This window comes from Streptomyces sp. NPDC005576 (assembly GCF_042871745.1).
Taxonomy (GTDB): Bacteria; Actinomycetota; Actinomycetes; order Streptomycetales; family Streptomycetaceae; genus Streptomyces.
The window spans coordinates 229,829-287,499 of the sequence record NZ_JBIAJC010000011.1; the positions used below are offsets into that span (position 1 = coordinate 229,829).

Genomic DNA, 57,671 nt, shown 5'->3' on the forward strand with positions numbered 1-57,671 from the left:
ACACGCGCGGGGGGTGGCCTGAGATGGGCTTCGCACGAGCCTGTTCCGTCGCCCTGGTCGGCGTGGAGGGCGTGGTGGTGGAGGTCCAGGCGGACCTGGAACCAGGAGTGGCGGCCTTCACGCTGGTCGGCCTGCCGGACAAGAGCCTGGTCGAGAGCAGGGACCGGGTCCGGGCGGCCGTCGTCAACTCCGGTGCCGAGTGGCCGCAGAAGAAGCTCACGGTCGGTCTCTCCCCGGCCTCCGTACCGAAATCCGGTTCGGGGTTCGATCTCGCCGTGGCGTGCGCCGTGCTCGGCGCCGCCGAGCGGATCGACCCGGCCCAGATCGCGGACGTCGTCATGATCGGGGAGCTGGGCCTGGACGGACAGGTGCGCCCGGTCCGCGGAGTGCTGCCCGCGGTGCTCGCCGCCGCCGAAGCCGGATACCGCCACGTCGTGGTCCCCGAGCAGACCGCCGGCGAGGCGGCGCTGGTGCCGGGCGTCTCGGTTCTGGGCGTACGGAGTCTCCGTCAGCTGATCGCGATCCTCAGCGACGAACCGGTGCCCGACGAGCCGGCCGGCCAGCAGAGCCGGCCGGACACCCTGCTCGCCGGACTGATGGTGCCCGGGTCCGGATTCGGCGCGGGACTCGCCCCGGCCGGAGGCCCGGGCGGGGCGTACCGCAAGGACCTGAGCGACGTCGCCGGCCAGAGCCGGCCGCGCAAAGCCCTGGAGATCGCCGCGGCGGGAGGTCATCATCTGCTGCTCTCCGGGCCCCCGGGTGCCGGGAAGACGATGCTGGCCGAGCGGCTGCCGGGCATCCTGCCGCCGCTGACCCGGCGGGAAGCCCTGGAGGTGACGGCGGTGCACTCGGTCGCCGGAATCCTCCCCCCGGGCGAACCGCTGGTGAGTGCCGCGCCTTACTGCGCTCCGCACCACTCGGCCACCATGCAGTCGCTCATCGGCGGCGGCAACGGACTGCCGAAACCCGGGGCCGTCTCCCTGGCCCACCGAGGAATCCTCTTCTTGGACGAGGCCCCCGAATTCTCGGTCAGGGCCCTCGACGCCCTGCGCCAGCCACTGGAGTCCGGTCACGTGGTGGTGGCCCGCGCGGCAGGGGTGGTCAGACTGCCGGCGCGCTTCCTGATGGCGCTGGCGGCGAATCCGTGCCCCTGCGGCCGGCACAGCCTCGGCGGAGCCGGCTGCGAGTGCCCGCCCTCGGTGATCCGCCGCTACCAGGCCCGGCTGTCCGGACCCTTGCTGGACCGGGTGGACCTGAGGGTCGAGGTGGAGCCCGTCACCCGCGCGGACCTCGTGGACGGCGGTGGCAGGGGCGAGCCGACCGTAGTCGTCGCCGACCGGGTGCGGGAGGCCCGTGCCCGCGCGGCCGGGCGACTGGCCGGCACACCGTGGACCACCAACAGCGAGGTACCGGGCCACGAGCTGCGGACCAGGCTGCTCGCGGCTCCCGGGGCGCTGATGGCCGCCGAGCGGGACATGGAGCGGGGTGCCCTGACGGCGCGAGGTCTCGACCGGGTGCTACGGGTGGCCTGGACCGTCGCGGACCTGCGCGGCGCGGACCGCCCGGACGCCTCGGACGTGGCCGTCGCCCTCGAGTTGCGTACCGGCGTCCAGCGGGGAGTGCCCATGACGGCGAGGGCCTCGTGAGCGGGGCGCGGTGGGAGTCGCTGCCGGGGGAGCCTCTGCCGCAGGATCTTCCGCCGCAGGTGCCCCGGGGCCTTCGGGCTCGGGACCTTCTGCCCCCGGACCTTCTGCTCCAGGACCGGGAGGAGTCCGGGGGCGCGCCGCCGGGGAGGCCCGATGCCGAGCGGCTGGCGCGCGTCGCGCTCACCAGGATCGTCGAACCCGGCGACGAGCGGGCGGGCCGGTGGCTGCGTACGCACGGTCCCGCAGAGGTGCTGCGGCGCCTGACGGCGTACGACGGGTCGCCTCAGACGCTGCCCGGGATGACGGCGGCCCGGCTCGCCGGTTACCGGATGCGGGCCGCCGTGGCGGACCCGGAAGGGGACTTGGAGGCCGTGGCCCGGGCCGGAGGGCGGTTCGTCGTCCCGGGCGACCCGGAGTGGCCCGGTCAGCTGGACGACCTCGGCGACGCCCGTCCTGTGGGGCTGTGGATCCGGGGCGCTCCGGACCTGCGGCTCTGGGCGCTGCGCTCGGTCGCGGTGGTCGGGGCGCGGGCCTGTACCCCGTACGGCGCCCACATGGCCGCGACGTTGGGCGCCGGGCTCGCGGAGCGGGGGTGGGTGGTGGTCTCCGGCGCCGCCTTCGGAGTGGACGGTGCGGCACACCGGGGAGCGCTGGCCGCCGGCGGTGCGACGGTCGCGGTCCTGGCGTGCGGGGTGGACGTCCCCTACCCGCGCGGGCACGCGGAGCTGATCGGCCGGATCGCTCAGGAGGGCCTGCTGGTGGGCGAACTGCCCCCGGGCACCCATCCGACCCGCAGCAGGTTCATCCTCCGGAACCGGGTGATCGCCGCGCTGACCAGGGGCACGGTCGTCGTGGAGGCCGAATACCGCAGCGGGTCCCTGGTGACCGCGCGGGGAGCCCAGCGGCTCGGCCGCTTCACCATGGGAGTACCGGGCCCCGCGACCAGCGGACTGTCGGCCGGTGTCCATGAACTGCTGCGCGGCGAAGGCGTACTGGTCACCGACGCGGCCGAAGTGGCCGAACTGGTCGGAGAGATCGGCGACCTCGCCCCGGTCCGGCGCGGGACCGTCCTCCCCCGGGACCTGCTCGGCCCGGTGTCCGCCGCGGTGCTGGACGCGCTGCCCCGCGGCGGGACCGCGGGAGTACGCGATGTCGCCCGGTCCGCGGGGACTTCGGCCGACGAGGCACTCGCGCGGCTGTACGAACTGCACTCGCTGGGGTTCGTCGAACGGGACGGCGACACCTGGCGACCGGTGGCCGGGCCGAGACCCGACGAGGACGCCCGGCGAGGCGGTACTTGACCTGGGGCATTCGGGTGAAAAGGTAAGCGGGGTGACCTCGGGGGTTCGTGCGGCGCCACTCCCGGGGCCGACGCGTACGGTGTCGGCCCCGGTCGTCCGGTACGCCCGGCGACGGGAGCGCGCGCGGCACCAGCGCGCTCCAGCCACCCCCTTCGGACGCGCAACGCGACGGCCCAGTCACGCTACGCTCACAGGTCTCCGCTCCCCACAAGTCCTCAGTACTTCACGGCAGAACGGCTCAAGGCACCACATGCCCCAGCACACCTCCGGGTCTGACCGCGCGGCAGTACCACCCGCTGCGCGTGGCACTGTGCGGCCCTCCGCCCCCTCCTCCCTCGAAGAGTTGTGGCGCAGTTACAAGTCCACGGGAGACGAGCGGCTGCGGGAGCAGCTGATCCTGCACTACTCACCGCTCGTCAAGTACGTCGCGGGCCGGGTCAGCGTGGGGCTCCCGTCCAACGTGGAGCAGGCTGACTTCGTGTCCTCCGGCGTGTTCGGACTGATCGACGCCATCGAGAAGTTCGACATCGAGCGGGCCATCAAGTTCGAGACGTACGCGATCACCCGCATCCGGGGCGCGATGATCGACGAACTCCGGGCGCTGGACTGGATCCCGCGCTCCGTACGCCAGAAGGCGCGCAACGTCGAGCGCGCCTACGCGACGCTCGAAGCGCAGTTGCGGCGTACGCCGTCGGAGTCCGAGGTCGCCGCCGAGATGGGGATCGCGCTAGAAGAACTGCACGCGGTTTTCAGCCAGTTGTCACTGGCGAACGTGGTGGCCCTGGAAGAGCTGCTGCACGTCGGCGGTGAGGGCGGCAACCGGCTCAGCCTGATGGACACGCTGGAGGACACTGCCGCCGACGATCCGGTGGAGGTCGCCGAGGGCCGCGAACTCAGACGGCTCCTCGCCCGTGCCATCAACACCCTCCCGGACCGGGAGAAGACCGTGGTCACCCTCTACTACTACGAGGGGCTCACCCTCGCCGAGATCGGCAACGTCCTCGGCGTTACCGAGAGCCGGGTCAGCCAGATCCACACCAAGTCGGTCCTCCAGCTGCGCGCGAAACTGGCCGACGCGGGCCGCTGAGCGGCCCTCACCCACCGCTCGGGCACGTCGCGGGCGGCCCCTGCGCCGTACAGTGGAGCGGTGCCCAGGATTCGAGCGGCCTCCGTGGCCGAGCACCGGACCATGCAGCGCGGCGCCCTCCTGGACGCCGCGCGCTCCCTGCTGTCCGAGGGCGGGACGGAAGCGTTGACCTTCCCCGCGCTCGCGGAACGCACGGGCCTCGCCAGGTCGTCGGTGTACGAGTACTTCCGTTCCCGTGCCGCCGTCGTCGAGGAACTCTGCGCCGTCGACTTCCCCGTGTGGGCGGCCGAGGTCGAGAACGCCATGGCGCGGGCCGGAACGCCCGAGGAGAAGGTCGAGGCGTACGTCCGCAAGCAGCTGGAACTCGTGCAGGACCGGCGCCACCGTGCTGTGGTCGCCATCTCCGCCGGCGAACTCGACGCCGGGGCCCGCGAGAAGATCAGGGCCGCGCACGGCGGGCTGATCACCATGATCGTGGAGGCCCTGGGCGATCTCGGGCACTCCCAGCCGAGGCTCGCGGCGATGCTGCTCCAGGGCTCCGTCGACGCGGCGGCGCGCCGGATCGAGCTGGTCGTGGCCGAGGAGCCGGGCGTGATCGCCGAGACCGCCGTCGCCATGATCCTGCGGGGCGTACGGGGCTGACACCCCTGCCCCGCCCGGGCTCAGGGAGCTTCCTCCGGCAGCGGGACGCCCGACACCGGCAGCAGCCGTGACGGGCCCCGCGTCAGCAGGGCGGGCGGCAGCAGCGTGAGCGGGTCGACGTAGACGTCGCCGCGCCGCACACCCCAGTGGAGGCACCCCGCCGCGCAGTGCGAGGAGCCCGGCTCCGTCACCGCGACCGGCGCGCCCGCCCGGACCTCGTCGCCGACCCGTACCAGGGGGCGAACGGGTTCGTACGTGGTGCGCAGCGGTGGGTTGCCGCTCTCCGCCAGCTCGACGGTGAGGACCCCGCGCCCCGCGACCCGGCCCGCGAAGGCGACGCGGCCCGCCGCGACCGCGCGGACCCGGGTGCCTGCGGGCGCGGCGAGGTCGACGCCCCGGTGGCCGGGCGCGTACGGGCCGGCCGGCGGCTCCCACCCCCGTACGACCACCGGCCGGCCCGCCAGCGGCCAGCTCCGTGCCCCCGAGGCACCGCCTGCTCCGGCCGGGAGCGCAGGAGCTTCCGTTCCGGACGGGATCCCCGCCGGTACCGGAACCCGAACCGGAACGCGAACCGGAACCCGAACCGGAACCCGAACCGGCACCCCGCCCGGCGCGGGCACCGAAGCGCCGGCCGGAGCCGGGGGACAGAGGAGCAGAAGCACGAGAGCGAGTAGGCGCACGGGAATCCGTACGGCGGCGGGAGCCGGGAGGGGCCGGGCCGCCCCCGGCGCCAGGGGCCGGAGCCATGGCCGTACCCGTACCCCTACCCGTACCCGTACCCGTACCCGGGGAGGGAGCCGTGGCGGGTGGATGGTGTGGGTGGTCGCTTGTGTCCGCTGCATGCCGGAACCCTCCCCCGGCGCTGGTCGGCCCGGGGATCTTGGGCCCCGCCTGTGGAGTACTCGCCGGTTGTGGACAACGCCGTCACCCTGCACTCGGAGGGTCCCGTACACTTCTTGTGGCGACCTGGGCGACCGGGTCGACTTCGCACGCCCCGCCACCTCCCTCTCAGCGGACGGTGGCCGCGCCTCTCGGTCCTTCGTGGCACGGCGCGTGGGGCGTCAGGCGCGACTGCAAACCTGCGGTCGCGGAACCGAGTACCTCAAGGAGAACGGCCATGGCCGTCGTCACGATGCGGGAGCTGCTGGAAAGCGGCGTCCACTTCGGTCACCAGACCCGTCGCTGGAACCCGAAGATGAAGCGCTTCATCTTCACCGAGCGCAACGGCATCTACATCATCGACCTGCTCCAGTCGCTGTCGTACATCGACCGCGCCTACGAGTTCGTCAAGGAGACCGTCGCGCACGGCGGCTCCATCATGTTCGTGGGTACGAAGAAGCAGGCCCAGGAGGCCATCGCCGAGCAGGCGACGCGCGTCGGCATGCCGTACGTCAACCAGCGTTGGCTCGGTGGCATGCTCACCAACTTCTCCACCGTCTACAAGCGCCTTCAGCGTCTGAAGGAGCTCGAGCTCATCGACTTCGAGGACGTGGCCGCCTCCGGCCTCACCAAGAAGGAGCTCCTGGTCCTCTCCCGCGAGAAGGCCAAGCTGGAGAAGACCCTCGGTGGTATCCGCGAGATGCAGAAGGTGCCCAGCGCCGTCTGGATCGTCGACACCAAGAAGGAGCACATCGCCGTCGGTGAGGCGCGCAAGCTCCACATCCCGGTCGTCGCGATCCTCGACACCAACTGCGACCCCGACGAGGTCGACTACAAGATCCCGGGCAACGACGACGCGATCCGCTCCGTCACCCTGCTCACCCGCGTGATCGCCGACGCCGTCGCCGAGGGCCTCATCGCCCGTTCCGGTGCTGCCAAGGGCGACTCGAAGCCGGGCGAGAAGGCCGCCGGCGAGCCCCTCGCCGAGTGGGAGCGCGACCTGCTCGAGGGCGACAAGAAGGACGACGCAGAGGCCACCGAGGTCCAGGCCTCCGCCGAGACCGAGAAGGCCGCGGACGCCGAGCCGGCCGAGGCCGCCGCTGAGACCGCCGAGGTCGAGGCCGCCGCTGAGACCGCCGAGGTCGAGGCTGCCGCCGAGACCGAGCAGGCCTGACACCTCCGTCACGGCTGACTGACGGCGGGGGCGGGTGCCATGCGCACCGCCCCCGCCGTTCACCCGTAGATCTTCAGACTTCGAGAGAGAAACACAGACTCATGGCGAACTACACCGCCGCTGACGTCAAGAAGCTCCGCGAGCTCACCGGCGCCGGCATGATGGACTGCAAGAAGGCCCTCGACGAGTCCGACGGCAGCGTCGACAAGGCCGTCGAGGCCCTCCGCATCAAGGGCCAGAAGGGCGTCGCCAAGCGCGAAGGCCGTTCGGCCGAGAACGGCGCGGTCGTCTCGCTCATCTCCGACGACCAGACCTCCGGCGTTCTGCTCGAGCTGAAGTGCGAGACCGACTTCGTCGCCAAGAGCGAGAAGTTCCAGGCCGTCGCCAACACGCTCGCCGCGCACGTCGCCGCGACCTCCCCGGCCGACCTGGAGGCGCTGCTCGCCTCCGAGATCGAGGCCGGCAAGACCGTCCAGGCGTTCGTGGACGAGGCCAACGCCAACCTCGGCGAGAAGATCGTCCTGGACCGCTTCGCGCAGTTCACCGGCGGTTACGTGGCTGCGTACATGCACCGCACGATGCCCGACCTCCCGCCGCAGGTCGGCGTGCTCGTCGAGCTGGACAAGCCGGACGCCCAGGTCGCCAAGGACGTCGCGCAGCACATCGCCGCGTTCGCGCCGAAGTACCTGAGCCGCGACGAGGTCCCGGCCGAGACGGTCGAGAACGAGCGTCGTGTCGCCGAGGCCACCTCGCGCGAGGAGGGCAAGCCCGAGGCCGCCCTCCCGAAGATCGTCGAGGGTCGCGTCAACGGCTTCTTCAAGGACGTCGTCGTCGTGGAGCAGTCCTTCGCCAAGGACGCCAAGAAGTCGGTCCAGAAGGTTCTCGACGAGGCCGGTGTCTCCCTGAAGCGCTTCACGCGTATCAAGGTCGGCATCTGAGTCCCGTCCGCGAATGCGGTGGACCCGGGATAGGGTCTGATGCAGTCGTCGGCCGCACACCTGCCGAGCGACCGCAGATCTGACGAGGAGGCCATTGCCGCTGAGGGACACCAGACCCACCGGCAATGGCCTTCTTCGTATGTGCACGAGGAGAATTTCCATGGACAAGGGCGCGGACGCCAAACAGGTTGACCACAAGCGCGACGAGAAGGTGCCCGGACGCTTCATGCTGAAGCTGTCCGGCGAAGCGTTCGCCGGTGGTGGCGGACTCGGGGTCGACCCCGACATCGTGCACGCCATCGCCCGCGAGATCGCCGCGGTGGTGCGCGACGGCGCGGAGATCGCCGTCGTCATCGGCGGCGGCAACTTCTTCCGCGGCGCCGAGCTCCAGCAGCGCGGCATGGACCGGGCCCGGTCCGACTACATGGGCATGCTCGGCACCGTGATGAACTGCCTGGCACTCCAGGACTTCCTGGAGAAGGAGGGCATCGACTCGCGCGTACAGACCGCCATCACCATGGGCCAGGTCGCCGAGCCGTACATTCCCCTCCGTGCCGTGCGGCATCTGGAGAAGGGACGCGTCGTGATCTTCGGCGCCGGCATGGGCATGCCGTACTTCTCCACCGACACCACCGCGGCCCAGCGTGCCCTGGAGATCGACGCCGAGGCGCTCCTGATGGGCAAGAACGGGGTCGACGGGGTCTACGACTCCGACCCGAAGACCAACCCCGGTGCGGTGAAGTTCGACGCGCTGGAGTACAGCGAGGTGCTCGCCCGCGACCTGAAGGTCGCCGACGCCACCGCGATCACACTCTGTCGCGACAACCGGCTCCCGATCCTGGTCTTCGAACTGACCACCGCAGGCAATATCGCTCGCGCGGTCAACGGTGAGAAGATCGGCACGCTCGTGAGTGACGAGAGCACCCGGGCCTGACGGCCCACGGATGGACAACGGCCTGCCGGTCGGACACCGTGCAGGTGAGGACGTGACGCAGGACCCGCAGGTCCCGGTGATGACGATGCCGGGCCCACTCAAGACACGCAGGAGCACAGGGTGATCGAAGAAATCCTCCTCGAAGCCGAGGAGAAGATGGAGAAGGCCGTCGTCGTGGCGAAAGAGGACTTCGCCGCCATCCGCACCGGCCGCGCGCACCCGGCGATGTTCAACAAGATCGTCGCCGACTACTACGGCGCGCTGACCCCGATCAACCAGCTGGCCTCGTTCTCGGTACCCGAGCCGCGCATGGCCGTGGTGACGCCGTTCGACAAGACCGCGCTGCGCAACGTCGAGCAGGCGATCCGCGACTCCGACCTGGGCGTCAACCCCAGCAACGACGGCAATATCATCCGAGTGGTCTTCCCGGAGCTCACCCAGGACCGCCGCAAGGAGTACATCAAGGTCGCCAAGACCAAGGCAGAGGACTCCAAGATCTCGATCCGCTCCATCCGCCGCAAGGCGAAGGAGGCGCTCGACAAGCTCGTCAAGGACAAGGAGTCCGGCGAGGACGAGGTGCGCCGTGCGGAGAAGGAGCTCGACGACACCACCGCGAAGTACGTCACGCAGGTGGACGAGCTGCTGAAGCACAAGGAAGCCGAGCTGCTCGAAGTCTGATGAACGACTCTTCCCTGGGTGCCCCGCAGGGTGCCGGCTACTGGGGCACGTCCGAGATCGCGGCCGCTCCGGCGGGTCCTGCCCACGATGCGCACGGCGCCCAGCAGACTCGGCCCATGCCCATCGTGCCGGACACTCCCGACGCAGGTAGAGACGACGCAGACGACCACGACGGCCGGGACGGGGACGCCACGCACATCAGTGGCCCCCTGTTCCGCGACGAGGTGCCGCAGGCGCCCGCATCTGCCCCGTCGGCGCCCGTACCCGCCCCGCAGCCTCCGCAGAAGAAGCGGGCGGGGCGTGACCTGCGGGCCGCCATAGGGGTCGGCGTGGGCCTCGGTGCCGTCGTGATCGCCTCGCTGTTCGTCGTGAAGGCCGTCTTCGTCGGTGTCGTCGTCGTCGCCGTCGTGGTCGGCCTCTGGGAACTCACCTCCCGGCTGGACGAGCGGAAGTCGATCAGGGCTCCGCTCATCCCGCTCGCGGTCGGCGGCGCGGCCATGGTCGTGGCCGGCTACGTCTGGGGCGCCGAAGGTGCCTGGATCGCGATGGCGCTCACCTCGCTGGCCGTACTCGTCTGGCGGATGACCGCGAAGCCGGAGGGGTACCTCCGGGACGTCACCGCGGGTGTCTTCGCCACCTTTTACGTGCCGTTCCTGGCGACGTTCGTGGCGCTGATGCTGGCCGCGGACGACGGAGCCTGGCGGGTACTCACGTTCCTGCTGCTGACGGTGATCAGCGACACCGGCGCGTACGCGGTCGGCTGGCGCTTCGGCAAGCACAAGCTCGCTCCGCGCATCAGCCCCGGAAAGACACGTGAGGGGCTCTTCGGGGCCATCGCCTTCGCGATGGTGGGCGGCGCGCTGTGCGTGCAGTTCCTGATCGACGACGGTTCCTGGTGGCAGGGGCTCCTGCTGGGGCTCGCGGTCGCCGCCAGCGCCACCCTCGGCGACCTCGGCGAATCCATGATCAAGCGGGACCTCGGCATCAAGGACATGGGCACGCTGCTGCCCGGTCACGGCGGGATCATGGACCGGCTGGACTCGCTCCTGCCGACCGCTCCGGTCGTCTGGTTGCTGCTGGTGCTGTTCGTCGGCAGCGGCTGAGGCTGAGCCTGAGGCCCCGAGGTCCTCAGGCGATACGTTCCGGCGGCGGCGTACGGGCTGTACTCCGTCGGCTGGAGCCCTTCCGCACACCCCGTTCCACCTGTGTCTTCAAGCACCGGGGGCCCGCCGTCCACAGGACGGCGGGCCCTTCCCGTTGCGTCCCTGTCGCCCTTGGGGCAAGTGGGCAATGCCCACTTGCCCCAAGGGGACGACCTCCTCACAGGAAGTGAGAAGGCAGTGTTCCGGGTCTCCTGTCCGGGAGCGGGAAGGCGGCCCGGGGCAGAGTCGGTGTCTCATCCGGCCAGGTGTTCCCTCCGGCCAGGCGCACCTGACCTGCGAGGCTGCAGGGAACCGGGCCGTGTGGGGGCCGTGCAGGGGTCGTCGGGGCCTCTGACGCCCACGAGCGACGACTTGGTTCGCCCGGTCGTCACGGGTCCTGAACTGCGTGACGACCGGGGGGACCTTCGCGTGTCTGCGACACTGGAAGAACCATGCCTAAGCCCGGAGAACTCACCTTTGTCGCGCCCCGCGGAGCCAAGAGGCCCCCGCGGCACCTCGCCGACCTCACGCCCGCCGAGCGCAAGGAGGCAGTCGCCGCGACCGGCGAGAAGCCCTTCCGTGCGCAGCAGCTCTCGCAGCACTACTTCGCGCGGTACGCGCACGACCCGTCGGAGTGGACGAACATTCCGGCCGGGTCGCGGGAGAAGCTCGCCGAAGCGCTCTTCCCGGACCTCATGTCCGTGGTCCGGCACATCAGCTGCGACGACGACACCACCCGCAAGACGCTCTGGAAGCTGCACGACGGAACCCTCGTGGAGTCCGTCCTGATGCGCTACCCCGAGCGCGTGACGATGTGTATCTCGTCACAGGCCGGCTGTGGGATGAACTGCCCGTTCTGCGCCACCGGACAGGCCGGTCTGGACCGGAACCTCTCCACCGCCGAGATCGTCCACCAGATCGTGGACGGCATGCGGGCGCTGCGCGACGGCGAGGTGCCGGGCGGGCCCGCGCGCCTCTCCAACATCGTCTTCATGGGGATGGGGGAGCCGCTCGCCAACTACAACCGCGTCGTCGGCGCCATCCGCCGGCTGACCGACCCCGAGCCGGACGGCCTGGGCCTCTCCCAGCGCGGTATCACCGTCTCCACCGTGGGCCTGGTGCCCGCGATGCTGCGCTTCGCGGACGAGGGCTTCAAGTGCCGGCTCGCCGTCTCGCTGCACGCCCCGGACGACGAGCTCCGCGACACCCTCGTCCCGGTGAACACGCGCTGGAACGTCCGCGAGGTGCTCGACGCCGCGTGGGAGTACGCCGAGAAGTCCGGCCGCCGGATCTCCATCGAGTACGCCCTGATCCGCGACATCAACGACCAGGCGTGGCGGGGCGACCGGCTCGGCCGACTGCTCAAGGGCAAGCGGGTGCACGTCAACCTGATCCCGCTCAACCCGACGCCCGGCTCGAAGTGGACCGCCTCCCGTCCCGAGGACGAGAAGGCGTTCGTGGAGGCCATCGCGGCCCACGGCGTACCCGTCACGGTCCGCGACACCCGCGGCCAGGAGATCGACGGCGCCTGCGGGCAGCTGGCGGCCTCCGAGCGCTGAGTCCGTGTCGTGGGGCATTTACCGCGGTCAGGCCGTTGCTGACGGTCTGACCGGGGAGAGCCCCCGCACAGGGTCCGTGTAGCCTGGCCCCGCGTTCATCAACTTCATATTCCGACAGGGGAGCGCCACAGCGCTGAGAGTGCGGCACCGGTGAACGGATGGCCGCAGACCCTCTGAACCTCGCCCGGGTCATTCCGGGTAGGAAGTTCGGACCTTACTCAAGCTGTTGCGCCCTGCCCGCTTCCGGTGTCCACCGGCGCGTGCGGGGCCGCGTCTCTTCCTGGTCACCTCCAGGAGGAATCACATGAACACCACGACGAAGTACGCGGCGACCGCGCTCGCCGCCGCACTCGGCGTCACCGTGCTCGCCGGGTGCGGAAGCTCCGACGACACGTTCGGCTCGGGCACCTCCAAGGGCTCCAAGACCGTCACCCTGGTCAGCCACGACTCCTTCACCGCGTCGAAGGACGTGCTCGAGGAGTTCACGAAGGAGACCGGCTACACGGTCAAGGTCCTCAAGAGCGGCGACGCCGGCGCGGCCCTCAACCAGGAGATCCTCACCAAGGGCTCCCCGCGCGGCGACGTCTTCTTCGGCGTCGACAACACGCTGCTCTCCCGCGCCCTCGACCAGGGCATCTTCACCCCGTACGAGGCGAAGGGGCTGGGCAGGGTCGCGGCCGACACCCGGCTCGACGCCGAGCACCGGGTCACCCCGGTCGACACCGGCGACATCTGCGTCAACTACGACAAGAAGTACTTCGCCGACAAGAAGCTGGACCCGCCGAGCTCCTTCGCGGACCTGCTGAAGCCCGCGTACAAGAACCTCCTGGTCACCGAGAACGCCGCCACCTCCTCGCCCGGCCTCGGCTTCCTCCTCGGCACCATCGCCGACTCCGGGGAGGACGGCTACCAGGACTACTGGAAGAAGCTGAAGGCCAACGGCGTGAAGGTCGTCGACGGCTGGGAGCAGGCGTACAACGAGGAGTTCTCGGGATCGGCCGGCGGCAAGAAGGCGCATGCCGACCGCCCGCTCGTCGTCAGTTACGCCTCCAGCCCGCCGGCCGAGGTGTACTACGCCGACCCGCAGCCCACCGAAGCCCCCACCGGTGTCGCCACCTCGACCTGCTTCCGCCAGATCGAGTTCGCCGGCCTGCTGGACGGGGCGAAGAACGAGGCGGGCGGCAAGGCGCTGCTGGACTTCCTGATCAGCAAGACCTTCCAGGAGGACATGCCGCTCCAGATGTTCGTCGACCCGGTGGTCGAGGACACGAAGCTGCCGGAGGTCTACACCAAGTTCGGCGCCACCGTGGACAAGCCCTTCACCGTGGCCCCGGCGAAGATCGCCACCCACCGTGAGCAGTGGGTCCGGACGTGGACCTCGCTCGTCGTGAAGTGATGAAGGCCTGAGTGTCGAAGACCATGGGCCCCGCCGCGCGCCGCCGTACCGCAGGCGGCGCGCGCTCGTTGGCGACGCGGCTCGGCCTGATGGCCGTGCCCGTCGCGTTTTTCGCACTGTTCTTCGCGTACCCGGTCGCCGCGATCGTGGCCCGGGGGCTGAAGACCGAGGACGGCTGGCAGTTCGCGCGCTTCGGCGAGGTCCTCGGCCGCGCGGACCTGCTGGACGTCCTCTGGTTCACCACCTGGCAGGCGTTCGCGTCCACCGCGCTGACCCTGCTGATCGCCCTCCCCGGCGCCTACGTCTTCGCCCGCCTCGACTTCCCCGGCAAGCAGCTGCTGCGGGCCGTCGTCACCGTGCCGTTCGTCCTGCCGACCGTCGTCGTCGGTACGGCCTTCCTCGCTCTGCTCGGCCGCGGCGGACTGCTCGACGAGCTGTGGGGCGTACGCCTCGACACCACCGTCTGGGCGATCCTGCTGGCCCACGTCTTCTTCAACTACGCCGTGGTCGTCCGGACCGTCGGCGGCCTCTGGTCGCAGCTCGACCCCCGCCAGGAGGAGGCCGCCCGGGTGCTCGGCGCGGGCAGGTTCGCCGCCTGGCGCCGGGTGACCCTGCCGGCGCTCGCCCCCGCCGTGGCCGCCGCCGCCCTGATGGTCTTCCTCTTCACGTTCACCTCGTTCGGTGTCGTGCAGATCCTCGGCGGCCCCGCGTACTCCACGCTGGAGGTGGAGATCTACCGGCAGACCGCGCAACTGCTCGATCTGCCCACCGCGGCGGTGCTGACCCTCGTCCAGTTCGTGGCCGTCGGCGCCATCCTGGCCGTGCACGCGCGGACCGTACGCCGCCGGGAGACCGCACTGCGCCTCGTGGATCCGGCGCAGACCTCCCACCGCCCGCGCGGAGCCGGTCAGTGGACCCTCCTCGGCGCTCTCCTGCTGACCGTGCTCCTGCTGATCCTGCTGCCGCTCGGCGTGCTCGTGGAGCGGTCCTTCGACCAGCCCGGCGGACACGGATTCGCCTACTACCGGGCCCTTGGCTCCGCGGAGGCGAGCGGCTCGACCTTCCTGGTCGCCCCGCTGGAGGCGATCGGGAACTCCCTCCAGTACGCCCTCGCCGCCACCGGCATTTCGCTCGTCGTCGGAGGGCTCGCCGCCGCCGCGCTCACCCGACGGGCCGGACGGCTGGTCCGGGGCTTCGACGCGCTCCTCATGCTGCCGCTCGGCGTCTCCGCGGTGACCGTGGGCTTCGGCTTCCTCATCACGCTGGACGAACCCCCGCTCGACCTGCGCACCTCGTGGATCCTGGTGCCGCTCGCCCAGGCGCTGGTGGGCGTCCCCTTCGTCGTACGCACCATGCTGCCGGTCCTGCGGGCGGTGGACGCCCGGCTGCGGGAGGCGGCGGCGGTCCTCGGAGCCTCGCCGCTGCGGGCCTGGCGGGAGGTCGACCTCCCGCTGGTGCGCCGGGCGCTGCTGGTCGCCGCCGGCTTCGCCTTCGCCGTCTCGCTCGGCGAGTTCGGCGCCACCGTCTTCATCGCCCGACCCGACCGCCCCACCCTGCCGGTCGCTGTCGCGCGCCTGCTGGGCCGCTCGGGGGAGCTCAACTACGGCCAGGCGATGGCCCTCAGCACCATACTGATGCTGGTGTGCGCCGTCTCCCTGCTGCTCCTCGAACACATCCGTACCGACCGATCCGGGGAGTTCTGACCATGCTGGAGCTGGAGTCGGCCACGGTCCGTTTCGGCGGCCGGGCGGTGCTGGACGCGGTGGATCTCTCGGTCGCCGACCACGAGATCGTCTGCGTGCTCGGCCCGAGCGGCAGCGGGAAGTCCACCCTGCTGCGCGTCGTCGCCGGGCTCCAGCCGCTGGACGGCGGACGGGTGTTCCTCGACGGCGCCGACCAGGCGGACGTCCCGGTGCACCGGCGCGGTCTCGGGCTGATGTTCCAGGACCACCAGCTCTTCCCGCACCGGGACGTGGCCGCCAACGTCGCCTTCGGGCTGCGGATGCGCGGGGTGGACCGTGCCGCCCAGCGTCACAGGGTCACCGAACTCCTCGAACTGGTGGGCCTCTCCGGGGCGGGCCCCCGGGCCGTCGCGGGACTGTCCGGCGGTGAGCAGCAACGCGTGGCGCTCGCCCGTGCCCTCGCGCCCAGCCCCAGGCTGCTGATGCTGGACGAACCGCTCGGCCAGCTCGACCGGGGACTGCGCGAGCGTCTCGTCGTCGAACTCCGCTCGATCTTCACCGACCTGGGCACGACGGTGCTCGCCGTCACCCACGACCAGGGCGAGGCCTTCGCGCTCGCCGACCGGGTCGTGGTGATGCGGGACGGCCGGATCGCCCAGGCGGGCACCCCGCTGGAGGTCTGGCAACGCCCCGCATCGGCCTTCGTCGCCCGCTTCCTCGGGTTCGACAACGTGGTCGCGGCGACGGTCACCGGCACGATCGCCCGTACCCCGTGGGGCGAGGTGCCCGTACCGGCGGGATCGCCGCAGGGCCGCTGCGACCTGCTGGTACGACCCGCGGGCGTGCGGATGGGCGCTGCCGGGAACGGCCTGCGGTGCACGGCCGGAGCCCGCACGTTCCGGGGCGACCGGGTCGCCGTACGGCTGACTCCGGAGCACGGTCCGGTCGTGGAGGCCGAGTGCGCGCTCGCCGACACCCCGGCCGAGGGGGCGGTCGTGGGAGTCACCTTCGACGCGGCGGGCACGGTCGTCCTGGCGGCCGGAGCGGAGTCCTGACCGACGTGGTCCCGCTCGGTCTCCGGCGTGCCGCGCACCGGTTCCCGGACGAGCGGTCCGTCGGCACCTTCCCCGAACCGGTACGTCCCCGAGCCGATAGCCCCGTCGCGGGCGCCCCGGACTCCTGGCCCCGGACGCGCCCGGTCCCGGTTCTCCGCCCGTACCGGGCCCCCGCCGCGACAGCCCGGGGCGGCGGGTCCCTTGCGAGGAGCGGGATCCCGGTGCGCCTCAGCCCGACAGGGGCAGGGCCGCCAGCTGGGCCAGCACCCAGGTCAGTGGGGCGAACACCAGCAGCAGCGCCGCCGCCCGCAGCGCCGTCGCGGACCGCAGGACGGACGAGTGGGCGCCCAACCGGTGGAGGGTCTCCGCGTTCCGTGCCCTGTCCTGCCTCGCCTCGATGGCCGAGGTGAGCAGGGACGCCGTCGTGCAGCCGAGCACCAGGACGGCCCCGAGCGCGGTGAGCGGCCCGAAGGGGCGCGAGCCCGGTTCGTACAGCGCCATCGCGGCGACGGCGCCCGAGACGACGGCGCACACGATGCCCAGCGGCCGGCCGATGCGGCGGGCCTCGTCCATCAGGACCCGGCCCGCCAGCAGCCGCACGGCCCCCGGCCGCGCCGACTGGAGCAGTCGGCCGCAGAGGTGGGTGAGGCCGGGGCCGGCGAGCGCCAGGCCGGTCGCGGTGAGGACCCAGCCGGCGAGCACACCGGCGGGGGTGGAGTCGAGCCTGCCGGGCAGCGGGAAGGGGCTGCCCCCGGAACCCCGGCTCGCGTACGCCTCCACCGCCAGCCCCGCGGCGGCCAACGCCACGCCCCAGGGCAGGCCGGCCGGAGCCTGGGCGGGGGAGAGGGGCTCCTCCGCCGCGAACGGTTCGTCCTCGGCCGGGGCCGTGGGCCGGGACCGCAGGGCCAGCGCGCTCGCGACGGACGCCGCTACCGGAACGAGCGCCAGCAGGACCAGGGCGGCGGCGAGCGGCAGCGGGGTACCGGCCCCCAGGAACTCCGCCGCGCCCCCGTCGAAGGGGAGCCCGGTCAGATCGCCGCGCAGATGCAGGAAGAAGAGCAGGGCCACCATCGAGCCGAGGGTGGTGGCGACCGCCGTGGAGACCGCGGCGAGCACCGACAGCCGGACCGGTCCGAGACCGAGGGCGGAGAGTCCGGCACGCGGCCGGGTGCTCGGGTCCGTACGGGCCACGGCGACGGCGAACTGCACGGTGGCCGCGAGCGGTACCGAGCACCAGAGCAGGCGCAGGACCGAGCCCGCGGCCCGGTCCGGGTGGGCGGAGGCGTGACCGAGGGTGCTCAGCAGCAGGAAGCCCACCCCGGCGGATGCGGAGGCGACCAGCAGCCGCCTGACCAGGACGAGGGGATGGGAGCCGCGGACTAGACGGAGAGCGAGCACGCCGAGCGGCCTTCCGTATCGGCCACGGCGGGCAGTCTGACGGTGGCGACCCGGCGGCCGTCCAGCATCGGGACCGTACGGTCGGCGAGTGCGGCGATCTCCACGTCGTGGGTGGCGATCACCACGGTGATGCCGTGCGAACGTGCCGCCGCCGTGAGGGTCCGCAGCAGTTGGTTGCGGTCGGCCCCGTGCAGGGTCGCGGTCGGCTCGTCAGCGAAGATCACGGAGGGGGAGGCGGTGAGGGCGCGCGCCACGGAGATCCGCTGACGCTGGATCTGGAGCAGCGCGTGCGGTCGCTTCCTGGCGAGCGGTCCGATGTCCATGCGCTCCAGCCACTCCATGGCGGCCTTCTTGGCGGTGCGGTGGGAGGTACCGCGCAGCAGCAGCGGCAGCGCGGCGTTCTCCCAGGCGCTCAGCTCGGGGACGAGTTGCGGATCGGAGGCGATCCAGCCGAACCGGTCGCGGCGCAGTTGTTCGCGCATGCGGGGGCCCATGGTGTGGACCGGCACGCTGTTGAACCACACCTCGCCCTGCTGCGGCACCAGTTGGCCGGAGAGACAGTGCAGCAGCGTGGACTTGCCGCTGCCGCGCGGCCCGGTCACGGCGAGGATCTCGCCGTCGCGGACACCGAGCGAGACACCGCTGAGGCCCGGCGATCCATTGTGGGAGTGATGCAGGGAGCGCGCCCACATCACGTCGTTGTCCGGCGGGGCCACCATGGCGTACACCTCGGTTCAGGTCAGTTTCCCGTTCCCCCGTACGGGGGAACGAAGACGCGGCCGATCGGTCACTGGGCACGGTAGGGAGTCGCGCCGAGGTGTGCGAACAGCACGCGGCCCGGATGAGTCCGTTCTCACTCGAACGGGCGCATTCGGGCCGAGGTGACCACGGTGGACGGGTCGGTGTGCAAGGGCTGCCGGGGCGTGGCGCGGGGTCAGAGCGTGGCCCAGGCCTCCGTCAGGACGGACCGGAGAATGCCTTCGATCTCGTCGAAGGTGGACTGGTCGGAGATGAGCGGCGGAGCGAGCTGGATGACCGGATCGCCCCGGTCGTCGGCGCGGCAGTAGAGCCCGTTGTCGAAGAGCGCCTTGGAGAGGAAGCCGTAGAGCACGCGCTCCGTCTCCTCGTCGGTGAACGTCTCCTTGGTGGCCTTGTCCTTCACCAGTTCGATGCCGTAGAAGAAGCCGTTGCCCCGGATGTCGCCGACGATCGGGAGATCGTGCAGCTTGTTCAGGGTGGAGAAGAAGGCGTCCTCGTTGTCCAGCACGTGCTGGTTGAGGCCCTCGCGCTCGAAGATGTCGAGGTTGGTCAGGGCGACGGCCGCCGAGACCGGGTGGCCCCCGAACGTGTAGCCGTGCAGGAAGGTGTTGCCGCCCTGGTAGAACGGCTCCGCGACCCGGTCCGAGACGATGCAGGCACCGATCGGGGAGTACCCGGAGGTCATGGCCTTGGCGCAGGTGATCATGTCGGGCACGTAGTCGAACTTGTCGCAGGCGAACATGGTGCCGAGGCGTCCGAAGGCGCAGATGACCTCGTCGGAGACGAGCAGCACGTCGTGCCGGTCGCAGATCTCGCGCACCCGCTGGAAGTACCCCGGCGGCGGCGGGAAGCAGCCACCCGCGTTCTGCACCGGCTCCAGGAAGACTGCCGCGACCGTGTCGGGGCCCTCGAAGAGGATCTCCTGCTCGATCTGGTCGGCGGCCCAGCGGCCGAAGGCCTCGGGGTCGTCGCCGAAGAGGGACGCACGGTAGATGTTGGTGTTGGGGACCTTGCGCGCGCCGGGGACGAGCGGTTCGAACGGCGCCTTGAGGGCGGGGAGGCCGGTGATCGACAGGGCGCCCTGCGGGGTGCCGTGGTAGGCGACGGCGCGGGAGATGACCTTGTACTTGGTCGGCTTTCCCTGGAGCTTGAAGTACTGCTTCGCCAGTTTCCAGGCGGTCTCGACGGCCTCGCCGCCGCCCGTGGTGAAGAAGACCTTGTTGAGGTCGCCGGGCGCGTAGTCGGCGAGGCGCTCGGCGAGTTCGACGGCCTTGGGGTGGGCGTACGACCACACGGGGAAGAAGGCCAGTTCCTGGCCCTGCTTGTACGCCGCTTCGGCGAGCTCGTGCCGCCCGTGCCCGGCGTTGACCACGAAGAGGCCGGAGAGGCCGTCGAGGTAGCGCTTCCCCGCGGCGTCGTAGATGTAGGTGCCCTCGCCCCGCACGATGGTGGGCACGGGTGCGCTCTCGTAGTCCGACATGCGGGTGAAGTGCATCCACAGGTGGTCGTACGCGGTTCGGCTGAGGTCCTTGCTCACGGCTATCGGGTTCCCCACATGTAGGTCTGCTTCTTGAGCTTGAGGTAGACGAAACTCTCGGTGGAGCGCACGCCGGGGATGGTCCGGATACGGGTGCCGATCGTCTCCAGGAGGTGGTCGTCGTCCTCGCAGACGATCTCCACCATCAGGTCGAAGGAGCCCGCGGTCATCACCACGTATTCGCACTCGGTCATCGCCGTCAGGGCTTCGGCGACCGGTTCCACGTCACCGGACACCTTGACGCCGACCATCGCCTGCCGGCGGAAACCCACGGTCAGCGGGTCGGTGACCGCGACGATCTGCATGACGCCCTGGTCGAGCAGCTTCTGCACGCGCTGGCGTACGGCGGCCTCGGAGAGGCCCACGGCCTTGCCGATGGTCGCGTACGGCCTGCGTCCGTCCTCCTGGAGCTGTTCGATGATCGCCAGGGAGACGGCATCGACCGCTGGGGTCGATCCGTTCCCGGTCCGGGACTCCGCGTTACGACTGGCCACGGGGACCACTCTGCACCGGGACTCCCGTGAGTGGCAAGCAGGGATCGATGAAATTCGTTGTCCTGGTGTTCGTATCCGACTGAATCCGCACACGCTGGGTGCAGGGCATGTCGAAAGCGTCTGCGTCCCGATGAGCGCACCGTAGGCTTGCCATGAGGCACCGGGCCCACGAAGACCTAAGAGAAGGAGGGGTGGCTGTGACCACCGAGGTGCGCCGACTGCGCAACTACATCGACGGGGAATTCCGGGACGCGGCGGACGGGCGGACCATCGATGTGGTCAACCCGGCCACGGAGGAGGTCTACGCGACGTCGCCGCTCTCCGGGCAGGCCGACGTCGACGCCGCCATGGCGGCCGCCGCCGCGGCGTTCCCGGCGTGGCGCGACACCACGCCCGCCGAGCGGCAGAAGGCCCTGCTCAAGATCGCCGACGCGTTCGAGGAGCACGCGGAGGAGCTGATCGCGGCGGAGTCGGAGAACACCGGCAAGCCGCTGGCGCTCACCCGCAGCGAGGAGATCCCCCCGATGGTGGACCAGATCCGCTTCTTCGCGGGCGCCGCCCGGATGCTGGAGGGGCGCTCGGCGGGTGAGTACATGGAGGGCCTCACCTCGATCGTCCGGCGCGAGCCGGTCGGTGTCTGCGCCCAGGTAGCGCCGTGGAACTACCCGATGATGATGGCGGTCTGGAAGTTCGCCCCGGCTCTGGCGGCGGGGAACACCGTCGTCCTCAAGCCGTCCGACACGACCCCCGCATCGACGGTCCTGATCGCCGGGATCATCGGCGAGATCCTCCCCGCCGGTGTCTTCAACGTCATCTGTGGCGACCGTGAGACCGGCCGCGCGATGGTGGAGCACCCGACCCCCGCGATGGTCTCGATCACCGGTTCCGTCCGGGCCGGTACGCAGGTCGCCGCGTCGGCGGCCAAGGACGTCAAGCGCGTCCACCTGGAACTGGGCGGCAAGGCGCCCGTCGTGGTCTTCGAGGACGTGGACATCGACAAGGCGGTGGCCGGGATCTCCGAGGCGGGCTACTTCAACGCCGGCCAGGACTGTACGGCGGCGACCCGGGTGCTGGTGCACGAATCGGTGCACGACGCGTTCGTGGCGGCCCTCGCCGCGGCGGCCAAGGAGACGAAGACGGGCCTGCCGGACGACGAGGACGTGCTCTACGGCCCGCTCAACAACGCGGCCCAGCTCGCCCAGATCAGCGGGTTCATCGACCGCCTCCCGGCCCACGCCACCGTCGAGGCCGGCGGCCACCGGGTCGGCGACAGGGGCTACTTCTGGGCGCCGACCGTCGTCTCCGGCCTCCGCCAGGACGACGAGATCATCCAGAACGAGGTCTTCGGGCCGGTCATCACGGTGCAGTCCTTCACCGACGAGGCCCAGGCCCTGGAGTTCGCCAACGGCGTCGAGTACGCGCTCGCCTCCTCGGTGTGGACCAAGGACCACGCCCGTGCGATGCGGATGTCGAAGAACCTCGACTTCGGCTGCGTCTGGATCAACACCCACATCCCGCTGGTCGCCGAGATGCCGCACGGCGGCTTCAAGAAGTCCGGCTACGGCAAGGATCTCTCGGGGTACGGCTTCGAGGACTACACCCGGATCAAGCACGTCATGACCTCGCTCGAAGGCTGACCGCTCCGCCCGGCCCGGTGACCCACACCGGGCCGCGCCGCAGGGCTCCGGGCTCCACGGCTCCCGAACGGCCCCGGTTCTCCGGGGCCGTTCGGCGTTCCCGGGGTGCGGCGGGTGACCGCCGGGGCCGTTTGCCGGGCCTATTTGAACGCGTTCAGAAATGGCGTACAGTGCGGAACATGAGCGAACGGGTCCTGTTGCGGCGCATACGCGTGTGGTTGGTCTTCTTCATCGTCTGTCTGGCACTGAGCGGGCTCACCGCCTTCCCCCTGGTGCACGAACTCCGCTGGACCGAGGGACTCCTGGCCTCCTCCGCGTCACCGGTTCCCGAGCACCTGCCCGCCCTCATGGAGTGGATCACCCGGGTGCGCACCGGTCTCGACGAGGCCGACGCGCGCCACCCCTTCGTGCTGTACGGGACCGACTGGCTGGCCTTCGCCCATCTCGTCATCGCCGTGGCGTTCTACGGCCCCTACCGCGATCCGGTCCGCAACATCTGGGTCGTGGAGTTCGGCATGATCGCCTGCGCCGGCATCCTGCCCCTCGCCCTGATCTGCGGGCCGTTGAGAGGCATCCCGTTCTGGTGGACGGTCATCGACATGTCGTTCGGCGTCTTCGGGGTGGTGCCGCTGCTCATGGTGCGGCGGCTGATCAAGAGGCTGGAAGCGGTGGGCCGGAGCGCCGGTGGGCCGTCACCCCGGCTCTCGGCCGCCCCGGCGGCCTGAGGGACGGGCCCGGCCGCCCGGCCGTTCCGGGGCGACCGGGAAGGGGTCAAGCAGCCTTTCCGGAGGGCGAGCCGGTGACCAGGCGGCGCAGTACGTCGATCCGGTTGGTGGTGATCGAGTCGACCCCGTGGGCGATGAGCCGTCGCATGGTGCGCCCGGTGTCGGCCGTCCAGGTGGAGACGAGCAGGCCGTCCCGGTGGACGCGGTCCGTGAGGTCCCGCGTCACCAGCCCGAACCGGTAGTTCAGCCAGCGCGGGCCGATCGCCGCGAGGAGCTCGGGGCGGGGCGGGGCGAGGGTCGTCCAGGTCAGGGCGATCTCGGCGGAGGGGTCGTTGGCGCGTACCCGCATCATCGCCTCGGGTCCGGCGCAGTAGTAGGCGCGGTCGGCCGCCCCGCACTCGCGCACCGTACCCACGATTCTCCGTACCGAGGCGTCGGTGGAGCCGGGCAGGTCCACCATCAGCCGGTGCGGGCCGGCCGCGGCCAGCGCTTCGCGCAGGGTCGGCACCCCGCCGCCGGTGCGCTCCGCCAACTCGGCGTGGTCGAGGCCGTCCACCCGGCGGTCGAGGCCCCAGAGACGGTCCAGCGTGGCGTCGTGGAGCAGTACGGGGACCCCGTCCCGGGTCACCCGGACGTCGATCTCGACCGCGTCCGCCCCCCGTTCGAGGGCGGACCGGATCGAGGAGAGCGTGTTCTCACGGACGCGGTAGGGATCTCCGCGATGCCCCACGGCGGTGACGGTGTGTGCCATGGGGCCATTGTCGCGTCCGGAGCGGTGGCCGGTTCAGCGGTTGGGGGCCGTCAGCCACTGTGTCGTGTAGGTGTCGATCTCGGCAGCCAGCTTCCGCTTCCCGGCGGGGTCCATGAAGGAAGCCTCCACCGCGTTCTTCGCCAGCTCCGCGATCCCGCGCTCGTCGAGGTCCAGCAGGCGGGCGGCCACGGCGTACTCGTTGTTGAGGTCGGTCCCGAACATCGGCGGGTCGTCGCTGTTCACGGTGACCAGGACACCGGCCGCCACCATCTCCTTGACCGGGTGGGCGTCCAGGTCCGCCACCGCGCGCGTCGCGATGTTGGAGGTCGGGCAGACCTCCAGCGCGATCCGTCGCTCCGCGAGGTGCTGGAGCAGGGCCGGGTCCCGCACGGAGCTGGTCCCGTGCCCGATGCGCTCGGCGCGCAGCGCCGTCAGCGCGTCCCACACCGTCTCCGGGCCCGTGGTCTCGCCGGCGTGCGGCACCGAGTGGAGCCCGGCGGCGATGGCGCGGTCGAAGTACGGCTTGAACTGCGGACGGTCCACCCCCACCTCGGGGCCGCCGAGCCCGAACGACACCAGCCCCTCGGGCCGCAGGTCCAGCGCCAGCCGGGCGGTCTCCTCGGCCGCTTCGAGCCCGGCCTCCCCGGGGATGTCGAAGCACCAGCGCAGTACGGTGCCGAACTCCGCCTCGGCCGCCTTGCGGGCGTCCTCTATGGCCTCCATGAAGCCCTGCTCGGGGATGCCGCGCCGGGTCGAGCTGTACGGGGTCACGGTCAGCTCGGCGTACCGGATGTTCTGCCGGGCCATGTCGCGGGCGACCTCGTACGTGAGCAGCCGTACGTCCTCCGGGGTGCGGACCAGGTCCACCACCGAGAGGTACACGTCGATGAAGTGGCCGAAGTCCGTGAAGGTGAAGTAGTCGGCCAGCGCCTCGGGGTCGGTGGGCACCTTGGAGTCCGGGTGGTGGGCGGCGAGTTCCGCCACGATGCGGGGGGACGCCGAGCCGACGTGGTGGACGTGGAGTTCGGCCTTGGGCAGTCCCGCGATGAAGGGACGGGGGTCGGTCATCAGAGCTCTCCGGGGGTTCTCGGTACGCCGGCACCGACCGCCCAGGGCGTCCGGTCCTCCGGCGGGGGCCCGCCGGTGGCACCGAACATCGTAGGCGGCTCCGGGCGGCTCGGGCCGGGCCGTAGCATGACCTGACCACGAGGGGGGAGTCATATGACAGAGAACACCGAGCCGCCGACGGGCGGGGAGGCGCCGCGCGATCCCTGGGCGGCGCCGGACCGCAGGGTCGAGTTGGGCAAGGAGGGCGGGGATGTCCGTCCGCCGGTCCACGACCAGCCGACCGTCACGGCAGGGCCGGCCTACGGGGGCCCGGGTCCCTGGGCGGACCCGGCCGCAGGAGGCTACGGCCCGCCGCCCGCACAGGGCGGCTACGGGCCGGGGCCCGCGGCGATGATGCCCCCGCCACCGGTGTCCCCGGGCGGCCCCGGGCAGCAGCCGATGGGCCAGTACGGCTACCCGGCCCCGGCGCAGCCGTACCCCACCTACACCGGCTACGACGCGTACGGCGGCCAGGGGGTCTGGGCGCCCGTGCCGGCGAACGGGATGGGCGTCACGGCGATGGTGCTGGGCATCGTCTCGATCTGCCTGTTCTTCATGTGGGGGGTCCTGAGCATCATCCTGGGGGTGCTGGCCCTGATCTTCGGCATCCTGGGCCGCAAGCGCGCGCAGCGGGGTGAGGCCAACAACGGCGGCCAGGCGCTCGCCGGCATCATCACCGGTTCGATCGGCATTCTGATCGGCGCGGTGGTCGTCGGGTTCCTCATCTGGTCCATCGCCATGTTCGCGGGCGAGGACGACGAGGACGATTCGTACTACGACGACCCGTACGCGACCTCGCTCGTGATCGACCAGGGCTGACGCCACCCGTCCGCCCGGGCCTTCCCGCGGCCCGCCCGGGCCTTCCCGCGGCCCGCCCGGGCCGCGCGGTGGCGGCCCGGGCGCGGGCTCAGGAGGGCCCCGGTGTTCCCGGCCCCGGTGCTCCGGCGCGGAGTCGCTCCCGCGCCTCCATCAGCGCGAAGCCCAGCAGGTTGAGGCCGCGCCACCGCCTGGGGTCCTCGGCCCGCTCGTCGTCCTTCGCCAGCCCGATGCCCCAGATCCGGTCCACCGGGCTCGCCTCGACCAGGACACGGTCCCCGGTGGCGAGCAAGTACGCGCGCAGCTCCGGGTCCTGACCGAACTTGTGGACGCTGCCCGCCACCACGAGGCCGAAGCGCTCCCGCACCCACACGTCCTCGTCGAAGTCCCGGACGAGACGCCCCGCCTTCTTCGCGGCGGCCGGAGTGCGGGCCTCCAGCACGGCGAGCTCCGCCTCGGCGTCACCGAAGAGACGCGCCTTCCGGGCCATCATCCAGTGTTCGGCCGAGGGATACGTCACACCGTCGACAGTGAACGGCGACGGCCACCACTGGCTCAGACAGGACGCGCCCAGCCTGCCGTCCGGAAGCGGGCGGTGGCCCCAGAACGGGAGGTACCTGACCCGTTCACCGCTCTCGGTCGCTGCCACGAGCCGTTCCGTCCACACCGCGGGGTCCTGGTGCGCCCGGCTTTCCGGCGCGCTCCCGCCCGGTGTGGTGTGCTCCCCGTTCTCGCTGTTCAGGCTGCTCTCCATGGGGCCGACCCTCTCATCCGCCACCGACGGACGGGGGGTGGATTTTCCCTGCTCAGGGAGGGGTGATCACCAGGCGATCAACAGATATCGTCGTGTAATCCAAAAGCAACAACGGAATCCCTTGTTGCGTGCATCTCATTCTGCCAAGATCGGCAGTCAACTCAGGGAGATGCCCCGCCGGCCCCGTGCGGTGGACAGCTCCGGCTCCGGAGGAGAACCCATGCACAGCGCCTCTCCCCTGCGTGACCGCTTCGCCGGCGGCGCCCAGTTCATCGGCGGGAAGCTGCGCCCGGGAACCTCCGGCCGGTTCCAGGACGTGGTGGATCCGGCGACGGGCGCGACCGTGCTGACCTATGAACTCGCCTCCACCGCCGACGTGGACGACGCCGTCGCCGCCGCGCACGACGCCTTCCCCCGCTGGTCCGGTGCCACCCCGGCCGAACGGTCCGAGGCGCTCCAGCGGTTCGCGGCCGTACTGACCGCGCAGGCCGACGCGTTCGCCCGGGTCGAGTCGCTGCAGTGCGGCAAACCGATCAAGCTCACCACCGGCTTCGACGTGCCCGGCACCATCGACAACACCGCCTTCTTCGCCGGGGCAGCCCGTCATCTGGAGGGCAAGTCGGCCGGTGAGTACGACGGTGACCACACCTCGTACGTGCGCCGCGAGGCCCTCGGGGTCATCGGCTCGATCGCTCCCTGGAACTACCCGCTCCAGATGGCCGCGTGGAAGATCCTCCCGGCGATCGCGGCCGGCAACACCGTCGTGCTGAAGCCCGCCGAGATCACCCCTCTGACGGCCCTGATGTTCGCGCGGGCCGCGGCGGAGGCCGGGATTCCGGACGGGGTCGTCAACATCGTCAGCGGCACCGGCCCGGTCGCCGGTGAGCATCTGGTGAGCCACCCCGACGTGGTGATGACCTCCTTCACCGGCTCCACCGCCGTCGGCAAGCGGGTCGCCGCCCTCGCCACCTCCACGGTCAAGCGCCTCCACCTCGAACTCGGCGGCAAGGCCCCGTTCGTGGTCTTCGACGACGCCGACCTCGACGCGGCGGTGCACGGGGCGGTCGCCGGAGCGCTCATCAACACCGGCCAGGACTGCACCGCCGCGACCCGGGCCTACGTCCAGCGTCCGCTGTACGAGGCATTCGTCACCGGCGTCGCCGAGCTGATGGAGACCGTCCGCCTCGGCGACCCCGGCGACCCGCACACCGATCTCGGACCGTTGATCAGCCATGCCCAGCGCGACCGGGTCGCCGGATTCGTGGAGCGCGCCCGGGCCGGCGCCACCGTCGTCACCGGCGGCGAGGCCCCCGGCGGGGCACTGGCCGACGGCGCCTACTACCGGCCGACCCTGATCACCGGAGCCGACCGGAACAGCGAGATCGTCACGGCCGAAATCTTCGGACCCGTACTGGTGGCGCTGCCCTTCGACACCGACGACGAGGGAATCCGGCTCGCCAACGACACCCCCTACGGCCTCGCCGCGTCCGCCTGGACCCGGGACCTCTACCGCGCCGGCCGGGCCACCCGCGAACTCCGGGCCGGCTGCGTCTGGATCAACGACCACATCCCGGTCATCAGCGAGATGCCGCACGGCGGCTACGGAGCCAGCGGCTTCGGCAAGGACATGTCGTCGTACTCCTTCGAGGAGTACACGCAGATCAAGCACGTGATGTACGACAACACCGCGGTCGCCCGGAAGAGCTGGCACCGCACGATCTTCGGAGACCGATAACAGCGTCGCCGCGGCGGCGGAACCACCCGAGAGGAAAACAACCGTATGGACCGTCACGAGCCGGAGGCCCGGGGCACCGCCCTGAACGCGGCCCTGCGCCGCAGCCTCACCAACGGCCGCTCCGCCCTCACCAGGCGTTCGCTCCTGCGCGCCTCCGGGGCGGGCGCCCTCGCGCTCGGCGGCATCGGCGCGCTGAGTGCCTGCGGCATCCCGCCGGCCAAGCGGGACGGTGACACCGGGGCCGCGTCCGACGACCGCTCGGCCCAGGAGAAGACGGTCGCCTTCTCCAACTGGACCGAGTACATGGACACCGGCGAGGACGAGAAGGGCCACCCCACCCTCGACGCGTTCCGGCGCCGCACCGGGATCACGGTCAAATACACCGAGGACATCAACGACAACGTCGAGTTCTTCGGGAAGATCAAGCCCCAGCTGGCCGCGGGCCAGAACACCGGCCGCGACCTCATCTGCGTCACCGACTGGCTCGCCGCCCGCCTCATCCGGCTCGGCTGGGCGCAGAGACTCGACCCCGCCCACCTGCCCCACGCGTACGCGAACCTCTCCGCGCAGTTCCGCACCCCCGACTGGGACCCCGGGCGCGCCTACACGTACCCCTGGACCGGCATCACCACCGTCATCGCCTACAACATCAAGGCGACCGGCGGCCGGAAGGTCGACTCGATCACCCAGCTCCTCGACGACCCCAAGCTCAAGGGGAGGGTCGCCTTCCTCTCCGAGATGCGCGACTCGGTCGGCATGACCCTCCTCGACCTCGGCAAGGACCCCGCCTCCTTCACGGACGCCGACTACGACGCCGCGATCGGCCGGATGCAGAAGGGCGTCGACACCCACCAGATACGCCGCTTCACCGGCAACGACTACACCGCCGACCTAAGCAAGGGCGACCTCGCCGCCTGCGTCGCGTGGGCCGGAGACATCATCCAGCTCCAGGCGGACAACCCGGACATCAGATACGCGATCCCCTCGGCCGGTTACATCACCTCCACCGACAACCTGTTGGTCCCGGCGCAGGCCACGCACAGGGCGAACGCCGAGAAGCTGATCGACTACTACTACGAGCCCCCGGTCGCCGCCCAGCTCGCCGCCTACATCAACTACGTCTGCCCGGTCGACGGCGTACGGGACGAACTCGCCAAGATCGACGAGTCGATGGCCGCCAACACCCTGATCCTCCCCGACAAGGCGATGGCGGCGAAGTCGCGCGCCTTCCGCTCGTTGAGCACCGACGAGGAGACGGCGTACGAAGAGAAGTTCGCCAAGCTCATCGGAGCCTGAGCCACCCCGCCCGGACTTGTCCGGGCACCCGCGCTGACCTTTCCCGCCCACCGCGCTGACCTTTCCCGCCCACCGCCCTGATCTTTCCCGCCCACCGCGCTGATCTTTCCCGCCCACCGCCCTGATCTTTCCCGCCCACCGCCCTGAGATCTCTCCCCCTGCACACACCGGGACCGCGACCCATGACACAGCAGCAGACTCCGGACGGCGACGTCCGCCTCGCCGGGATCAGTAAGACGTTCGGCTCCTTCACCGCCGTGCACCCGCTCGACCTCACCGTCCCCCAGGGCTCCTTCTTCGCCCTCCTCGGTGCCTCGGGCTGCGGGAAGACCACCACCCTGCGGATGATCGCGGGACTGGAGGAGGCCACCACCGGCACCGTTCACCTCGGCGGCCGGGACATCACCGGGCTGCCCCCGCACAAGCGCCCCGTGAACACCGTCTTCCAGAGCTACGCCCTCTTCCCGCACCTCGACATCACCGAGAACGTCGCCTTCGGGCTGCGCCGACGAGGCATCAAGTCCGTCAAGAAGCAGGTCGACGAGATGCTCGACCTCGTCCAGCTCGGCGACTTCGCCCGTCGCAAGCCGCACCAGCTCTCCGGAGGCCAGCAGCAGCGCGTCGCCGTCGCCCGCGCCCTCATCAACCACCCCCGGGTGCTGCTCCTCGACGAGCCGCTCGGTGCCCTCGACCTCAAACTGCGCCGCAACATGCAGATCGAGCTCAAGCGCATCCAGACCGAGGTCGGCATCACCTTCGTGCACGTCACCCACGACCAGGAGGAGGCCATGACCATGGCCGACACCGTCGCGGTGATGAACGGCGGCCGGGTCGAGCAACTCGGCGCCCCCGCCGACCTCTACGAGAACCCGCGCACCACCTTCGTCGCCAACTTCCTCGGCACGTCGAACCTCATCGAGGGCGAGATCCTCGCCACCGGCACCGACCTCGTCGTCACGGCCGGCGGCGCGACGTTCCGGCTGCCCGCCGACCGGTGCGCCGCCCCCACCACCACCGGCGGGCGGCTCCTCGTCGGCGTCCGGCCGGAGAAGATGTCGCTCACCCACACCGACGACGCCGACTCGATACCCGACGGCCGCAACCGCGTCGGCGGCCGCATCGCCGACTCCAGCTTCATCGGGGTCTCCACGCAGTACCGGGTGGAGACCCCGGCCGGCCCCGCACTCCAGGTCTACCAGCAGAACATCGAACGCGACGGCCGCCTGGTGCCCGGCGCCGAGGTGGTCCTGCACTGGAACCCGGCCCACACCTTCGCGCTCGACGCGACCCAGTCGGTGCTCGCCGGCACCACCGCCGACGACGGCACCGCGACGGCCACGGACGCGCCGTGAGCACCACCGAAGCGCCCCCGGCGCCCCCGGAGCCCGTACCGCCGACGGCACCCGCGATCCGCAAGCCCTCCGCCCGCCGACGCCTGGTGCCGTACTGGCTGCTGCTCCCCGGCATCGCCTGGCTGCTCGTCTTCTTCGCGCTGCCGATGGTCTACCAGGCCTCCACCTCGGTGCAGACCGGCTCGCTGGAGAAGGGGTACGAGGTCACGTGGCACCTCGCCACCTACTGGGACGCGCTCTCCGACTACTGGCCGCAGTTCGTCCGCTCCCTGCTGTACGCGGGTACCGCCACCCTGCTCTGCCTGCTGCTCGGCTACCCGCTCGCCCACTTCATCGCCTTCAAGGCGGGCCGCTGGCGCAACGTGGTGCTCGTGCTGGTCATCGCGCCGTTCTTCACCAGCTTCCTGATCCGCACGCTGGCCTGGAAGACGATCCTCGCCGACGGCGGCACCGTCGTGGACGTGCTCGGCGCCCTCCACGTCCTGGACGTCACCAGCTGGCTCGGCTGGACCCAGTCCGACCGGGTACTCGCCACCCCGCTGGCGGTGGTCTGCGGTCTGACGTACAACTTCCTGCCGTTCATGGTGCTGCCGCTCTACACCTCGCTGGAACGGATCGACCCCCGGCTGCACGAGGCCGCGAGCGACCTCTACGCCACCCCGGCCACCACCTTCCGCAAGGTCACCTTCCCGCTCTCCATGCCCGGGGTCGTCTCCGGCACCCTGCTGACCTTCATCCCGGCGAGTGGCGACTACGTCAACGCCGAGCTGCTCGGCTCCACCGACACCAAGATGGTCGGCAGCGTCATCCAGTCGCAGTTCCTCCGGGTACTGGACTACCCGACGGCCGCCGCGCTGTCGTTCATCCTCATGGCGGTCGTCCTGGTCACGGTCACCGTCTACATCCGCCGCTCCGGGACGGAGGACCTGCTCTGATGCCCGTCGTACGTTGGCTCCGACGCCAGCTCGTCGTGATCGCGGGGTTGCTGACCCTCGCCTACATGATCGTCCCGAACGTCGTGGTGATGGTCTTCTCCTTCAACGACCCCAAGGGGCGCTTCAACTACTCCTGGCAGCGGTTCTCCCTGGACGCCTGGAAAGACCCGTGCGGCGTCGCGGACCTCTGCGGCTCCCTGTCGCTCTCGTTCCAGCTCGCCGCCTGGGCCACCGTGGGTGCCACGGTGCTCGGCACCATGATCGCCTTCGCCCTCGTCCGCTACCGCTTCCGGGCGCGCGGGACCATCAACTCGCTGATCTTCCTGCCAATGGCCATGCCCGAGGTCGTCATGGCCGCGTCCCTGCTCACACTCTTCCTCAACATGGGCGCACAGCTGGGGTTCTGGACGATTCTCATCGCCCACATCATGTTCTGCCTCAGCTTCGTCGTCACGGCGGTCAAGGCACGCGTCATGTCGATGGATCCCCGGCTGGAGGAGGCCGCGCGCGATCTCTATGCGGGACCCGCGCAGACCTTCCTGCGGGTGACCCTGCCGATCGCCGCCCCCGGAATCGCCGCGGGAGCCCTGCTCGCCTTCGCGCTCTCCTTCGACGATTTCATCATCACCAATTTCAACGCCGGCTCCACGGTGACCTTCCCCATGTACGTCTGGGGATCGGCGCAGCGCGGCACGCCGGTGCAGATCAACGTCATCGGCACCGCGATGTTCGTCATCGCGGTGGGGGCGGTCGTCGTCGGCCGGCTCGTCACCGACCGGCGGAAGAACAAATCCCCTTTCTGAGAATCTCCACCTTTTCGAGGAGTTGGAAGCCATGGCCCCAGCAGCCATGCGTAGTGCGGCAGAATCCCTCGCCGGCGCCAAGCCGGTCTCCTACTGGCTCGACGACCCGGGAAAGCCGGACGCGCTGCCCGCCCTCGCCGGCGACGAGCACTGCGACCTCCTCGTCGTCGGCGGAGGCTACAGCGGACTGTGGGCGGCGCTCCGGGCCAAGGAGCGCGACCCCGGACGGGAAGTCGTCCTGATCGAGGGTGACGAAGTGGGCTGGGCCGCTTCGGGACGCAACGGCGGCTTCTGCGCCGCCTCCCTCACCCACGGCCTCGCCAACGGCCTGGAGCGCTGGCCCGGCGAGATCGGCACGCTGGAGCGGCTGGGCGCGGAGAACCTCGACGCCATCGAGGAGACCGTGCACCGCCACTCCATCGACTGCGACTTCGAGCGCTCCGGGGAGATCGATGTCGCCACCGCCCCGCACCAACTCGACGAGTTGCGCGCCTGGCACCGGGAGACCGAGGAACTGGGCCTGGGCGGGCTGGAGTTCCTCGACCGGGACGCGGTACGCGCGGAGGTCGACTCGCCGACCTTCCTCGGCGGACTGCTCGACCGGCGCGGGGTCGCCATGCTCCACCCGGCCCGCCTCGCCTGGGGGCTGAAGCGGGCCTGCCGGGCACTCGGCGTCCGGATCTACGAGCACACCCGCGGCCTCGACCTGGCCCGCGCCGGCACCGGGATGGCCGTGCGCACCCCGTACGGCCGGGTCTTCTCCCGGCAGGTGGCGCTCGGTACGAACATCTTTCCCTCGCTCGTCCGACGGGTCCGCCCCTACACCGTGCCGGTGTACGACTACGCGTTGATGACCGAACCGCTGGACGCCGGACAGCTCGCCTCGATCGGCTGGCGGAACCGGCAGGGGCTCGGCAGCAGCGCCCACCAGTTCCACTACTTCCGGATCACCGCCGACCACCGCATCTTGTGGGGCGGATACGACGCCGTCTATCCGTACGGTGGCCGGATCAGCGCCGGACTCGACCAGCGTCCCGAGACGTTCCTGACCCTCGCGCAGCAGTTCTTCGCGTGTTTCCCCCAGCTCTCCGGGGTGCGGTTCAGCCATGCCTGGGGCGGGGCCATCGACACCTGCTCCCGTTTCTCCGCCTTTTACGGAACGGCCCACCGGGGGAGGGTCGCCTATGCGGCCGGATACACCGGGCTGGGAGTCGGGGCGACCCGTTTCGGGGCCGATGTGATGCTCGATCTGCTTTCCGGGGAGAGGACCGCGAGAACCGCGCTGGAAATGGTCCGCACAAAACCGGTGCCCTTTCCTCCGGAGCCGTTCGCCTGGGCCGGCATCTCGCTCACCAAGCGCTCCCTCGCGCGGGCCGACCGCCGCGGCGGCCACCGCGATCTCTGGCTGCGGACCATGGACCGGCTCGGCCTCGGTTTCGACAGCTGACCCCGCCGTCGCACCGTCCGCCCGGCGACCCACCGGTACCGGGGTGTGATGCAGGTCACTGCTGACGGTGGGGAAACCCGCGTCATGATGCGCGCTCCACGTGCTCTCCCTTCCGGACACTCCGTCACATCAGGTGGCGGAGGCCGCGGGAGAGGGAGGCCGGTCATGCGTGGCTCGGTGGAGAAGGCGGCGGCGGAGTGGCTGGCATCGGCGGCGCCGGACCCGGAAGCCTGCTCGTGGGAGTGGGAGCGCAGCCCGCGGGGCGTGGTGCTCCTGCCCACCGGCAGGCGCTGGGACGTGCTGGTCCTGTCCGCGAGGCTGGGTCATCCGACGCTCGACGTGCTCACCCGTCTGATCCGCAGGCCCGGCCCGGTGCTGGCCGGCTTCGGTGACGCCCGGATGGGCTTCTTCGTGCCGCCCGGCACCGCCGGGCGGTGGATCGGCACGGGGGTGCGGAGCTTGGGGACCGGTACCTGGATCGTGGTCCCGCGCCCGGGGCGGGCTGTCGGGGGAGTGCGCTGGCTGGTGGCGCCCGACGGGTCGGGGACGCTCACCGACCCGGTCCTGCTGGAACTCGCGATGCACGAGGCGGCGGCCGTCGTGGCGGCTCGTGAACGGTACGCGGACGGCGGTGACCTGGGCCGATGAGCCGGCGGGCCGCCGGGGGAGGGGTGCGGGGGCACGGGATGCCGCAGAAGGTCCGGTGTCAGTGGTCTTGACAACCCCGATTGGTCTGGACCATGTTGTGCGCGCCGCCCCATTCCCCCTCGTACGGAGGCAGTTGTGGAACGCAGACGACGTCCTGCCCCATTCACCAGAGCCCTGGCCGCGTTCTCCGTGAGCCTGCTGGCGGCCGGCACCCTCGCCGCCATGGCCCCCACGGCCGTCGCCGCCGACACCGACCTCGCGCGCAACGGCGGCTTCGAGTCGGGCCTGACCGACTGGACCTGTTCCGCCGGCAGCGGAGTCACCGTCAGCACGCCCGTCCACGGCGGCACCTCCGCACTCAAGGCGACCCCGGCCGGCAGCGACTACGCCAACTGCGCCCAGACCGTCACGGTGAAGCCGGGCTCCACCTACACGCTGAGCGCCTGGGTCCAGGGGGACTACGTCTACCTCGGCGCGACCGGTACCGGCACCACCGACGTCTCCACCTGGACGCAGTCCTCCGGCGCGTGGAAGCAGCTCTCCACCACCTTCACCACCGGCTCCGCCACCACCTCCGTCACGATCTGGACCCACGGCTGGTACGGCACCTCCGCCTACTACGCGGACGACCTCAGCCTCACCGGCCCCGGCGGCGCCCCGGTCACCGTGCCCGCAGCCCCCACCGGCCTGAAGGCCGGCACCCCCACCGCCACCTCCGTACCGCTCTCCTGGACGGCCTCCCCCGGTGCCACCGGCTACCAGGTCTACCGCGGCGGTACGAAGGTCGCCTCGGTCACCGGCACCTCCACCACCGTGACCGGCCTCACCGCCTCCACGGCGTACAGCTTCCAGGTCACCGCCACCAACTCGGCCGGTGAGTCCGCGAAGTCCGCGGCCGTCACGGCGACGACCGCGGCCACCGGCTCCACCGGCGGCGGGAACAACGCCGGTCTGCCCGACCACGCGCTCGTCGGCTACCTCCACTCCAGCTTCGCCAACGGCTCCGGCTACACCCGGATGGCCGACGTCCCCGCCTCCTGGGACGTCATCAACCTCGCCTTCGGTGAGCCGACCTCCGTCACCTCGGGCGACATCCGCTTCTCGCTCTGCCCGGTCACCGAGTGCCCCAACGTCGAGTCGGAGGCCGAGTTCAAGGCGGCCATCGCCGCCAAGCAGGCGGCGGGCAAGAAGGTGCTGATCTCGATCGGCGGCCAGAACGGCCAGGTCCAGCTCGCCACCACCGCCGCCCGGGACGCCTTCGTCACCTCGGTGTCCAAGATCATCGACACCTACGGGCTGAACGGCCTGGACATCGACTTCGAGGGGCACTCCCTCTCGCTGAACACCGGTGACACCGACTTCCGCTCACCCACCACGCCCGCCATCGTCAATCTGATCGCAGCGGTGAAGACCCTCAAGGCCAAGTACGGCTCGGGCTTCGTGCTCACCATGGCGCCGGAGACCTTCTTCGTCCAGCTCGGGTACCAGTACTACGGATCGGGCCCCTGGGGCGGGCAGGACCCGCGCGCCGGGGCCTATCTGCCGGTGATCCACGCCCTGCGCGACGACCTCACCCTGCTGCACGTCCAGGACTACAACTCGGGCTCCATCATGGGTCTGGACAACCAGTACCACTCGATGGGCGGCGCCGACTTCCACATCGCCATGACCGACATGATGCTCACCGGCTTCCCGGTGGCAGGCGACCAGACGAAGATCTTCCCGGCCCTCCGCCCCGACCAGGTCGCCGTCGGCCTCCCCGCCTCCACCCAGGCCGGCAACGGGTACACCGCCCCCGCAGAGGTCACCAAGGCGCTGAACTGCCTGACGAAGAAGACCGACTGCGGGAGCTACCAGACCCACGGGACCTGGCCGCAACTGCGCGGCCTGATGACCTGGTCGATCAACTGGGACCGCTACAACAACGGCCAGTTCGCCCGGAACTTCGACGCCTACTTCGGCTGATCCGGAGTCCCGGCCGCGGGTCCGTCCCCGGCCGGGACCCCACCGGCCGCACCGGTACCGGTGCGCCCGGTCCATCGCCGGGCGCACCACAGCGGGGCGAGCAGCAGACCGCTCAGCCACAGGCTGCCGAGCACGTCGAGCGGCCAGTGGTAACCCCGCAGCATCAGACCGGCGCCCGTCGCCGCCGTCAGCAGGGCGGCGGCGACGGGCGCCATCCAACGTCGTGGCGGGTACGCCATGAGGAGCAGGGCGGACGCCCCGTACGCCACCGCCGCGGTCGCCGTATGGCCGGACGGGTAGTAGCCGGTGTACGGCACCAGCGGGCCCTGCCGGTCGGTCCACACCTTCAGCGGTACGACCACCAGGGGCACCGCCACCATGGTCAGCGCCGCGATCAGCACGGTGCCCCGGGCACCCCGCCACAGCGCGTACAGCAGCGCACCGGCGAGGACCGGCAGGGCGACCGGCATCCCGCCGAGGTCGGAGAAGACCTGGGCGACCCCTTGGGGGCCGTGGCCGATGAGGCCCTTGCCGACGCGCTCGTCGAGCCGGAGCAACGGGCCGGCCGCCACCACCTGCCAGGTGGTCAGGGCGAAGAGGGCCGCCATCAGACAGGCCCAGGAAAAGAGGAGGGCCGGCCGCCGGGGAACAGGGGGGGTTGTTCCGGGACGGCCGGCCGGATCGGTCCGCCGCGCGCCCCGGGGGGTGTGGGGCGGGCGGCCGTCCGATCGGTGAGGAGTGCCGGAGCCAGAGGCTCCGGTGATGCGCGCGAACGCGCCACCGGGCAGGTGCCGGGGAAGCCCCGACCCGATGCTGTCCGCGGTTCCCTGCGGACGGGGTGTTTCTCTCATCTGCCGAAACCGTACGGCAGCTCGGGCCCCGGGGCCAGACACGACGTGATCCCGCCATCGCCCTCGCACACCTTCTTCACAGGCCCTCACTCCACTGCCGCGAATCCCCTGGGAAACGGCGCTCCGCAGGGATTCGCATTCGCACGGATCAGAGGGTGGAGAAGGACTGTTCGATGATGTCCAGGCCCTCGTTCAGCAGGTCCTCGCCGATGACCAGCGGCGGCAGGAAGCGCAGCACGTTGCCGTAGGTGCCACAGGTCAGCACCAGCAGGCCCTCGGCGTGGCAGGCCTTGGCCAGCTTGCCGGCGGCCTCCGCGTCCGGCTCCTTGGAGCCTGACTTCACCAGCTCGATCGCGATCATGGCGCCGCGACCGCGGAGGTCACCGATGATGTCGCCGTTCGGCAGCTTGTCCCGCATCGCCGAGAGCCGGTCCTTCATGACCTCCTCGATGCGCTTGGCCTTCCCGTTCAGGTCCAGCTCGCGCATCGTCTCGATCGCGCCGAGCGCACCCGCGCAGGCGACCGGGTTGCCGCCGTAGGTGCCGCCCAGGCCCCCGGCGTGCGCGGCGTCCATGATCTCGGCGCGGCCCGTCACGGCGGAGAGCGGCAGACCGCCCGCGATGCCCTTGGCGGTGGTGATCAGGTCCGGGACGATCCCCTCGTCCTCACAGGCGAACCACTGGCCGGTGCGGCAGAAGCCGGACTGGATCTCGTCCGCGACGAAGACGATCCCGTTCTCCTCGGCGAACCGCGCGATGGCCGGCAGGAAGCCCTTGGCCGGCTCGATGAAGCCGCCCTCGCCGAGCACCGGCTCGATGATGATCGCCGCGACGTTCTCCGCGCCGATCTGCTTGGTGATCTCGTCGATGGCCTGTGCGGAGGCCTCGGCACCGGCGTTCTCGGCGCCCGTCGGCCAGCGGTAGCCGTAGGCGACCGGGACGCGGTAGACCTCGGGGGCGAACGGACCGAAGCCCTGCTTGTACGGCATGTTCTTCGCCGTCAGCGCCATCGTGAGGTTCGTCCGGCCGTGGTAGCCGTGGTCGAAGACGACGACCGCGGTGCGCTTGGTGTAGGCGCGGGCGATCTTCACCGCGTTCTCGACGGCCTCGGCACCCGAGTTGAAGAGCGCGGACTTCTTGGCGTGGTCGCCGGGGGTCAGCTCGGCGAGCTGCTCGCAGACCTCCACGTACCCCTCGTACGGCGTCACCATGAAGCAGGTGTGGGTGAAGTCGGTGAGCTGCGCGGAGGCGCGGCGCACGACGGCCTCGGCGGAGGCGCCCACGGAGGTCACGGCGATGCCGGAGCCGAAGTCGATCAGACGGTTGCCGTCCACGTCCTCGATGATCCCGCCACCGGCCCGCGCGGCGAAGACGGGCAGGGTGGAGCCCACGCCGGCGGCGACCGTGGCGACACGGCGGGCCTGCAGTTCCACCGACTTCGGGCCGGGGATCGCGGTGACGAGGCGGCGCTCCTGCGGGACTGCGGACATGAGGGCTCCTGGGGTGCGGTGCGGGCGGGGGTGGCGCGGACGCTTCTGATGTTTGCAGGCTGGGTTCTGTACAACCCGTACAGACCCTGGGGCCTGTGGGGGGTTGTACAGACCCTAGGGGCGCGGGAGGGGGCCGGTCATGCTCCGATCGGGAGTGGTGGGGGCGTGTCCTTGTCCGTCACGGACAGAACGGAGGGGGAGCGGAAACCCGGCGCGAAAGCCGTTCGTCCCTGGGTCCGGCTGCGGTGCACGGGCCCGCCGGGGCCGGGAAACCCGCGCGCCGGTGCCCACCATCCGGGCGCCTTTGCTGAACTCCCCGTCCCCGCCCACTAGATTGGCCGGGGCACGGACGGACCTGGCTGGTCAGGGGGAACGGTTCATGGAGAACGACGGCACGTACGGCGCCCGGGACACGCGGTCTGGGTGGGTGCCGCATCCCGTGGGGCCGCCCCCTGCCGCTCCGCCCCCAGGCGTCCCGCCCCGCCCCCGCACCGCGCCCTCGGCGGCGCCGTCCCTCGACGCCTGGCTGAGCACCCCACGCCCGGCCGAGGAGCCGGGCGTCTGGCGGTACGGCCACCGGCCCCCGCCGCCCGAGAGGTCCGAGGAGGCCGAGGACCGGCAGCTGCTGACCGGCGCCCTGATCTCCGTACTCGCCGGCATCCTGCTCTGGTCGCTCTGGCGCAACGGCTACCTCCCCTACCGCCTGCTGCCGCTGCGGGCGTTCACCCCGAGCGACTGGTGGTACGCGGGCACCAACAGCCCGGCCACCGTCCAGGGCCGCGACGCCATCAGTGTGTACGAGGGAATCCTCTTCGGCCTCCTCCTCTACGGCTGCGGCAGGCTGGGCAACTGGGCCGAGGTGTTCCGCCGGTACGTCGCCGAGCGCGGGCAGCCCTTCCGGGCGGCGACCGCGCTGGGACTCGCCGGCTTCGCGCAGCTCCTGGTGTGGAAGGAGACGATCCCGGTGGCGCGCCCGGTGCTCGCCCTCGTCGTCTCCGTCGCGGGCGGGCAGTTCCTCCAGAGCCAGGCCGCCTCGAACTGGATCTACGCGGCGATCACCCTCGCGGTGCTCGCGCCGTTCGCCGTCCTCGGCGACTGGCGCTCCCTGCTGACCGGCCGGCGCGGGCCCGCCCCCGCGGCGGACGGCACGGCGGACGGACCCGGCGCGGTCGACCCCGAACACTCCCCGGCCCGCTGGCCCGAACTCCGGGCGGCCGGCCAGACCGAGGCCGCCGAGACGCTCACCGCGGAGGTCCGGGCCGGCCGGATGAACGACGTGGACTGCGCCCGGCTCCACCAGGCCTGGACCGTGGCCCGGCAGCGGCCCGACACCGTCGCCCCGTTCACCGACTCGGTGCTGCGCAAGGGGGGAGGGGCCTTCCTCCACCCCTCCGGCCGCCGCGACCTGCCGTCGCGCACCGCCGCCCACGACCTGCTCACCGGGCAGGTCCGCATCGGCCGCTGCTCCGCCGACCCGCACAACCCGTACGTCCGGCGCGGGTCCGGCGTCGCACTGGAGACCGCCCTGCTCGGCACCTCGCTGCTGGCGGTCGGGCCCCCCGGCAGCGGCAAGTCGGCGCGGCTGGCGCGCCCGGTCGTCGAATGCCTCGCCCTCCAGGCGCTCGCCGGGCGGGCCGCCGTGCTCGCCGTGGGCGGGGGCGGCACCGACCTGGGGCCGGACGACCTCTACGACGTGGTCGTGACGATCGGCGGCCCCGGCGCCGCCCACGGCCTCGACCTGTACGGCGGCACCACCGACCCCGACGAGGCGGCCGCGGTGCTCGCGGAGGGGCTCGTCGGCGACGTGGAGACGGTCGACGTACGCCGGGCCGTCACCGTGCTGGTCCAACTGCTCGGCCCCTACCGGGCGGTGCACGGGGTCTTCCCGTCCGTGCCCGAACTGCGGGAACTCCTCGACGGCCACCCGGCCGCGCTCGCCGCGCTGCGGGGAGCGGCGGAGGCCGGCGGCCACCGGGCGATGCTCCGGGAGCTCGACGCCCGTACCCGGCAGTCCGGCGGACCCGGCGACCCCGGACCGGTCCTGGCCGACCGGCTCGCCCTGCTCGACCGGCCCGCGCTCGCCGCCTCCTTCGCCGACGGACCCGACGCCGCGCCGTTCTCCCTGCGGTCGATGGAGCGGCTGCCGCTGCGGGTGAGGATCGACCTGCCCGAGCGCGCGCACGCCGAGGCGTCCCGGCTCCTCGCCCGGCTGATCCTCGCCCAGTTCACCGCCGTCGCCGCCGCGCGCCCGGACCGCGCCCTCTTCCTCGGCCTCGTCCTGGACGACGCGACGCGGGCCGTCACCGAGGAGACGGTGCGCGGCATCCGCCGGCTCCGCTCCGTCAACGCCGGCGTGCTCCTCACCCTGCGGACCGTCGACGACGTTCCCGAGCGGCTGCACACGGCGCTGCTCGGCGCCGTCGGTTGCAGCATGGCCTTCGCCGGGGTCACCACCTGGGACGGGAAGCGCTTCTCGGAGGCGTGGGGCAAGGAGTGGATGGAGACCCGGGAGGTCGCCCAGCATGCCGTCTTCGCCGACCAGAGCGTCACCCGCGCCCTCCACGCGCTGCGCAAGCTGGTGACCGGGAAGGCGGTGACCCGCGACGCGGTGACCGTGCGCCGGGTCGAGCGGGAGCGCTGGTCCGCCTCGGAGCTGGCGTACGCGGTGCCGGCCGGCCACGCGGTGGTCTCGCTGACGAACGTCGCGGGGGAGCGCACCCCGCCGCTCCTGGTGGAGCTCGGCGGTTGAACCGCCCCCCGGCAGCCGGATCGTCGCAGCCGGATTGTCGCAGCCGGATCGTGAAGGCCGGTCATCGATCGTGAGGGCCGGTCGTCGGGGGGATCGTCCGGCGGGGCCATTGTGCCGCCCTGGCACAATCGGAGGTGTCCGTTCGTACAGGACGGCGCAGTGCGACACCGGCCGACCCGAGCCGGTTCCGACGGCCCGGCCCGACACCGACCCGAACCCGAGGGTTTCGTCCCATGCCCCCCACGCTCGCCTCCCTCGTCCAGCACACGGCCCTCAAGCTCCGCGTCCGCGCCGCGGCGGACCGCCTCGACACCCCGGTGCGCTGGGCCCACGCCAGTGAACTCGCCGACCCCGTTCCGTACATGGACGGCGGTGAGCTGCTGCTCGTGACCGCCGCCAACCTCGACGCCGAGAACCCGGAGGAGATGCGCCGCTACGTGCGGCGGCTGACCGCCGCCGGGGTCGCCGGGCTCGGCTTCGCCGTGGGCGTCGTGCACGAGGCGGTCCCCACGGCCCTCGTGGACGCGGCCGAGGAGGCGGGGATGCCACTCCTGGAAGTGCCCCGGCCGACCCCGTTCATCGCCATCAGCAAGGCGGTCTCCGCGGCGATCGCGGCCGACCAGTACCGAGCGGTCACCGCCGGGTTCGAGGCCCAGCGGGAACTGACCAGGGCCGCGCTCACCGCCGAAGGCCCCGCCCCGCTGCTGGGCCGCCTCGCCGCCCACGTCGACGGCTGGGCCGCCCTGTACGACACCTCCGGCGCGGTCGTCGCGGCCGCCCCCGAATGGGCCGCCCGTCGGGCCGCCCGGCTCACCCCGGACGTGGCCCGGCTGCGCGAGCGGCCCGCACCGGCCAGCGCCGTGGTGGGCTCTGCGGAGGACCGGGTCGAACTCCAGACCCTGGGCACCGGCCGCCGGGCCCGGGGCGCCCTCGCCGTCGGTACGGGCGCGGCCCTCGGCACCGCCGAGCGGTACGCCGTCAACTCGGCAGTCGCGCTGCTCACCCTGACCACGGCCCGCTCCCGTGCGCTCCACAGCGCCGAACAACGGCTGGGCGCCGCGGTGCTCCGGATGCTGCTCTCCGGCGAGCCCGACCATGCCCGGGCCGTCGCGGGGGACCTCTACGGCGGGCTCTTCGACGCGCCGTTCCGGCTGCTGATCGCCGAGCCGGCGGCCGGTCCGGCGACGGCCGCGGCCGGCGCGGCGGCCGGCGCCGGACCGGCCGTGGCGGAGGTCCTCGCCGAGGCCCTCGACACGGCGGCCATCCGGGCCGGGGAGCCGCTGCTCGCGGTCCCCGACGGGGACCGGCTGGTGGTGCTGGCCGTGGACGGAGGCGCGGCGGTCGCCGCGTGCGCCGCCTACGCGGAGGCGCAGGACGTCAGGCCGGCGCGCGACAAGGGCGCGGAGGGGGCGCGCGTCGTGGTGGGGCTCTCCGCCCCCGCCGGGCCGATAGCGGTCTCCGCCGCGTACAAGCAGGCCGAGCAGGCACTCTCGGTCGCCCGCCGCCGGGGCAGGGCTCTGGTGGAGCACGAGGAACTCGCGGCCGGTTCGGTGCTGCCGCTCCTCGCGGACGACGCGGTACGCGCCTTCGCGGACGGCATGCTCCGCGCCCTGCGCGAGCACGACGCCAAGGGCCGGGGCGACCTGGTGGCCTCGCTCCGCGCGTGGCTCTCCCGGCACGGTCAGTGGGACGCCGCCGCCGCCGACCTCGGCGTGCACCGGCACACCCTGCGGTACCGGATGCGGCGGGTGGAGGAGATCCTCGGGCGCTCGCTCGACGACCCGGACGCCCGGATGGAACTCTGGCTCGCCCTGAAGGCGACGGCCTCACCGGCGGCGGACACCTGAGCGGACGAGCCGGGCGGCCACCACCGGGAGGGGCCCCGCCTTCGACAATTCGGCGTCCCGCCGCCCGCGCCCGCTCCATCATGGACAAGCCCCACGGGCCGGGGCCCGCCCTACGGTGGGCGGGCGACACCCGCGACGGCGGGCCGCCGCACCCCACGCACTCCACGCACTCCGCGCGGGACACCACGGGCGGGCGCGCGACGCCCGTCGCGCGCCACACGACCTCCGAAGGGCCGGACCTCCATGACTTCCACCCACGCCTTCTGGCTGGCCGGCCGCCAGGCCACCGGCGAGGACAGCTTCGCCGTCACCAACCCGTGGGACGGCCGGCTCGTCGGCACCGTCAGCGTGCCGACCGACGCACAGATCGAGGAGGCCGTCGCCGCCGCGCACGCCGTCCGCGAGGAGTTCGCCGCGACCCCCGCGCACGTCAGGGTCGCCGCGCTCGACCACGTCGTACGCCGCCTCGGAGAGCGCACCGAGGAGATCGCCCGGCTGATCTCCGCCGAGAACGGCAAGCCGGTCAAGTGGGCCCGAGGCGAGGTCGGCCGCGCGGTCTCCGTCTTCCGGTTCGCGGCCGAGGAGGCCCGCCGGTACAACGGCGGCGACTCCCAGCGGCTGGACACCGACGCGGGTGGCACCGGGCGCCTCGGCCTCACCCGCCGCTTCCCGCGGGGCGCGGTCCTCGGCATCTCGCCGTTCAACTTCCCGCTCAACCTGAGCGCCCACAAGGTCGCCCCGGCCATCGCGGTCGGCGCCCCGATCATCCTCAAGCCCGCCCCAGCCACCCCGATCTCCTCGCTGATCCTCGGCGAGCTGCTGGCCGAGACGGATCTGCCGGCCGGCTCCTGGTCGGTGCTGACCGTGCCCAACGACCGGATGCCCGCCCTCGTCCAGGACGAGCGGCTGCCGGTGATCTCCTTCACCGGCTCCGGCCCGGTCGGCTACTCGATCATGGAGTCGGTACCGCGCAAGCACTGCACCCTGGAGCTGGGCGGCAACGGCGCGGCGGTCGTCCTCGGCGACTACGCCTCCGAGGAGGACCTGGACTGGGCCGCGACCCGCATCGCGACCTTCTCCAACTACCAGGGCGGCCAGTCCTGCATCTCGGTGCAGCGGGTCATCGTCGACGCCTCGGTCCACGACCGCCTCGTCCCGAAGATCGTCGCCGCCACCGAGGCCCTGATCACCGGTGATCCCTCCGACGACGCCACGGACGTCGGCCCGCTCGTCAGCGAGGAGGCGGCGGTGCGCGTCGAGTCCTGGGTCGACGAGGCGGTCCGCGCGGGCGCCGAGCTCCTCACCGGCGGCACGCGCGACGGCGCCACCTACGCGCCGACCGTCCTCGCCGGGCTCCCCGACTCGACCACCCTCGCCCACGAGGAGGTCTTCGGGCCGGTCATGTCGATCCAGAAGGTGGACGGCGAGGCGGCGGCCTTCGCGGCCGTCAACTCCTCGAAATACGGCCTCCAGGCGGGCGTCTTCACGCACGACCTGCAGGCCGCCTTCCGTGCCCACCGGGCCCTGGAGGTCGGTGGCGTGATCATCGGCGACGTCCCCTCCTACCGCGCCGACCAGATGCCGTACGGCGGGGCCAAGCAGTCCGGCGTCGGCCGCGAGGGCGTGCGCTACGCGATGGACGACTACACCTACGAGCGCGTCCTGGTCCTGACCGGCCTCGCCCTCTAGTGCCGGGCGCGGCACCAGGTCGTGTCTGACCATTCCCGCCGGGCGGGCGGCGCCCGGCGCGGCACCTCCGTCGCGCACCCGCCAGGAATTGCGGGACAGCCTTGGGACGACCGGGCCCCGCCCCCGTGTGGCGTGCGGCGGGCGGGACGGCGTCACGCGGCCGGAGCTCCCTGTGCAGGGGCTCCGGCCGCCCGCGTCCGGGGTCGGGGACGCCCGCCGCTGCGGTGGTGGGGGCGGGACGAATCGGGTAGATACGGACGTGTGTCACCGGTTGCAGCCCCGCGGGCGCGGAGCCGGTCACCCGCCGTCACCCCCGATCCGCCCCGCGGAGAGGTGAGCCCCATGTCCGCACCGCAAGCCCCCCAGGACCTCCCCGAACGCCCCGGCGCGGCCAGAGCCTCCGCCCCCGACCGCTCCCACCCGCCGCGGCCGGGGGTGACCGAGCGGGAGGCGCGCCGTGTCGCCGAGGACGCCCGCGAGCAGGACTGGCACCGGCCCAGCTTCGCCAAGGAACTCTTCCTCGGGCGGCTCCGCCTCGACCTGATCCACCCGCACCCGCTGCCCGCGGGGGAGGACGTCCGGCGCGGCGAGGAGTTCCTCGCCCGGCTGCGCGCGTTCTGCCTCTCCCACGTCGACGGCGCCCTCATCGAACGCGAGGCGCGCATCCCCGACGAGGTGATCGCCGGACTCAAGGAGCTCGGCGCGCTCGGCATGAAGATCGACCCGAAGTACGGCGGCCTCGGCCTCACCCAGGTCTACTACAACCGGGCCCTCGCCCTGGCCGGCTCGGCCAGTCCGGCGGTCGGCGCGCTCCTCTCGGCCCACCAGTCGATCGGCGTACCGCAGCCGCTGAAGATGTTCGGCACGCAGGAGCAGAAGGACGCCTTCCTGCCCCGGCTCGCCCGTACCGACATCTCGGCCTTCCTGCTCACCGAGCCCGACGTCGGCTCCGACCCCGCCCGGCTGGCCACCACCGCCGTCCCGGACGGCGACGCATACGTCCTGGACGGCGTGAAGCTGTGGACCACCAACGGCGTCGTCGCCGATCTGCTGGTCGTCATGGCCCGGGTGCCCGAGGGCCCGGACCACGCGGGCGGTATCACCGCCTTCGTCGTCGAGGCGGACGCGCCGGGCATCACCGTGGAGCGCCGCAACGCCTTCATGGGGCTGCGCGGCATCGAGAACGGCGTCACCCGGTTCCACGGCGTACGGGTGCCCGCGGCCAACCGCATCGGACCCGAGGGCGCCGGCCTGAAGATCGCGCTGACCACCCTCAACACCGGCCGGCTCTCGCTCCCGGCCATGTGCGTCGGGGTCGGCAAGTGGTCCCTGAAGATCGCCCGCGAATGGTCGGCCGTCCGCGAGCAGTGGGGCAGGCCCGTCGCCCGGCACGAGGCGGTCGGCGCGAAGATCTCCTTCATCGCCGCCACCACCTTCGCACTGGAGGCCGTGGTCGACCTCGCCTCCCAGATGGCCGACGAGGACCGCAACGACATCCGGATCGAGGCCGCCCTCGCCAAGCTGTACGGCTCCGAGATGGGCTGGCGGATCTCCGACGAACTGGTGCAGATCCGCGGCGGACGCGGCTTCGAGACCGCCGACTCCCTCGCCGCCCGCGGCGAACGGGCCGTCCCCGCCGAGCAGATGCTCCGTGACATGCGGATCAACCGCATCTTCGAGGGATCCACCGAGATCATGCACCTGCTGATCGCCCGCGAGGCGGTCGACGCCCACCTCAAGGTGGCCGGGGACCTCATCGACCCCGAGAAGCCGCTCGCCGACAAGGCGAGGGCCGGTGCGGCGGCGGCCGGCTTCTACGCCCGCTGGCTGCCGAAACTGGTCGCGGGACCCGGTCAGGTGCCCAGCTCGTACGCGGAGTTCCGGCCCGCCGGACACCCGGACCTCTCCCACCACCTGCGGTACGCCGAGCGCGCCGCGCGCCGGCTGGCCCGCTCCACCTTCTACGCGATGTCCCGCTGGCAGGGCCGGATGGAGACCAAACAGGGCTTCCTGGGCCGGATCGTCGACATCGGTGCCGAGCTCTTCGCGATGAGCGCCGCCTGTGTCCGCGCGGAGCTGCTGCGCGGACAGGGCGAACACGGCCGCGAGGCCTACCAGCTCGCCGACGCCTTCTGCCGGCAGTCCCGGCTCAGGACGGAGGAACTGTTCGGCCGCCTCTGGGCCAACACCGACGACCTGGACCGGCGGGTGGTCGACCGGGTCCTCGCGGGCTCCTACACCTGGCTGGAGGACGGGGTCATCGATCCCAGCGGCGACGGTCCCTGGATCGCGGACGCGACCCCCGGCCCGGCCCGGGCCGAGAGCGCCCGCCGCCCCTATCGCTGAGCCCGGCGGTTCCCCGGGGGCGCGTCCACCCGCTGGACGCGCCCCGCCCGTCGCGCGCGGACACGGCAGGATGACCCGCCGTGACCGTCATCCAGATTCCCGGCTCCAAGTCCGTCACCGCCCGCGCCCTCTTCCTCGCCGCGGCGGCGGACGGCACCACCACCCTCCTGCACCCGCTCCGTTCGGACGACACCGAGGGGTTCACCGAGGGCCTCACCCGCCTCGGGTACGGGGTCACGAAGGAGGAGGACCGCTGGCACATCGAGGGCCGCCCCGCCGGACCCGGTGTCGCCGAGGCCGACGTGTACTGCCGGGACGGCGCGACCACGGCCCGCTTCCTGCCCACCCTCGTCTCCGCCGCGCCCTCCGGCACGTACCGCTTCGACGCCTCCGCCCAGATGCGGCGCCGCCCGCTCGCCCCGCTCAGCAGGGCGCTGCGGGAACTCGGCGTCGACCTGCGCCACGACGCGGCGGACGGCCACCACCCGCTGCGGGTGCACGCCGCCGGCATCGAGGGCGGCCGGATCACGCTGGACGCGGGGGAGTCCTCGCAGTACCTCACCGCCCTGCTGATGCTCGGCCCCCTGACGGCCGGGGGGCTGACGATCGACGTCACCCAGCTGGTCTCGGCGCCGTACATCGGGATCACCCTCGCGATGATGCGGGACTTCGGGGTCGAGGTCACCCGCGAGGGGGACACCTTCATCGTGCCGTCCGGCGGCTACTGGGCCACCACGTACGCCGTCGAACCGGACGCCTCCACCGCCAGTTACTTCTTCGCGGCCGCCGCCCTCACCGGCGGCGAGGTCACCGTCCCCGGCCTCGGCACCGACGCGCTCCAGGGCGATCTCCGCTTCGTCGACGTGCTGCGGCGGATGGGCGCGGAGGTGACGATCACCGAGGACGCCACCACGGTCCGCTCGGACGGCACCCTGCGCGGCATCACCGTCAACATGCGGGACATCTCCGACACGATGCCGACCCTCGCCGCCCTCGCCCCGTACGCCGACGGGCCGGTCCGGATCGAGGACGTGGCCAACACCCGGGTCAAGGAGTGCGACCGGCTGGAGGCGTGCGCCCAGAACCTCCGCGCGATGGGCATCACCGTGCACACCGGACCCGACTGGATAGAGATCCACCCCGGGACCCCGAGCCCCGTGGAGATCACCACCCACGGCGACCACCGCATCGTCATGTCCTTCGCCGTCGCCGCGTTGCGCAACCCCGGGACCACCTACGACGACCCGGGGTGCGTGCGCAAGACCTTCCCGGACTTCCACGAGGTGTTCGCGCGCTTCTCCGAGGGCCTGGTTCCGCAGGCCGGCTGACGGGCGCCCCTCGCGCGCCCCCGTGTGCCCGGCGGAAACGCGCGCGGAACACCTGATGCCCAGTCATGATCATCGCTACGTAAGGATGTTCGAACAGTGGGGTGGAAGTGACGCCAGGGGCGGGGAACAGAGGCGGACGGAGCACCCGGCGGAGCGGAGCGGCCACCGCCGTGGCCGTGGTGGCGCTGCTGCTGGCGGGTACGACCGCCTGCGGCGGCGGCCGCACGAGGACGGCAAGGCAGGGGCATCGGCCACCGGGGTGGCGACCGACGCGGCCGGTGCCCAGCCGGCCATCGAACAGGAGCTCACGGCCGCCGCCTTCGTCCACCCCGGAGTTCCACGCCGACCTGCTGGGCACCGCCGACTTCGGCGGCGTGCCGCAGGAGGTCACGACCGCGCAGTGGGATAAGTTCCGGGCCGCGCGGGGCTGAATCGGCGGCCCCGGACGGTGCGACCCGGGACGCCCTGTCCTCGCGCACAGCGGGAGCGGCGACAATGGGCGCCATGACCGACAGCCCTGCCCCCCTCGCCGATCCGCATCTCGTCCACGACGCGACGGAAGGCCGCCGGGACCTCGTGATCCTCGGCTCCACCGGGTCCATCGGAACCCAGGCCATCGACCTGGTGCTGCGCAACCCCGACCGCTTCCGGGTCACCGCGCTCTCGGCGGCGGGCGGGCGGGTCGCCCTCCTCGCCGCCCAGGCGCGCCGGCTCGCGGTGGACACGGTCGCCGTCGCCGCCGAGGACGCCGTGCCCGCCCTGCGCGAGGCGCTCCGCGCGGAGTACGGCACGGGGGAGCCGCTCCCCGAGATCCTGGCCGGCCCCGACGCCGCCGCCACCCTCGCGGCGAGCCCCTGCCACACCGTGCTCAACGGCATCACCGGCTCCATCGGTCTCGCGCCGACGCTGGCCGCGCTGAAGGCGGGCCGCACTCTGGCCCTGGCCAACAAGGAGTCGCTCATCGTCGGCGGCCCGCTGGTCAAGGCGCTCGCCGCGCCCGGCCAGATCATCCCGGTCGACTCCGAGCACGCCGCGCTCTTCCAGGCGCTCGCCGCCGGCACCCGCGCCGACGTGGCGAAGCTCGTCGTCACCGCGTCCGGCGGGCCGTTCCGGGGACGTACGCGGAGCGAACTGGCCGACGTCACCCGGGAGCAGGCGCTCGCCCACCCCACCTGGGCCATGGGCCCGGTCATCACGATCAACTCCGCGACCCTCGTCAACAAGGGGCTGGAGGTCATCGAGGCGCACCTCCTCTACGACATTCCGTTCGAGCGCATCGAGGTCGTCGTCCACCCGCAGTCGTACGTGCACTCCATGGTCGAGTTCACCGACGGTTCCACGCTCGCCCAGGCCACCCCGCCCGACATGCGGGGTCCGATCGCCGTGGGGCTGGGCTGGCCGCAGCGGGTCCCGGGCGCCGCCCCGGCCTTCGACTGGACCAAGGCCTCCACCTGGGAGTTCTTCCCGCTGGACACCGAGGCGTTCCCGGCGGTCGGTCTCGCCCGGCACGTCGGCGCCCTCGGCGGGACAGCGCCGGCGGTCTTCAACGCCGCCAACGAGGAGTGCGTCGACGCGTTCCTGTCCGGCGCGCTCCCCTTCAACGGCATCATGGACACCGTCACCGCGGTGGTCGCCGAGCACGGCACCCCCGCCCCGGGAACTTCACTGGCGGTCGCGGACGTCTTGGAAGCGGAGACCTGGGCACGCGCCCGGGCCCGTGAACTCTCGGCGAAGTCGACTGCGGAGGCGCACGCATGAGTTTGAGCACGATCCTGCTGACGGTCCTGGGGATCGCCGTCTTCGTCGTGGGCCTGCTGTTCTCGATCGCCTGGCACGAGCTCGGCCACCTCTCCACGGCCAAGCTCTTCGGCATCCGGGTCCCGCAGTACATGGTCGGTTTCGGCCCCACCCTCTGGTCGCGCAAGAAGGGCGACACGGAGTACGGCTTCAAGGCGATCCCGGCCGGCGGGTACATCCGCATGATCGGCATGTTCCCGCCCGGTCCGGACGGCAGGATCGAGGCGCGGTCCACCTCCCCCTGGCGGAGCATGATCGAGGACGCGAGATCCGCCGCCTTCGAGGAGCTCGAACCGGGCGACGAGAGCCGCCTCTTCTACACGCGCAAGCCGTGGAAGCGCGTCATCGTGATGTTCGCCGGGCCGTTCATGAACCTGGTCCTCGCCGTCGCGATCTTCCTGGGCGTCTCCATGACCTTCGGCTTCCAGACCCAGACCACCGAGGTGGCGGGCGTCCAGAAGTGCGTCATCGAGCAGAGCGAGAAGCGCGAGAAGTGCAAGGCCGGCGACCCCGTCTCCCCGGCCCTCGCCGCCGGTCTGCGCACGGGAGACAAGATCGTCGCCTTCGACGGTGCGAAGGTCGACGACTGGGACAAGCTCTCCGACCTCATCCGGCAGACCATCGGCCCCGCCGACATCACCGTCCGGCGGGACGGCCACGACGTCACGCTCCACGCCGTCCTGGCCAAGAACGTCGTGGTGAAGAAGGACGACAAGGGCGAGGCCGTGACGGGCGAGTGGGTGGACGCCGGTTACCTCGGCTTCGCCGCCCGCAGCGAGATCGTGCCCCTCTCCTTCGGCGACTCCGTCGTACGGATGGGCGACATGATCGAGAACGGCGTCCACTCGATCATCGCGCTGCCCTCCAAGATCCCCGGCCTGTGGAACGCCGCCTTCGACGGCGGTGAGCGCGCCGACGACTCGCCGGTGGGCGTGGTGGGAGCCGCGCGGATCGGCGGCGAGGTCATGACCCTCGACGTCCCCGCGCAGAACCAGATCGCGATGATGCTGTTCCTGCTGGCCGGCTTCAACCTCTCGCTCTTCCTCTTCAACATGCTGCCGCTGCTGCCCCTGGACGGCGGCCACATCGCGGGCGCCCTCTGGGAGGCGCTGCGCCGCAACGTGGCCAAGGTCTTCAAGCGGCCCGACCCGGGCCCGTTCGACGTGGCCAAGCTCATGCCGGTCGCCTACGTGGTGGCCGGAATCTTCATCTGCTTCACACTCCTGGTGCTCGTCGCCGACATCGTGAACCCGGTCAAGATCACCTGACCGCGACCTCACCCGCACCACGAGTGGCGGCCGGGCGCACGCGTGGCGCCCGGTCGCACCACCGGCGGAACCCGCCGGTGTTCCGACCCGGGTGCGGCGTCCGCCGGACCTCCGGTGCCGTAACCTCGAAAGCTGTAGCCCGCCGATTTCCGGGCCTCGATCCACACCTTGGGGATGCTCAGCGCATGACTGCGATTTCTCTCGGAATGCCGTCCGTTCCGACCAAGCTCGCCGACCGACGCGTCAGCCGCCAGATCCAGGTCGGATCGGTGGCCGTCGGCGGGGACGCTCCCGTCTCCGTGCAGTCGATGACGACGACGCGCACCTCGGACATCGGCGCGACGCTCCAGCAGATCGCCGAGCTGACCGCTTCCGGGTGCCAGATCGTGCGGGTGGCGTGCCCCACCCAGGACGACGCCGACGCCCTCGCCACCATCGCGAGCAAGTCGCAGATCCCGGTCATCGCCGACATCCACTTCCAGCCCAAGTACGTCTTCGCCGCCATCGACGCCGGCTGCGCCGCGGTCCGGGTGAACCCGGGCAACATCAAGCAGTTCGACGACAAGGTCAAGGAGATCGCCCGCGCCGCGGGCGCGGCCGGCACCCCGATCCGGATCGGCGTGAACGCCGGTTCCCTCGACGCCCGGCTGATGAAGAAGTACGGCAAGGCCACCCCCGAGGCCCTGGTCGAGTCCGCCCTCTGGGAGGCGTCCCTCTTCGAGGAGCACGGCTTCCGGGACATCAAGATCTCGGTCAAGCACAACGACCCGGTCGTCATGGTCAACGCCTACCGCCAGCTGGCCGCCGCGTGCGACTACCCGCTGCACCTCGGCGTCACCGAGGCCGGCCCGGCGTTCCAGGGCACCATCAAGTCCGCCGTCGCCTTCGGCGCGCTGCTCTCCGAGGGCATCGGCGACACGATCCGCGTCTCCCTCTCGGCCCCGCCGGTCGAGGAGGTCAAGGTCGGCCTCCAGATCCTGGAAGCCCTCAACCTCAAGCAGCGCCGCCTGGAGATCGTCTCCTGCCCGTCCTGCGGTCGCGCCCAGGTCGACGTGTACAAGCTCGCGGACCAGGTCAGCGCCGGCCTCGAAGGCATGGAGGTGCCGCTGCGCGTCGCCGTCATGGGATGCGTCGTCAACGGCCCGGGCGAGGCCCGCGAGGCCGACCTCGGCGTTGCCTCCGGCAACGGCAAGGGGCAGATCTTCGTGAAGGGCGAGATCATCAAGACCGTCCCCGAGTCGAAGATCGTCGAGACCCTCATCGAGGAGGCGCTGAAGATCGCCGAGCAGATGGAGAAGGACGGCATCGCCTCGGGCGAGCCCCAGGTCGCCGTCGGCTGACCACCGGGCGGACCCGCCCGCACCGGCTTCCGCGCCCCGCCAGGACGACATCGTCCGGGCGGGGCGCGGCGTCGTTCCCGGGCCCGGCCCCGTGCGGTGCGCTGCCCGGCCTTCGGATGCGGGCAGCGCCCCAGAGCCTTGTTGGGTACAGTGCGGAAATCAGCAGACCGTATGGTGAGGCCCCCTCGTGTTGACGCACACCACCACCCGGGTCCTCGAACCCAGTGACCTCGGCGCCGCTCTGGCCATTCTGGAGAGCGATCCCGTGGCCAACGCCTTCGTGACCTCCCGTGTCCAGATCGCCGGTCTCGACCCCTGGCGTCTCGGTGGCGAGATGTGGGGCTGGTACGCGGACGGGATGCTCCGCTCGCTCTGCTACTCCGGTGCCAACCTCGTCCCCATCTGCGCGGGTCCCGAGGCCGTACGCGCCTTCGCGGACCGCGCCCGCAGGGCCGGCCGCCGCTGCTCCTCCATCGTCGGCCCGGTCGAGCCCACCGCACTGCTGTGGCGCCTGCTCGAACCCGGCTGGGGCCCCGCCCGCGAGGTCCGCGCCAACCAGCCGCTGATGGTCACCGACCGGCCCTCCACCACCGTGGACCCCGATCCCTACGTCCGCCGCATCCGCAAGGACGAGATGGACGTCATCCTGCCCGCCTGCGTGGCGATGTTCACCGAAGAGGTCGGCGTCTCCCCGCTCGCCGGCGACGGCGGACTGCTCTACCAGGCACGGGTCGCCGAACTCATCGGCGCGGGCCGCTCCTTCGCCCGCATCGACGACGGCAAGGTCGTCTTCAAGGCCGAGATCGGCGCCGCGACCGACCGGGCGTGCCAGATCCAGGGGGTCTGGGTCGCCCCGGAGTTCCGGGGGCTGCGCCTCTCCGAGACCGGGATGTCCGCCGTCCTCAACCACGCGCTCGCCGACGTGGCCCCGCTGGTCAGCCTGTACGTGAACGACTTCAACACCGCCGCCCGCAGGGCGTACAGCCGGGTCGGCTTCCGGGAGACCGGAGCCTTCATGAGCGTCCTGTTCTGACCGCCGGACCCGGGCGCCGCCCCCAGGCCCTCGGACCGCCGCGCGGACGGGCACCCCCGCCAGGGACCGGTGGCGCCCGGCGCGGTGAGGGTCGCCAAGTCGACTTATAGTCGGCAGGGGGCCCGCTGAGGGCCGCGGACCGGTACGTCCGGACACCGCCGCCCCCCGACGTAATGAGCCCCGCCGATGACCGAGACCGCGTCTCCCGCCGACGACCACGTACCCACCACCGCGCCCACCTGGGAGTGGGCGGACGCCCGCGCGGCCTGGGAGGCATGGCGTCAGGAGCGGCACGCCGCCGTCACCGCGCCCACCGGCAACCTCGCCCTGGTGGAGACCCGCCCGCTGGGCCCGGGCGAGGTCCCCGACCCCGTCGCGGCCGGTGCGGGCCTCCCCGACAGCGTCACGGTGACGGTCGTGGAGCGGACCGAACCGGTCAGCGGAGCCCCCGAACACTTCCTGCGCTTCTGGGACGCCGCGGCACCCGCGATCCACTCCTTCGAGCGGATCGACACCTTCCCGTACGACCCGGCCTGGGTGCTCGACGCCACCTACACGCCCGTCGAGGGCGCCCGCAAGGTCGCCTTCGAGCACATCCGGGACAACGGCGGCACCCGCGACCTGGTCGTCCCCGGCGACATCACCCTGACCGTGGACGCCACCCCGTACACCCTGAGCGCCTTCGACGACGACGGCACCCTGCTGCTGGTCTTCGGCGACCCCACCAACGGCGACTCCACCTACGGCGCCGGACGCTTCCTCTTCGTCCCGCACGAGGCCGGGAGCGACCGGGTCACGCTCGACTTCAACCGCGCCTTCGTACCGCCCTGCGGCTTCTCCGACCAGTACAACTGTCCGATGCCGCCCCGGCAGAACCGCCTCCACGTACCCGTCGAAGCGGGGGAGAAGCTCCCCGTGACCAAGGGGCCGGGCGCCCCGGCGCACTGAACCGCACGGACCGCAGGAGTCCGGCCCCCCGGGGCCGCCCGGGGCGGCCGGAGTAGTCTCCGGTGCCATGCCGCTCATTCCCGGAGACCTCAGCGAACCACCCCTGATCGGGCCGCTCGACCTCGCGTCCCGCGTGGACGAGGCGCTCCAGGTGCAGGCCATCGCCTTCGGGCTGGACGTCGGCGAGATCGCCGTACGCCGGCAGATCGTGCTGCGCCACCTCACCCTCCCCGGCGCCCGCGCACTGGGCGCCACCTCCCCCTCGGGACGGCTGCTCGGCTTCGTCTACGGGCTGCCCAACGACCGCGGCCACTGGTGGTCGGGGGTGGTCGAGCCCTACCTCCGCGCGAGGGGGACCGAGGAGTGGCTGGACGGCTCCTTCGTCATCACCGAACTCCACGTGCACCCCGACTTCCAGCAGCACGGCATCGGCCGCGCCCTCATCACCGGGCTGACCGACTCCGCCGCCGAGCCGCGCTCCATCCTGTCGGCCATCGACACCGACAGCCCTGCACGCGGTCTCTACCGCGCTCTCGGCTACACCGATCTCGCCCGGCAGGTCGTTTTCCCCAGCGCCCCGCAGCCGTACGCGGTCATGGGAGCCTCGCTCCCCCTGCGCCGCGGAATCTGAATGGATTTCCGCCCGCACCCGCCGCCCGGCTAATCTCGGGCGCATCACCTTCGGGGGTCCGGGGGCGTCCCCCCGGTAGACACAGTCGAGCAGGAGTTCATCATGGCCCAGGTCCAGCGCATGTCCCGATTGATGATCAAGACACTGCGCGACGACCCGGCGGACGCCGAGACGCTCAACCACAAGCTGCTCGTCCGGGCCGGTTACGTCCGCCGCACCGCCGCCGGCATCTGGTCCTGGCTGCCGCTCGGCAAGAAGGTCCTGGAGAACATCACCCGCGTCGTCCGCGAGGAGATGGACGCCATCGGCGGCCAGGAGGTGCTGCTCCCGGCGCTGCTGCCCAAGGAGGCGTACGAGGCGAGCGGCCGGTACGACGAGTACGGCGACCTGCTCTTCCGCCTCAAGGACCGCAAGGGGGCCGACTATCTCCTCGGCCCCACCCACGAGGAGATCTTCACCCAGGTCGTCAAGGACATGTGCTCGTCCTACAAGGACCTGCCGGTCATCCTCTACCAGATCCAGACCAAGTACCGCGACGAGGCCCGTCCCCGCGCCGGCGTGCTGCGTGGCCGCGAGTTCCAGATGAAGGACTCGTACTCCTTCGACACCACGGACGAAGGCCTGGCCGAGGCGTACCAGCTGCACCGCGCCGCGTACATCCGGATCTTCGAGCGCCTCGGCCTCGACCACCGCATCGTCTCCGCCGTCTCCGGCGCCATGGGCGGTTCCGCCTCCGAGGAGTTCCTCGCCCCCGCGCCCGCCGGCGAGGACACCTTCGTGGACTGCCCGAACTGCGACTACGCCGCCAACACCGAGGCCGTCACCTTCAAGGCCACCGCGGTGGACGGCTCCGCGCACGGACCGGTCGAGGAGCTGGACACCCCGGACACCCCGACCATCGAGACCCTCGCCGCCCACCTCGGCGTCCCGGCCTCCGCCACCCTGAAGAACCTCCTGGTCAAGGTCGACGGCGAGATCGTCGCCGTGGGCGTTCCCGGCGACCGCGAGGTCGACCTCGGCAAGCTCGGCGAGCACCTCGCCCCCGCCGTCGTCGAGCTGGTCACCGCCGAGGACTTCGTGGGCCGCCCCGACCTGGTGCGCGGCTACGTCGGCCCGCAGGGTCTGGAGAAGGTCCGCTACATCGCCGACCCCCGTGTCGCCGCGGGCACCTCCTGGATCACCGGCGCCAACAAGGACGGCAAGCACGCGAAGAACGTCGTCGTGGGCCGCGACTTCGAGGTGGACGACTACCTGGACGTCGTCGTCGTCCGGGCGGGCGACCCGTGCCCCGCGTGCGGCACCGGACTCCAGGTCGACCGCGCCATCGAGATCGGCCACATCTTCCAGCTCGGCCGCAAGTACGCCGACATCTTCAACCTCGACGTACTCGGCCAGCAGGGCAAGCCGGTCCGCGTCACGATGGGCTCCTACGGCATCGGCGTCTCCCGCGCGGTGGCGGCCCTCGCCGAGCAGACCGCCGACGACAAGGGCCTGTGCTGGCCCCGCGAGATCGCCCCGGCCGACGTGCACGTGGTCGCCGCCGGCAAGGCGCTCCAGACCGAGCTGGCCCTGGAGGTCTCCGAGAAGCTGAAGGCGGCGGGCGCCCGGGTGCTGGTCGACGACCGCGCTGGTGTCTCCCCGGGTGTGAAGTTCACCGACGCCGAACTCATCGGTGTGCCGACCATCCTCGTCGCCGGCCGCCGCTCGGCCGAGGGCGTGGTCGAGCTCAAGGACCGCCGCACCGGCGAGCGCGAGGAGCTCACCGTCGACGAGGCGATCGCCCGCATCACCGCCGACCTGGGCTGATCTCCCGGCTCCCAGTACGGAGGAACCCCCCGCGCACCCGGTGCGCGGGGGGTTCCTCCCTAACTTAAGTTAGCCTGCGGGGCCGGAAAACCCGGGTCAGAGCCAGCCGGCGAACTCCAGCGACATCTCGCCGGTCTGTCGGCGGCCCTCGGCCAGCGCGCGGGTGCCCGACTCCACCGCCCGGAACAGCGTCCAGCCGTGCAGCCGTTCCTGGCCGACCTCCAGCGAGTCCGCCAGCTTGCGCACCCGGCGCCGGGCCGTCGCCGGGCCGCCCGGC

Annotated in this window: 47 protein-coding genes, 1 pseudogene and 1 riboswitch (2 of these 49 running past the window's edge); of the genes and pseudogenes, 37 read left to right on the plus strand and 11 right to left on the minus strand. The window is 71.8% G+C overall.

Going from position 1 to position 57,671, the window contains the following annotated elements; genetic code table 11:
- The 5 genes from ACFYPN_RS21485 to ACFYPN_RS21505 form a co-directional block, all read left to right on the plus strand.
- Positions 1-22, plus strand: the final stretch of a protein-coding gene (locus tag ACFYPN_RS21485) for a YraN family protein (RefSeq protein WP_358756660.1). 341 nt of this gene lie to the left of the window's left edge; only the last 22 of its 363 coding nucleotides appear in the window; its start codon lies off the left edge, out of view; it ends in the stop codon at positions 20-22.
- Position 23: 1 nt separating this feature from the next.
- Complete coding sequence (locus ACFYPN_RS21490; RefSeq protein WP_389300152.1) at positions 24-1,646, plus strand: YifB family Mg chelatase-like AAA ATPase; 1,623 nt, start codon at positions 24-26, stop codon at positions 1,644-1,646.
- Between the two features lie 104 nt (positions 1,647-1,750).
- Positions 1,751-2,947, plus strand: coding sequence for a DNA-processing protein DprA (gene dprA / locus ACFYPN_RS21495; protein ID WP_389300263.1), 1,197 nt, complete (start codon positions 1,751-1,753; stop codon positions 2,945-2,947).
- Positions 2,948-3,197: 250 nt separating this feature from the next.
- Positions 3,198-4,034, plus strand: a complete 837-nt coding sequence (whiG, locus tag ACFYPN_RS21500) for an RNA polymerase sigma factor WhiG (RefSeq protein ID WP_266709661.1) — start codon at positions 3,198-3,200, stop codon at positions 4,032-4,034.
- 84 nt (positions 4,035-4,118) lie between these two features.
- Positions 4,119-4,676, plus strand: coding sequence for a helix-turn-helix domain-containing protein (locus ACFYPN_RS21505; protein WP_358756813.1), 558 nt, complete (start codon positions 4,119-4,121; stop codon positions 4,674-4,676).
- Positions 4,677-4,696: 20 nt separating this feature from the next.
- On the opposite strand, the gene ACFYPN_RS21510 is transcribed toward ACFYPN_RS21505, so the two are convergent.
- Positions 4,697-5,125 (minus strand): M23 family metallopeptidase, encoded by a 429-nt coding sequence (locus ACFYPN_RS21510; RefSeq protein WP_358756664.1) that lies wholly within the window; start codon positions 5,123-5,125, stop codon positions 4,697-4,699.
- A 668-nt stretch (positions 5,126-5,793) separates the two neighbouring features.
- On the opposite strand from ACFYPN_RS21510, the gene rpsB reads away from it, so the two are divergent.
- From rpsB to ACFYPN_RS21555, 9 genes are all read left to right on the plus strand, one after another.
- A complete protein-coding gene (gene rpsB / locus ACFYPN_RS21515) occupies positions 5,794-6,729 on the plus strand; it encodes a 30S ribosomal protein S2 (RefSeq protein WP_358756665.1) in 936 nt (311 codons plus the stop codon).
- Positions 6,730-6,830: 101 nt separating this feature from the next.
- Positions 6,831-7,667, plus strand: a complete 837-nt coding sequence (gene tsf, locus ACFYPN_RS21520) for a translation elongation factor Ts (protein ID WP_358756667.1) — start codon at positions 6,831-6,833, stop codon at positions 7,665-7,667.
- 160 nt (positions 7,668-7,827) lie between these two features.
- Positions 7,828-8,601 (plus strand): UMP kinase, encoded by a 774-nt coding sequence (gene pyrH, locus ACFYPN_RS21525; RefSeq protein ID WP_358756668.1) that lies wholly within the window; start codon positions 7,828-7,830, stop codon positions 8,599-8,601.
- 120 nt (positions 8,602-8,721) lie between these two features.
- Positions 8,722-9,279, plus strand: coding sequence for a ribosome recycling factor (frr, locus tag ACFYPN_RS21530; RefSeq protein ID WP_275495954.1), 558 nt, complete (start codon positions 8,722-8,724; stop codon positions 9,277-9,279).
- Entirely contained in the window at positions 9,279-10,382 is a 1,104-nt protein-coding gene (locus ACFYPN_RS21535; protein ID WP_358756671.1) for a phosphatidate cytidylyltransferase, read from the plus strand. The genes frr and ACFYPN_RS21535 overlap by 1 nt, the downstream gene beginning before the upstream one ends.
- A gap of 491 nt (positions 10,383-10,873) precedes the next feature.
- Positions 10,874-11,980: a 23S rRNA (adenine(2503)-C(2))-methyltransferase RlmN gene (gene rlmN / locus ACFYPN_RS21540; RefSeq protein ID WP_389300158.1), complete on the plus strand. Its 1,107-nt coding sequence runs from the start codon at positions 10,874-10,876 to the stop codon at positions 11,978-11,980.
- Between the two features lie 106 nt (positions 11,981-12,086).
- Positions 12,087-12,203: riboswitch (TPP riboswitch) on the plus strand.
- An 81-nt stretch (positions 12,204-12,284) separates the two neighbouring features.
- Entirely contained in the window at positions 12,285-13,376 is a 1,092-nt protein-coding gene (locus tag ACFYPN_RS21545; RefSeq protein ID WP_389300161.1) for a thiamine ABC transporter substrate binding subunit, read from the plus strand.
- An 89-nt stretch (positions 13,377-13,465) separates the two neighbouring features.
- Positions 13,466-15,079 carry an ABC transporter permease gene (locus ACFYPN_RS21550; protein WP_389300266.1) on the plus strand — a complete coding sequence of 538 codons (1,614 nt, stop codon included), beginning with the start codon at positions 13,466-13,468 and terminating at the stop codon, positions 15,077-15,079.
- A gap of 2 nt (positions 15,080-15,081) precedes the next feature.
- Positions 15,082-16,113: an ABC transporter ATP-binding protein gene (locus ACFYPN_RS21555; RefSeq protein ID WP_389300164.1), complete on the plus strand. Its 1,032-nt coding sequence runs from the start codon at positions 15,082-15,084 to the stop codon at positions 16,111-16,113.
- Between the two features lie 228 nt (positions 16,114-16,341).
- Here the strand turns inward: ACFYPN_RS21555 and ACFYPN_RS21560 are convergent, their stop codons facing one another.
- From ACFYPN_RS21560 to ACFYPN_RS21575, 4 genes are all read right to left on the minus strand, one after another.
- The gene (locus tag ACFYPN_RS21560) at positions 16,342-17,511 is read right to left on the minus strand and encodes a hypothetical protein (protein WP_389300166.1); all 1,170 of its coding nucleotides are present in this window, start codon (positions 17,509-17,511) and stop codon (positions 16,342-16,344) included.
- Entirely contained in the window at positions 17,493-18,230 is a 738-nt protein-coding gene (locus tag ACFYPN_RS21565; RefSeq protein WP_358756680.1) for an ATP-binding cassette domain-containing protein, read from the minus strand. Before ACFYPN_RS21565 ends, ACFYPN_RS21560 begins: the two co-directional genes overlap by 19 nt.
- Positions 18,231-18,445: 215 nt before the next feature.
- A complete protein-coding gene (locus tag ACFYPN_RS21570; RefSeq protein WP_358756682.1) occupies positions 18,446-19,825 on the minus strand; it encodes an aspartate aminotransferase family protein in 1,380 nt (459 codons plus the stop codon).
- Positions 19,810-20,301, minus strand: coding sequence for an Lrp/AsnC family transcriptional regulator (locus tag ACFYPN_RS21575; protein WP_389300169.1), 492 nt, complete (start codon positions 20,299-20,301; stop codon positions 19,810-19,812). The genes ACFYPN_RS21570 and ACFYPN_RS21575 overlap by 16 nt, the downstream gene beginning before the upstream one ends.
- 197 nt (positions 20,302-20,498) lie before the next feature.
- Here ACFYPN_RS21575 and ACFYPN_RS21580 point away from each other — a divergent pair, with 197 nt between their 5' ends.
- Both ACFYPN_RS21580 and ACFYPN_RS21585 read left to right on the plus strand, forming a co-directional pair.
- On the plus strand, positions 20,499-21,938 hold the full coding sequence (locus tag ACFYPN_RS21580; RefSeq protein WP_389300172.1) for a gamma-aminobutyraldehyde dehydrogenase: 1,440 nt from the start codon (positions 20,499-20,501) through the stop codon (positions 21,936-21,938).
- A gap of 179 nt (positions 21,939-22,117) precedes the next feature.
- Positions 22,118-22,663, plus strand: a complete 546-nt coding sequence (locus ACFYPN_RS21585; protein ID WP_358756688.1) for a hypothetical protein — start codon at positions 22,118-22,120, stop codon at positions 22,661-22,663.
- A gap of 46 nt (positions 22,664-22,709) precedes the next feature.
- Here the strand turns inward: ACFYPN_RS21585 and ACFYPN_RS21590 are convergent, their stop codons facing one another.
- A complete protein-coding gene (locus ACFYPN_RS21590) occupies positions 22,710-23,414 on the minus strand; it encodes a glycerophosphodiester phosphodiesterase (protein WP_389300174.1) in 705 nt (234 codons plus the stop codon).
- Positions 23,415-23,447: 33 nt separating this feature from the next.
- On the minus strand, positions 23,448-24,482 hold the full coding sequence (locus tag ACFYPN_RS21595) for an adenosine deaminase (protein ID WP_389300177.1): 1,035 nt from the start codon (positions 24,480-24,482) through the stop codon (positions 23,448-23,450).
- A gap of 153 nt (positions 24,483-24,635) precedes the next feature.
- Here ACFYPN_RS21595 and ACFYPN_RS21600 point away from each other — a divergent pair.
- A pseudogene (locus ACFYPN_RS21600) lies at positions 24,636-25,331 on the plus strand (DUF4190 domain-containing protein); the annotation flags it as partial.
- Between the two features lie 97 nt (positions 25,332-25,428).
- Here the strand turns inward: ACFYPN_RS21600 and ACFYPN_RS21605 are convergent.
- The gene (locus ACFYPN_RS21605) at positions 25,429-26,091 is read right to left on the minus strand and encodes an NADAR family protein (protein ID WP_389300180.1); all 663 of its coding nucleotides are present in this window, start codon (positions 26,089-26,091) and stop codon (positions 25,429-25,431) included.
- Between the two features lie 220 nt (positions 26,092-26,311).
- On the opposite strand from ACFYPN_RS21605, the gene ACFYPN_RS21610 reads away from it, so the two are divergent.
- The 8 genes from ACFYPN_RS21610 (at position 26,312) to ACFYPN_RS21645 (ending at position 36,272) form a co-directional block, all read left to right on the plus strand.
- Entirely contained in the window at positions 26,312-27,826 is a 1,515-nt protein-coding gene (locus ACFYPN_RS21610) for a gamma-aminobutyraldehyde dehydrogenase (protein ID WP_389300183.1), read from the plus strand.
- Positions 27,827-27,871: 45 nt separating this feature from the next.
- Entirely contained in the window at positions 27,872-29,122 is a 1,251-nt protein-coding gene (locus tag ACFYPN_RS21615) for a PotD/PotF family extracellular solute-binding protein (RefSeq protein WP_389300186.1), read from the plus strand.
- 182 nt (positions 29,123-29,304) lie between these two features.
- Positions 29,305-30,474: an ABC transporter ATP-binding protein gene (locus ACFYPN_RS21620; RefSeq protein WP_358756702.1), complete on the plus strand. Its 1,170-nt coding sequence runs from the start codon at positions 29,305-29,307 to the stop codon at positions 30,472-30,474.
- On the plus strand, positions 30,471-31,409 hold the full coding sequence (locus tag ACFYPN_RS21625) for an ABC transporter permease (protein ID WP_389300188.1): 939 nt from the start codon (positions 30,471-30,473) through the stop codon (positions 31,407-31,409). The genes ACFYPN_RS21620 and ACFYPN_RS21625 overlap by 4 nt, the downstream gene beginning before the upstream one ends.
- The gene (locus ACFYPN_RS21630) at positions 31,409-32,212 is read left to right on the plus strand and encodes an ABC transporter permease (protein ID WP_389300190.1); all 804 of its coding nucleotides are present in this window, start codon (positions 31,409-31,411) and stop codon (positions 32,210-32,212) included. Before ACFYPN_RS21625 ends, ACFYPN_RS21630 begins: the two co-directional genes overlap by 1 nt.
- A 31-nt stretch (positions 32,213-32,243) precedes the next feature.
- Positions 32,244-33,659, plus strand: coding sequence for an NAD(P)/FAD-dependent oxidoreductase (locus ACFYPN_RS21635; protein ID WP_389300193.1), 1,416 nt, complete (start codon positions 32,244-32,246; stop codon positions 33,657-33,659).
- Between the two features lie 165 nt (positions 33,660-33,824).
- Positions 33,825-34,307, plus strand: a complete 483-nt coding sequence (locus tag ACFYPN_RS21640) for a hypothetical protein (RefSeq protein WP_389300195.1) — start codon at positions 33,825-33,827, stop codon at positions 34,305-34,307.
- A gap of 135 nt (positions 34,308-34,442) precedes the next feature.
- Positions 34,443-36,272 (plus strand): chitinase, encoded by a 1,830-nt coding sequence (locus ACFYPN_RS21645; RefSeq protein ID WP_389300198.1) that lies wholly within the window; start codon positions 34,443-34,445, stop codon positions 36,270-36,272.
- Here the strand turns inward: ACFYPN_RS21645 and ACFYPN_RS21650 are convergent.
- Together ACFYPN_RS21650 and gabT are read right to left on the minus strand one after the other, a co-directional pair.
- Positions 36,260-37,123, minus strand: coding sequence for a phosphatase PAP2 family protein (locus ACFYPN_RS21650; RefSeq protein ID WP_389300200.1), 864 nt, complete (start codon positions 37,121-37,123; stop codon positions 36,260-36,262). The genes ACFYPN_RS21645 and ACFYPN_RS21650 overlap by 13 nt on opposite strands.
- 148 nt (positions 37,124-37,271) lie before the next feature.
- Positions 37,272-38,612 carry a 4-aminobutyrate--2-oxoglutarate transaminase gene (gabT, locus tag ACFYPN_RS21655; protein WP_358756715.1) on the minus strand — a complete coding sequence of 447 codons (1,341 nt, stop codon included), beginning with the start codon at positions 38,610-38,612 and terminating at the stop codon, positions 37,272-37,274.
- Between the two features lie 379 nt (positions 38,613-38,991).
- On the opposite strand from gabT, the gene ACFYPN_RS21660 reads away from it, so the two are divergent.
- The 12 genes from ACFYPN_RS21660 (at position 38,992) to ACFYPN_RS21715 (ending at position 57,394) form a co-directional block, all read left to right on the plus strand.
- The gene (locus tag ACFYPN_RS21660; RefSeq protein WP_358756717.1) at positions 38,992-41,361 is read left to right on the plus strand and encodes an ATP/GTP-binding protein; all 2,370 of its coding nucleotides are present in this window, start codon (positions 38,992-38,994) and stop codon (positions 41,359-41,361) included.
- Positions 41,362-41,594: 233 nt separating this feature from the next.
- Complete coding sequence (locus ACFYPN_RS21665) at positions 41,595-43,208, plus strand: PucR family transcriptional regulator (RefSeq protein WP_389300204.1); 1,614 nt, start codon at positions 41,595-41,597, stop codon at positions 43,206-43,208.
- A gap of 243 nt (positions 43,209-43,451) precedes the next feature.
- Positions 43,452-44,897: an aldehyde dehydrogenase family protein gene (locus tag ACFYPN_RS21670; RefSeq protein ID WP_389300207.1), complete on the plus strand. Its 1,446-nt coding sequence runs from the start codon at positions 43,452-43,454 to the stop codon at positions 44,895-44,897.
- Between the two features lie 342 nt (positions 44,898-45,239).
- Entirely contained in the window at positions 45,240-47,243 is a 2,004-nt protein-coding gene (locus ACFYPN_RS21675) for an acyl-CoA dehydrogenase family protein (RefSeq protein WP_358756723.1), read from the plus strand.
- A gap of 80 nt (positions 47,244-47,323) precedes the next feature.
- Positions 47,324-48,571, plus strand: coding sequence for a 3-phosphoshikimate 1-carboxyvinyltransferase (gene aroA, locus ACFYPN_RS21680; protein ID WP_358756725.1), 1,248 nt, complete (start codon positions 47,324-47,326; stop codon positions 48,569-48,571).
- 495 nt (positions 48,572-49,066) lie between these two features.
- Positions 49,067-50,329: a 1-deoxy-D-xylulose-5-phosphate reductoisomerase gene (gene dxr / locus ACFYPN_RS21685; RefSeq protein ID WP_358756726.1), complete on the plus strand. Its 1,263-nt coding sequence runs from the start codon at positions 49,067-49,069 to the stop codon at positions 50,327-50,329.
- The gene (locus tag ACFYPN_RS21690) at positions 50,326-51,636 is read left to right on the plus strand and encodes a site-2 protease family protein (RefSeq protein WP_358756727.1); all 1,311 of its coding nucleotides are present in this window, start codon (positions 50,326-50,328) and stop codon (positions 51,634-51,636) included. Before dxr ends, ACFYPN_RS21690 begins: the two co-directional genes overlap by 4 nt.
- Before the next feature lie 185 nt (positions 51,637-51,821).
- Positions 51,822-52,976, plus strand: coding sequence for a flavodoxin-dependent (E)-4-hydroxy-3-methylbut-2-enyl-diphosphate synthase (gene ispG, locus ACFYPN_RS21695; protein ID WP_358756728.1), 1,155 nt, complete (start codon positions 51,822-51,824; stop codon positions 52,974-52,976).
- A gap of 187 nt (positions 52,977-53,163) precedes the next feature.
- Positions 53,164-54,009, plus strand: a complete 846-nt coding sequence (locus tag ACFYPN_RS21700) for a GNAT family N-acetyltransferase (RefSeq protein ID WP_358756730.1) — start codon at positions 53,164-53,166, stop codon at positions 54,007-54,009.
- Between the two features lie 186 nt (positions 54,010-54,195).
- A complete protein-coding gene (locus ACFYPN_RS21705) occupies positions 54,196-54,957 on the plus strand; it encodes a DUF1684 domain-containing protein (RefSeq protein ID WP_358756731.1) in 762 nt (253 codons plus the stop codon).
- Positions 54,958-55,024: 67 nt separating this feature from the next.
- Positions 55,025-55,588: a GNAT family N-acetyltransferase gene (locus ACFYPN_RS21710; RefSeq protein ID WP_358756733.1), complete on the plus strand. Its 564-nt coding sequence runs from the start codon at positions 55,025-55,027 to the stop codon at positions 55,586-55,588.
- Positions 55,589-55,690: 102 nt separating this feature from the next.
- Complete coding sequence (locus tag ACFYPN_RS21715) at positions 55,691-57,394, plus strand: proline--tRNA ligase (protein ID WP_358756735.1); 1,704 nt, start codon at positions 55,691-55,693, stop codon at positions 57,392-57,394.
- Positions 57,395-57,490: 96 nt separating this feature from the next.
- On the opposite strand, the gene ACFYPN_RS21720 is transcribed toward ACFYPN_RS21715, so the two are convergent.
- A protein-coding gene (locus ACFYPN_RS21720; RefSeq protein WP_358756737.1) for an aminoglycoside phosphotransferase family protein crosses the window boundary here: on the minus strand, positions 57,491-57,671 show its 3' portion. It continues 737 nt past the right edge of the window; the window shows 181 of its 918 coding nt (coding positions 738-918); its start codon lies beyond the right edge, outside the window — the gene reads right to left on this strand; the stop codon is at positions 57,491-57,493.

Coding starts and splice junctions, on each gene's coding strand:
- tsf (WP_358756667.1), top strand. CDS start 6,831: ATGGCGAACTACACCGCCGCTGACGTCAAGAAGCTCCGCGAGCTCACC.
- ACFYPN_RS21635 (WP_389300193.1), top strand. CDS start 32,244: ATGGCCCCAGCAGCCATGCGTAGTGCGGCAGAATCCCTCGCCGGCGCC.
- ACFYPN_RS21665 (WP_389300204.1), top strand. CDS start 41,595: ATGCCCCCCACGCTCGCCTCCCTCGTCCAGCACACGGCCCTCAAGCTC.
- rpsB (WP_358756665.1), top strand. CDS start 5,794: ATGGCCGTCGTCACGATGCGGGAGCTGCTGGAAAGCGGCGTCCACTTC.
- ACFYPN_RS21640 (WP_389300195.1), top strand. CDS start 33,825: ATGCGTGGCTCGGTGGAGAAGGCGGCGGCGGAGTGGCTGGCATCGGCG.
- ACFYPN_RS21620 (WP_358756702.1), top strand. CDS start 29,305: ATGACACAGCAGCAGACTCCGGACGGCGACGTCCGCCTCGCCGGGATC.
- rlmN (WP_389300158.1), top strand. CDS start 10,874: ATGCCTAAGCCCGGAGAACTCACCTTTGTCGCGCCCCGCGGAGCCAAG.
- ACFYPN_RS21590 (WP_389300174.1), bottom strand. CDS start 23,414: ATGGCACACACCGTCACCGCCGTGGGGCATCGCGGAGATCCCTACCGC.
- ACFYPN_RS21670 (WP_389300207.1), top strand. CDS start 43,452: ATGACTTCCACCCACGCCTTCTGGCTGGCCGGCCGCCAGGCCACCGGC.
- ACFYPN_RS21605 (WP_389300180.1), bottom strand. CDS start 26,091: ATGGAGAGCAGCCTGAACAGCGAGAACGGGGAGCACACCACACCGGGC.
- ACFYPN_RS21585 (WP_358756688.1), top strand. CDS start 22,118: ATGAGCGAACGGGTCCTGTTGCGGCGCATACGCGTGTGGTTGGTCTTC.
- ACFYPN_RS21705 (WP_358756731.1), top strand. CDS start 54,196: ATGACCGAGACCGCGTCTCCCGCCGACGACCACGTACCCACCACCGCG.
- ACFYPN_RS21660 (WP_358756717.1), top strand. CDS start 38,992: ATGGAGAACGACGGCACGTACGGCGCCCGGGACACGCGGTCTGGGTGG.
- ACFYPN_RS21690 (WP_358756727.1), top strand. CDS start 50,326: ATGAGTTTGAGCACGATCCTGCTGACGGTCCTGGGGATCGCCGTCTTC.
- ACFYPN_RS21565 (WP_358756680.1), bottom strand. CDS start 18,230: ATGGTGGCCCCGCCGGACAACGACGTGATGTGGGCGCGCTCCCTGCAT.
- ACFYPN_RS21490 (WP_389300152.1), top strand. CDS start 24: ATGGGCTTCGCACGAGCCTGTTCCGTCGCCCTGGTCGGCGTGGAGGGC.
- pyrH (WP_358756668.1), top strand. CDS start 7,828: ATGGACAAGGGCGCGGACGCCAAACAGGTTGACCACAAGCGCGACGAG.
- ACFYPN_RS21615 (WP_389300186.1), top strand. CDS start 27,872: ATGGACCGTCACGAGCCGGAGGCCCGGGGCACCGCCCTGAACGCGGCC.
- whiG (WP_266709661.1), top strand. CDS start 3,198: ATGCCCCAGCACACCTCCGGGTCTGACCGCGCGGCAGTACCACCCGCT.
- ACFYPN_RS21550 (WP_389300266.1), top strand. CDS start 13,466: ATGGCCGTGCCCGTCGCGTTTTTCGCACTGTTCTTCGCGTACCCGGTC.
- ACFYPN_RS21555 (WP_389300164.1), top strand. CDS start 15,082: ATGCTGGAGCTGGAGTCGGCCACGGTCCGTTTCGGCGGCCGGGCGGTG.
- ACFYPN_RS21545 (WP_389300161.1), top strand. CDS start 12,285: ATGAACACCACGACGAAGTACGCGGCGACCGCGCTCGCCGCCGCACTC.
- ACFYPN_RS21675 (WP_358756723.1), top strand. CDS start 45,240: ATGTCCGCACCGCAAGCCCCCCAGGACCTCCCCGAACGCCCCGGCGCG.
- ACFYPN_RS21595 (WP_389300177.1), bottom strand. CDS start 24,482: ATGACCGACCCCCGTCCCTTCATCGCGGGACTGCCCAAGGCCGAACTC.
- ACFYPN_RS21610 (WP_389300183.1), top strand. CDS start 26,312: ATGCACAGCGCCTCTCCCCTGCGTGACCGCTTCGCCGGCGGCGCCCAG.
- ACFYPN_RS21715 (WP_358756735.1), top strand. CDS start 55,691: ATGGCCCAGGTCCAGCGCATGTCCCGATTGATGATCAAGACACTGCGC.
- ispG (WP_358756728.1), top strand. CDS start 51,822: ATGACTGCGATTTCTCTCGGAATGCCGTCCGTTCCGACCAAGCTCGCC.
- gabT (WP_358756715.1), bottom strand. CDS start 38,612: ATGTCCGCAGTCCCGCAGGAGCGCCGCCTCGTCACCGCGATCCCCGGC.
- ACFYPN_RS21710 (WP_358756733.1), top strand. CDS start 55,025: ATGCCGCTCATTCCCGGAGACCTCAGCGAACCACCCCTGATCGGGCCG.
- dxr (WP_358756726.1), top strand. CDS start 49,067: ATGGGCGCCATGACCGACAGCCCTGCCCCCCTCGCCGATCCGCATCTC.
- ACFYPN_RS21535 (WP_358756671.1), top strand. CDS start 9,279: ATGAACGACTCTTCCCTGGGTGCCCCGCAGGGTGCCGGCTACTGGGGC.
- ACFYPN_RS21630 (WP_389300190.1), top strand. CDS start 31,409: ATGCCCGTCGTACGTTGGCTCCGACGCCAGCTCGTCGTGATCGCGGGG.
- ACFYPN_RS21650 (WP_389300200.1), bottom strand. CDS start 37,123: ATGAGAGAAACACCCCGTCCGCAGGGAACCGCGGACAGCATCGGGTCG.